The sequence below is a fragment of the Jejuia sp. G7-7 genome, assembly GCF_055808955.1.
In genome coordinates this window covers 1,845,486-1,903,156 of the sequence record NZ_JBVVSZ010000002.1, presented here as the reverse complement: position 1 = coordinate 1,903,156, position 57,671 = coordinate 1,845,486, and the positions used below count along the sequence as shown (strand labels likewise).

At 33.0% G+C, this 57,671-nt stretch carries 56 protein-coding genes and 5 pseudogenes (2 of these 61 cut by a window edge); 29 read left to right on the top strand and 32 right to left on the bottom strand.

Annotated elements, in window-relative coordinates; translation table 11 throughout:
• On the bottom strand, nucleotides 1-667 hold the 5' portion of the coding sequence (locus tag AC0L5U_RS19005) for a Crp/Fnr family transcriptional regulator (RefSeq protein WP_473418000.1). Its footprint begins 11 nt before the window's first position; 667 of the gene's 678 nt are visible here — the first part of the coding sequence; it begins with the start codon at nucleotides 665-667; its stop codon lies off the left edge, out of view.
• 113 nt (nucleotides 668-780) lie between these two features.
• Here AC0L5U_RS19005 and AC0L5U_RS19000 point away from each other — a divergent pair, with 113 nt between their 5' ends.
• From AC0L5U_RS19000 to AC0L5U_RS18940, 13 genes and pseudogenes are all read left to right on the top strand, one after another.
• On the top strand, nucleotides 781-3,156 hold the full coding sequence (locus AC0L5U_RS19000; RefSeq protein ID WP_473417999.1) for a heavy metal translocating P-type ATPase: 2,376 nt from the start codon (nucleotides 781-783) through the stop codon (nucleotides 3,154-3,156).
• Nucleotides 3,157-3,362: 206 nt separating this feature from the next.
• Complete coding sequence (gene ccoS, locus AC0L5U_RS18995; RefSeq protein WP_473417998.1) at nucleotides 3,363-3,548, top strand: cbb3-type cytochrome oxidase assembly protein CcoS; 186 nt, start codon at nucleotides 3,363-3,365, stop codon at nucleotides 3,546-3,548.
• An 11-nt stretch (nucleotides 3,549-3,559) separates the two neighbouring features.
• Nucleotides 3,560-5,755 (top strand): cytochrome-c oxidase, cbb3-type subunit I, encoded by a 2,196-nt coding sequence (gene ccoN / locus AC0L5U_RS18990; protein ID WP_473417997.1) that lies wholly within the window; start codon nucleotides 3,560-3,562, stop codon nucleotides 5,753-5,755.
• 20 nt (nucleotides 5,756-5,775) lie between these two features.
• On the top strand, nucleotides 5,776-5,961 hold the full coding sequence (locus tag AC0L5U_RS18985) for a CcoQ/FixQ family Cbb3-type cytochrome c oxidase assembly chaperone (RefSeq protein ID WP_109351233.1): 186 nt from the start codon (nucleotides 5,776-5,778) through the stop codon (nucleotides 5,959-5,961).
• Nucleotides 5,958-6,886, top strand: a pseudogene (locus AC0L5U_RS18980) (cbb3-type cytochrome c oxidase N-terminal domain-containing protein). Before AC0L5U_RS18985 ends, AC0L5U_RS18980 begins: the two are co-directional and overlap by 4 nt.
• Nucleotides 6,887-7,001: 115 nt before the next feature.
• Nucleotides 7,002-8,425, top strand: a pseudogene (gene ccoG, locus AC0L5U_RS18975) (cytochrome c oxidase accessory protein CcoG).
• A gap of 146 nt (nucleotides 8,426-8,571) precedes the next feature.
• The gene (locus tag AC0L5U_RS18970) at nucleotides 8,572-9,018 is read left to right on the top strand and encodes a FixH family protein (protein ID WP_473417996.1); all 447 of its coding nucleotides are present in this window, start codon (nucleotides 8,572-8,574) and stop codon (nucleotides 9,016-9,018) included.
• 1 nt (nucleotide 9,019) lies between these two features.
• Nucleotides 9,020-9,719 (top strand): annotated as a pseudogene (locus AC0L5U_RS18965) (sulfite exporter TauE/SafE family protein).
• Nucleotides 9,720-10,005: 286 nt separating this feature from the next.
• The gene (locus AC0L5U_RS18960; protein ID WP_473417995.1) at nucleotides 10,006-10,677 is read left to right on the top strand and encodes a TetR/AcrR family transcriptional regulator; all 672 of its coding nucleotides are present in this window, start codon (nucleotides 10,006-10,008) and stop codon (nucleotides 10,675-10,677) included.
• A gap of 2 nt (nucleotides 10,678-10,679) precedes the next feature.
• Nucleotides 10,680-12,347, top strand: a complete 1,668-nt coding sequence (locus AC0L5U_RS18955) for a peptidase domain-containing ABC transporter (RefSeq protein WP_473417994.1) — start codon at nucleotides 10,680-10,682, stop codon at nucleotides 12,345-12,347.
• A gap of 3 nt (nucleotides 12,348-12,350) precedes the next feature.
• Nucleotides 12,351-13,709 carry an HlyD family secretion protein gene (locus AC0L5U_RS18950; protein ID WP_473417993.1) on the top strand — a complete coding sequence of 453 codons (1,359 nt, stop codon included), beginning with the start codon at nucleotides 12,351-12,353 and terminating at the stop codon, nucleotides 13,707-13,709.
• Nucleotides 13,706-15,109, top strand: a complete 1,404-nt coding sequence (locus AC0L5U_RS18945) for a TolC family protein (RefSeq protein ID WP_473417992.1) — start codon at nucleotides 13,706-13,708, stop codon at nucleotides 15,107-15,109. The genes AC0L5U_RS18950 and AC0L5U_RS18945 overlap by 4 nt, the downstream gene beginning before the upstream one ends.
• A gap of 273 nt (nucleotides 15,110-15,382) precedes the next feature.
• Nucleotides 15,383-15,742, top strand: coding sequence for a hypothetical protein (locus tag AC0L5U_RS18940; RefSeq protein ID WP_473417991.1), 360 nt, complete (start codon nucleotides 15,383-15,385; stop codon nucleotides 15,740-15,742).
• Between the two features lie 221 nt (nucleotides 15,743-15,963).
• On the opposite strand, the gene AC0L5U_RS18935 is transcribed toward AC0L5U_RS18940, so the two are convergent.
• Together AC0L5U_RS18935 and hemN are read right to left on the bottom strand one after the other, a co-directional pair.
• Complete coding sequence (locus AC0L5U_RS18935; RefSeq protein ID WP_473418335.1) at nucleotides 15,964-16,797, bottom strand: universal stress protein; 834 nt, start codon at nucleotides 16,795-16,797, stop codon at nucleotides 15,964-15,966.
• 82 nt (nucleotides 16,798-16,879) lie between these two features.
• Nucleotides 16,880-18,244 (bottom strand): oxygen-independent coproporphyrinogen III oxidase, encoded by a 1,365-nt coding sequence (hemN, locus tag AC0L5U_RS18930; protein ID WP_473417990.1) that lies wholly within the window; start codon nucleotides 18,242-18,244, stop codon nucleotides 16,880-16,882.
• Nucleotides 18,245-18,368: 124 nt separating this feature from the next.
• Between hemN and AC0L5U_RS18925 the strand changes: the two genes are divergently transcribed.
• From AC0L5U_RS18925 to AC0L5U_RS18910, 4 genes are all read left to right on the top strand, one after another.
• Nucleotides 18,369-18,920 carry a superoxide dismutase family protein gene (locus tag AC0L5U_RS18925; protein ID WP_473417989.1) on the top strand — a complete coding sequence of 184 codons (552 nt, stop codon included), beginning with the start codon at nucleotides 18,369-18,371 and terminating at the stop codon, nucleotides 18,918-18,920.
• 92 nt (nucleotides 18,921-19,012) lie between these two features.
• Nucleotides 19,013-19,543 (top strand): RNA polymerase sigma factor, encoded by a 531-nt coding sequence (locus AC0L5U_RS18920; RefSeq protein ID WP_473417988.1) that lies wholly within the window; start codon nucleotides 19,013-19,015, stop codon nucleotides 19,541-19,543.
• A 3-nt stretch (nucleotides 19,544-19,546) separates the two neighbouring features.
• Nucleotides 19,547-20,344 (top strand): anti-sigma factor, encoded by a 798-nt coding sequence (locus AC0L5U_RS18915; protein WP_473417987.1) that lies wholly within the window; start codon nucleotides 19,547-19,549, stop codon nucleotides 20,342-20,344.
• Nucleotides 20,345-20,459: 115 nt separating this feature from the next.
• The gene (locus AC0L5U_RS18910; protein ID WP_473417986.1) at nucleotides 20,460-20,921 is read left to right on the top strand and encodes a DUF6985 domain-containing protein; all 462 of its coding nucleotides are present in this window, start codon (nucleotides 20,460-20,462) and stop codon (nucleotides 20,919-20,921) included.
• Between the two features lie 437 nt (nucleotides 20,922-21,358).
• Here AC0L5U_RS18910 and AC0L5U_RS18905 read toward each other — a convergent pair whose 3' ends face one another.
• From AC0L5U_RS18905 to AC0L5U_RS18895, 3 genes are all read right to left on the bottom strand, one after another.
• A complete protein-coding gene (locus AC0L5U_RS18905; RefSeq protein WP_473417985.1) occupies nucleotides 21,359-22,660 on the bottom strand; it encodes a tetratricopeptide repeat protein in 1,302 nt (433 codons plus the stop codon).
• Between the two features lie 78 nt (nucleotides 22,661-22,738).
• The gene (locus tag AC0L5U_RS18900) at nucleotides 22,739-23,293 is read right to left on the bottom strand and encodes a DUF4331 family protein (protein WP_473417983.1); all 555 of its coding nucleotides are present in this window, start codon (nucleotides 23,291-23,293) and stop codon (nucleotides 22,739-22,741) included.
• 29 nt (nucleotides 23,294-23,322) lie between these two features.
• Nucleotides 23,323-23,973 (bottom strand): DUF4331 family protein, encoded by a 651-nt coding sequence (locus AC0L5U_RS18895; RefSeq protein ID WP_473417982.1) that lies wholly within the window; start codon nucleotides 23,971-23,973, stop codon nucleotides 23,323-23,325.
• A 147-nt stretch (nucleotides 23,974-24,120) separates the two neighbouring features.
• Between AC0L5U_RS18895 and AC0L5U_RS18890 the strand changes: the two genes are divergently transcribed.
• The 3 genes from AC0L5U_RS18890 to AC0L5U_RS18880 all read left to right on the top strand — a co-directional run bounded on the left by AC0L5U_RS18890 (nucleotide 24,121) and on the right by AC0L5U_RS18880 (nucleotide 27,118).
• Nucleotides 24,121-25,293: an LETM1-related biofilm-associated protein gene (locus AC0L5U_RS18890; protein WP_473417981.1), complete on the top strand. Its 1,173-nt coding sequence runs from the start codon at nucleotides 24,121-24,123 to the stop codon at nucleotides 25,291-25,293.
• A gap of 62 nt (nucleotides 25,294-25,355) precedes the next feature.
• Nucleotides 25,356-26,345 (top strand): UDP-3-O-(3-hydroxymyristoyl)glucosamine N-acyltransferase, encoded by a 990-nt coding sequence (lpxD, locus tag AC0L5U_RS18885; protein ID WP_473417980.1) that lies wholly within the window; start codon nucleotides 25,356-25,358, stop codon nucleotides 26,343-26,345.
• Between the two features lie 281 nt (nucleotides 26,346-26,626).
• Nucleotides 26,627-27,118: a hypothetical protein gene (locus tag AC0L5U_RS18880; protein ID WP_473417979.1), complete on the top strand. Its 492-nt coding sequence runs from the start codon at nucleotides 26,627-26,629 to the stop codon at nucleotides 27,116-27,118.
• A gap of 11 nt (nucleotides 27,119-27,129) precedes the next feature.
• Here the strand turns inward: AC0L5U_RS18880 and AC0L5U_RS18875 are convergent, their stop codons facing one another.
• The 7 genes from AC0L5U_RS18875 to AC0L5U_RS18845 all read right to left on the bottom strand — a co-directional run bounded on the left by AC0L5U_RS18875 (nucleotide 27,130) and on the right by AC0L5U_RS18845 (nucleotide 31,136).
• Nucleotides 27,130-27,885 (bottom strand): LytR/AlgR family response regulator transcription factor, encoded by a 756-nt coding sequence (locus tag AC0L5U_RS18875; protein WP_473417978.1) that lies wholly within the window; start codon nucleotides 27,883-27,885, stop codon nucleotides 27,130-27,132.
• A 174-nt stretch (nucleotides 27,886-28,059) separates the two neighbouring features.
• The gene (locus AC0L5U_RS18870; protein ID WP_473417977.1) at nucleotides 28,060-28,389 is read right to left on the bottom strand and encodes a 2TM domain-containing protein; all 330 of its coding nucleotides are present in this window, start codon (nucleotides 28,387-28,389) and stop codon (nucleotides 28,060-28,062) included.
• Between the two features lie 11 nt (nucleotides 28,390-28,400).
• A complete protein-coding gene (locus AC0L5U_RS18865; RefSeq protein WP_473417976.1) occupies nucleotides 28,401-28,739 on the bottom strand; it encodes a 2TM domain-containing protein in 339 nt (112 codons plus the stop codon).
• On the bottom strand, nucleotides 28,717-29,874 hold the full coding sequence (locus AC0L5U_RS18860; RefSeq protein ID WP_473417975.1) for a histidine kinase: 1,158 nt from the start codon (nucleotides 29,872-29,874) through the stop codon (nucleotides 28,717-28,719). Before AC0L5U_RS18860 ends, AC0L5U_RS18865 begins: the two co-directional genes overlap by 23 nt.
• On the bottom strand, nucleotides 29,838-30,056 hold the full coding sequence (locus AC0L5U_RS18855) for a hypothetical protein (RefSeq protein WP_473417974.1): 219 nt from the start codon (nucleotides 30,054-30,056) through the stop codon (nucleotides 29,838-29,840). Before AC0L5U_RS18855 ends, AC0L5U_RS18860 begins: the two co-directional genes overlap by 37 nt.
• A gap of 17 nt (nucleotides 30,057-30,073) precedes the next feature.
• On the bottom strand, nucleotides 30,074-30,697 hold the full coding sequence (locus AC0L5U_RS18850) for a hypothetical protein (protein ID WP_473417973.1): 624 nt from the start codon (nucleotides 30,695-30,697) through the stop codon (nucleotides 30,074-30,076).
• A 13-nt stretch (nucleotides 30,698-30,710) separates the two neighbouring features.
• A complete protein-coding gene (locus AC0L5U_RS18845) occupies nucleotides 30,711-31,136 on the bottom strand; it encodes a DUF2141 domain-containing protein (protein WP_473417972.1) in 426 nt (141 codons plus the stop codon).
• A gap of 161 nt (nucleotides 31,137-31,297) precedes the next feature.
• Here AC0L5U_RS18845 and AC0L5U_RS18840 point away from each other — a divergent pair, with 161 nt between their 5' ends.
• Nucleotides 31,298-31,888, top strand: coding sequence for a phosphatase PAP2 family protein (locus tag AC0L5U_RS18840; protein ID WP_473417971.1), 591 nt, complete (start codon nucleotides 31,298-31,300; stop codon nucleotides 31,886-31,888).
• A gap of 107 nt (nucleotides 31,889-31,995) precedes the next feature.
• Here AC0L5U_RS18840 and AC0L5U_RS18835 read toward each other — a convergent pair whose 3' ends face one another.
• A complete protein-coding gene (locus AC0L5U_RS18835) occupies nucleotides 31,996-32,724 on the bottom strand; it encodes an energy transducer TonB (protein WP_473417970.1) in 729 nt (242 codons plus the stop codon).
• 279 nt (nucleotides 32,725-33,003) lie between these two features.
• Between AC0L5U_RS18835 and AC0L5U_RS18830 the strand changes: the two are divergent.
• Nucleotides 33,004-33,773, top strand: a pseudogene (locus tag AC0L5U_RS18830) (NYN domain-containing protein).
• A gap of 44 nt (nucleotides 33,774-33,817) precedes the next feature.
• Here AC0L5U_RS18830 and AC0L5U_RS18825 read toward each other — a convergent pair.
• The 7 genes from AC0L5U_RS18825 to AC0L5U_RS18795 form a co-directional block, all read right to left on the bottom strand.
• Nucleotides 33,818-34,294, bottom strand: coding sequence for an Hsp20/alpha crystallin family protein (locus AC0L5U_RS18825; protein ID WP_473417969.1), 477 nt, complete (start codon nucleotides 34,292-34,294; stop codon nucleotides 33,818-33,820).
• An 860-nt stretch (nucleotides 34,295-35,154) separates the two neighbouring features.
• Nucleotides 35,155-35,847, bottom strand: coding sequence for a peptidoglycan DD-metalloendopeptidase family protein (locus tag AC0L5U_RS18820; protein WP_473417968.1), 693 nt, complete (start codon nucleotides 35,845-35,847; stop codon nucleotides 35,155-35,157).
• Between the two features lie 32 nt (nucleotides 35,848-35,879).
• Nucleotides 35,880-36,437, bottom strand: coding sequence for a hypothetical protein (locus tag AC0L5U_RS18815; RefSeq protein ID WP_473417967.1), 558 nt, complete (start codon nucleotides 36,435-36,437; stop codon nucleotides 35,880-35,882).
• Between the two features lies 1 nt (nucleotide 36,438).
• Nucleotides 36,439-36,690, bottom strand: a complete 252-nt coding sequence (locus AC0L5U_RS18810) for a hypothetical protein (RefSeq protein WP_473417966.1) — start codon at nucleotides 36,688-36,690, stop codon at nucleotides 36,439-36,441.
• A complete protein-coding gene (locus tag AC0L5U_RS18805; RefSeq protein ID WP_473417965.1) occupies nucleotides 36,645-37,475 on the bottom strand; it encodes a hypothetical protein in 831 nt (276 codons plus the stop codon). The genes AC0L5U_RS18810 and AC0L5U_RS18805 overlap by 46 nt, the downstream gene beginning before the upstream one ends.
• A gap of 11 nt (nucleotides 37,476-37,486) precedes the next feature.
• Entirely contained in the window at nucleotides 37,487-38,056 is a 570-nt protein-coding gene (locus AC0L5U_RS18800; protein ID WP_473417964.1) for a hypothetical protein, read from the bottom strand.
• The gene (locus AC0L5U_RS18795; protein ID WP_473417963.1) at nucleotides 38,040-38,591 is read right to left on the bottom strand and encodes an RNA polymerase sigma factor; all 552 of its coding nucleotides are present in this window, start codon (nucleotides 38,589-38,591) and stop codon (nucleotides 38,040-38,042) included. Before AC0L5U_RS18795 ends, AC0L5U_RS18800 begins: the two co-directional genes overlap by 17 nt.
• A gap of 371 nt (nucleotides 38,592-38,962) precedes the next feature.
• On the opposite strand from AC0L5U_RS18795, the gene AC0L5U_RS18790 reads away from it, so the two are divergent.
• Together AC0L5U_RS18790 and meaB are read left to right on the top strand one after the other, a co-directional pair.
• On the top strand, nucleotides 38,963-39,517 hold the full coding sequence (locus AC0L5U_RS18790) for a DUF2911 domain-containing protein (protein ID WP_473417962.1): 555 nt from the start codon (nucleotides 38,963-38,965) through the stop codon (nucleotides 39,515-39,517).
• 110 nt (nucleotides 39,518-39,627) lie between these two features.
• Complete coding sequence (meaB, locus tag AC0L5U_RS18785; protein WP_473418334.1) at nucleotides 39,628-40,641, top strand: methylmalonyl Co-A mutase-associated GTPase MeaB; 1,014 nt, start codon at nucleotides 39,628-39,630, stop codon at nucleotides 40,639-40,641.
• A 322-nt stretch (nucleotides 40,642-40,963) separates the two neighbouring features.
• Here the strand turns inward: meaB and AC0L5U_RS18780 are convergent, their stop codons facing one another.
• The 8 genes from AC0L5U_RS18780 to mnmA form a co-directional block, all read right to left on the bottom strand.
• On the bottom strand, nucleotides 40,964-41,533 hold the full coding sequence (locus AC0L5U_RS18780; protein ID WP_473417961.1) for a phosphatase PAP2 family protein: 570 nt from the start codon (nucleotides 41,531-41,533) through the stop codon (nucleotides 40,964-40,966).
• A gap of 11 nt (nucleotides 41,534-41,544) precedes the next feature.
• Entirely contained in the window at nucleotides 41,545-41,772 is a 228-nt protein-coding gene (locus tag AC0L5U_RS18775; RefSeq protein WP_473417960.1) for a hypothetical protein, read from the bottom strand.
• A 40-nt stretch (nucleotides 41,773-41,812) separates the two neighbouring features.
• Nucleotides 41,813-41,950 carry a hypothetical protein gene (locus AC0L5U_RS18770; protein ID WP_473417959.1) on the bottom strand — a complete coding sequence of 46 codons (138 nt, stop codon included), beginning with the start codon at nucleotides 41,948-41,950 and terminating at the stop codon, nucleotides 41,813-41,815.
• A gap of 20 nt (nucleotides 41,951-41,970) precedes the next feature.
• Nucleotides 41,971-43,356, bottom strand: coding sequence for an MATE family efflux transporter (locus tag AC0L5U_RS18765; RefSeq protein ID WP_473417957.1), 1,386 nt, complete (start codon nucleotides 43,354-43,356; stop codon nucleotides 41,971-41,973).
• Nucleotides 43,357-43,643: 287 nt separating this feature from the next.
• Nucleotides 43,644-45,314: a sulfatase family protein gene (locus AC0L5U_RS18760; protein WP_473417956.1), complete on the bottom strand. Its 1,671-nt coding sequence runs from the start codon at nucleotides 45,312-45,314 to the stop codon at nucleotides 43,644-43,646.
• Between the two features lie 39 nt (nucleotides 45,315-45,353).
• Nucleotides 45,354-46,295 carry an NAD(P)H-dependent flavin oxidoreductase gene (locus AC0L5U_RS18755; RefSeq protein ID WP_473417955.1) on the bottom strand — a complete coding sequence of 314 codons (942 nt, stop codon included), beginning with the start codon at nucleotides 46,293-46,295 and terminating at the stop codon, nucleotides 45,354-45,356.
• On the bottom strand, nucleotides 46,295-47,866 hold the full coding sequence (locus tag AC0L5U_RS18750; protein ID WP_473417954.1) for a S8 family serine peptidase: 1,572 nt from the start codon (nucleotides 47,864-47,866) through the stop codon (nucleotides 46,295-46,297). The genes AC0L5U_RS18755 and AC0L5U_RS18750 overlap by 1 nt, the downstream gene beginning before the upstream one ends.
• Before the next feature lie 61 nt (nucleotides 47,867-47,927).
• Nucleotides 47,928-49,115, bottom strand: a complete 1,188-nt coding sequence (gene mnmA, locus AC0L5U_RS18745) for a tRNA 2-thiouridine(34) synthase MnmA (protein ID WP_473417953.1) — start codon at nucleotides 49,113-49,115, stop codon at nucleotides 47,928-47,930.
• Between the two features lie 231 nt (nucleotides 49,116-49,346).
• Between mnmA and AC0L5U_RS18740 the strand changes: the two genes are divergently transcribed.
• Nucleotides 49,347-50,696, top strand: coding sequence for a fasciclin domain-containing protein (locus tag AC0L5U_RS18740; protein ID WP_473417952.1), 1,350 nt, complete (start codon nucleotides 49,347-49,349; stop codon nucleotides 50,694-50,696).
• 60 nt (nucleotides 50,697-50,756) lie between these two features.
• Here the strand turns inward: AC0L5U_RS18740 and AC0L5U_RS18735 are convergent, their stop codons facing one another.
• The 3 genes and pseudogenes from AC0L5U_RS18735 to AC0L5U_RS18725 all read right to left on the bottom strand — a co-directional run bounded on the left by AC0L5U_RS18735 (nucleotide 50,757) and on the right by AC0L5U_RS18725 (nucleotide 55,219).
• On the bottom strand, nucleotides 50,757-51,494 hold the full coding sequence (locus AC0L5U_RS18735; RefSeq protein ID WP_473417951.1) for a toxin-antitoxin system YwqK family antitoxin: 738 nt from the start codon (nucleotides 51,492-51,494) through the stop codon (nucleotides 50,757-50,759).
• Between the two features lie 85 nt (nucleotides 51,495-51,579).
• Nucleotides 51,580-53,475, bottom strand: coding sequence for a membrane protein insertase YidC (gene yidC, locus AC0L5U_RS18730; RefSeq protein WP_473417950.1), 1,896 nt, complete (start codon nucleotides 53,473-53,475; stop codon nucleotides 51,580-51,582).
• A gap of 128 nt (nucleotides 53,476-53,603) precedes the next feature.
• A pseudogene (locus AC0L5U_RS18725) lies at nucleotides 53,604-55,219 on the bottom strand (CTP synthase).
• 231 nt (nucleotides 55,220-55,450) lie between these two features.
• Here AC0L5U_RS18725 and AC0L5U_RS18720 point away from each other — a divergent pair.
• The 4 genes from AC0L5U_RS18720 to AC0L5U_RS18705 all read left to right on the top strand — a co-directional run.
• Nucleotides 55,451-55,996: an RNA polymerase sigma factor gene (locus AC0L5U_RS18720; RefSeq protein ID WP_473417949.1), complete on the top strand. Its 546-nt coding sequence runs from the start codon at nucleotides 55,451-55,453 to the stop codon at nucleotides 55,994-55,996.
• Nucleotides 55,997-56,007: 11 nt separating this feature from the next.
• Nucleotides 56,008-56,403, top strand: a complete 396-nt coding sequence (locus tag AC0L5U_RS18715; protein ID WP_473417948.1) for a hypothetical protein — start codon at nucleotides 56,008-56,010, stop codon at nucleotides 56,401-56,403.
• The gene (locus tag AC0L5U_RS18710; protein WP_473417947.1) at nucleotides 56,396-56,650 is read left to right on the top strand and encodes a hypothetical protein; all 255 of its coding nucleotides are present in this window, start codon (nucleotides 56,396-56,398) and stop codon (nucleotides 56,648-56,650) included. The genes AC0L5U_RS18715 and AC0L5U_RS18710 overlap by 8 nt, the downstream gene beginning before the upstream one ends.
• Nucleotides 56,651-56,754: 104 nt before the next feature.
• Nucleotides 56,755-57,671, top strand: the 5' portion of a protein-coding gene (locus AC0L5U_RS18705) for an N-acetylmuramoyl-L-alanine amidase family protein (protein WP_473417946.1). 271 nt of this gene lie beyond the right edge of the window; the window shows 917 of its 1,188 coding nt (coding positions 1-917); its start codon is at nucleotides 56,755-56,757; its stop codon lies off the right edge, out of view.

The following is a 57,671-nucleotide window of genomic DNA, read 5'->3' as shown; positions in this document are numbered from 1 at the left end:
GCTTTAAACCGTTTAAGTTTTCAATCTTTATATATTTACCTATTGTAGAGATTAAGCCTTCTTTTTTAAATTGAGAAAGTACACGTATGGCAGATTCTGTAGCAGTACCAACAATATTAGCATAATCTTCTCGAGACAACAGTACACTTAAGGTTCCATCTGGGTTTATACCGAAACTTTCATGAATATAAATTAATGCTTCTGCTAAACGCTGCCTTACCGATTTTTGAGCCATATTTACTATAATATCGTCGGCTTCTTTTAAATCATGAGCCATATCTTGTAAGACATCAAAAGAGAATTTTGGATTTTTCTGTAAATCGGCTATAATCTCACTTTTAGGAATAAAACAAACTTCCATATCATTCAAAGCAACGGCTTGTAAATTCGAACTTTCTTCACTTATTAAAGAACGCTGACCAAGTAACTGACCTTTTACAACCATTTTTACAATTTGATCTTTACCGTTTTCACTAAGTTTGGATAATTTACATATACCATCTTTAACGCAATAAACGCCATTTAGAACCTCTCCTTCTTCAAAAATCACTTCTCCTTTTTTAATCGTTTTTGATGTTTTGCAAGAAGATATTCTTACTAACTCATCCTTAGTCAGAGATTTAAGTGAATTGAACTGCTTTATAATGCATTGTTCGCACTTACCCATAATGAATAATTTGTTTGTACCGTAAAAATAAATAAAACATGACAGATATCATATTTTAAACTCACTTCATTTTAGATTTTTGTATCAGGTATAAAAGAGCAAATAAAATAATTATGGGACATAAAACATGTTTCCATTGTGGGTTAGATTCATCGTCTACCGAAATAATCTACGATGATAAATCGTTTTGTTGTAACGGTTGTAAAACTGTATACGAAATATTTTCTGCAAACGATTTAACCTGTTACTACGATTTACAAAACGCACCTGGTGCTACGCCAAAAGAGATTGAAGGCAAGTACAACTTTTTAGACAACCCTAAAATTGTTGAAAGTTTACTGGAATTTAATGATGAAAAAACGCAGATTGTAACACTTTACATTCCACATATTCATTGTAGTTCTTGTATTTGGATTCTTGAGAATTTGAATAAACTACATCCTTCGGTAAGTTCATCAATTGTGAATTTTGGCAAAAAAACAGTTCGGGTAAATTATCATACGGAACATTTTTCTTTGAAAGATTTGGTAAAACTTCTAAGCAGTATTGGCTATGAACCTTTTATTAGTTTAGATGATTATAGCGTTGGAAAAAAGAATGTTGACCGCTCACTAATTTATAAACTTGGTGTTGCTGGTTTTGCTTTTGGAAATATTATGTTTTTATCATTTCCTGAGTATTTTCAAGTGAGTGGGTTTTGGATTGAAAAATACGCACCCGTTTTTAGATGGCTGATGTTTGCCTTTTCATTACCTGTAGTTTTTTACTCGGCGCAAGATTATTTCATTTCAGCTTATAAAGGAATACGCTCTAAAATTTTAAATATTGATGTGCCTATTGCTTTGGGTGCAGCAGTTTTATTTATAAGAAGTACTGCCGAAATTGTTTTAGATATTGGCACAGGTTTTTTTGATAGTTTATCTGGTCTCATTTTCTTTTTATTACTCGGGAAGTTTTTTCAGCAGAAAACCTATACATTTTTATCTTTTGAGCGCGATTATAAATCCTATTTCCCGATTGGAATTACTAAAATTTTATCTGATAATTCTGAAACCTCAATTCAAGTTTATGATATTGAAAAAGGCGACAGACTTTTAATTAGAAATGAAGAGTTGATTCCTGTAGATTGTATTTTGATTAAAGGGAATGCACGGATTGATTATAGTTTTGTAACTGGAGAATCTGAGGCGGTTTCAAAACAATCTGGCGATAAATTATTTGCTGGAGGAAAACAGTTGAATGGCAGTATAGAGGTTGATGCTTTAAAAACCGTAGAGCAAAGTTACTTGACCCAACTTTGGAGTAACGATGTGTTTAGTAAAAATAAAGAGGATGGTTTTACAACTTTAACTAATGCCATTAGTAAGCGTTTTACCATTGCTGTTTTGAGTATTGCTATAATAGCCACAAGCTATTGGCTATTTTCAGATTCTTCTAAAGCATTAAATGTATTTACATCTGTATTAATAATTGCTTGCCCATGCGCTATTGCATTGGCAGCACCTTTTACGTTTGGTAACTTATTGCGCATTTTTGGAAAGTTGAAATTTTACGCAAAAAACGCTTCAGTTATTGAACAATTAGCGGCTATTGACACCATTATTTTTGATAAAACAGGAACAATTACAGCTAATAAAGAAACATCTATTACTTATGATGGATTGGAACTTTCAGAAGATGAAGAAGCGCTTTTAAAAAGTACGCTCCGAAATTCTAATCATCCGTTAAGTAGGTCTTTATATTCTCTTTTGAATGAAAATAACATTGTGACTTTAGATACCTATGAAGAACATATTGGTAAAGGTATTGAAGCGAAACACAATCAAGATTCTATAAAAATTGGTTCTGCACCTTTTGTGGGTTTTGCTTCTGAAGCAGCTACGTTAAATACGGCGGTACATGTGAGTACCAATAACAAATACAAAGGATCCTTTACGTTTTATAATAAGTATAGAAAAGGATTATCTAAGTTATTTAATAAACTGAAAAAGGAGTATGATTTAGTGATTCTTTCTGGCGATAATGCTGGAGAAAAAGAAAACTTAACAAAACTGCTTCCTGCTAAAACGAAATTATTTTTTAATCAGAAGCCTGAAGATAAATTGGAATATATAAAACACCATCAAAATTCGGGTGCTAAAGTGTTGATGATTGGAGATGGTTTGAACGATGCTGGTGCTTTGGCACAGAGTAATGTTGGAATTGCTATTTCGGAGAATGTGAATGTGTTTTCGCCAGCTTGCGATGCTATTTTGGATGCTACAAAATTTAATCAACTATATCATTTTATTAAGGCTTCAAAACAGGCGATAAAAATTATTAAATGGAGTTTTTTACTGTCTCTTATTTACAACTGTATCGGACTTTATTTTGCGGTTACAGGACAATTAGCACCTGTGATTGCTGCTATTTTAATGCCTTTAAGTTCGATTAGTATTGTGGTATTCACTACTGTTTGCACGAATGTTTTAGGACGAAAATTGAAATAGGAATTGGGACAGATTTTAGCGGATAAGTGCGTTAGGGATAGCAGCGGGTAGCCCACAGCCTGACGAAGGAAGTGCGAGGACTTGTAGCGAATAGCCCGACCCTTGTGGTAACGCCAAAAAAAATGAAAATAAACGATAGAACATGACAAATGTCATCTTTTAAAAAGAACTATGAAAGTACTTTTGAACCATAACTTCAAGTAGGTATGAGTGTTATATATATTTTATTGACTATAAGCATTGTAGTGGCTATTGGCTTTTTTGTGGCCTTTATTGTTGCGGTAAAACGTGGGCAGTTTGACGATAGTTACACACCGTCTGTACGCATGCTTTTTGAAGACGAATTGATTAAGGATAAACCAGAAAAAACGATACTAACCAAAGAAGAATAATTTTTTTAGATATGGAAATGCAACAGTTTCATTACGATAACAAAATCGTTACCAAGTTCCTCTACGCCACCATTGTTTTTGGGGTTGTAGGTATGGCAGTAGGTTTGCTACTTGCTTTTATGTTTTTATTCCCGAACCTTACCGATGGGATTTCGTGGCTTAGTTTTGGAAGGTTAAGACCTTTACACACTAACGCCGTGATTTTTGCTTTTGTGGGAAATGCGATGTTTGCAGGGATTTATTACTCGTTACAGCGTTTATTGAAAACGCGTATGGCGAGCGACCTTTTGAGTAATATTAACTTTTGGGGTTGGCAGTTAATTATTGTTGCTGCTGCAATTTCGTTGCCGTTGGGTTACACTACATCTAAAGAATATGCCGAATTGGAATGGCCTATTGATATTGCGATTGCATTGATTTGGGTGGTTTTTGGTGTGAATATGATTTGGACGATTTTAAAGCGTCGCCAACGTCATTTATATGTTGCGGTTTGGTTTTACTTAGCTACGTTTATTACGGTTGCGGTGCTTCATATTTTTAATAGTTTAGAGTTACCTGTAAGCGGAATGAAAAGTTATTCGGTTTACGCTGGTGTACAAGATGCCTTGGTACAATGGTGGTACGGGCATAATGCGGTGGCTTTCTTTTTAACAACGCCGTTTTTAGGTTTGATGTATTATTTTGTGCCTAAAGCAGCCAACAGACCTGTGTATTCTTATAGATTATCTATTGTTCACTTTTGGTCTTTAATTTTTATTTATATCTGGGCGGGACCACACCACTTACTATACACGGCTTTACCTGAATGGGCACAAAATTTAGGTGTTGCATTTTCTGTGATGTTATTAATGCCATCTTGGGGTGGTATGATAAACGGACTTTTAACCTTGCGTGGTGCTTGGGATAAAGTAAGAACCGACCCTGTTTTAAAATTTATGGTGGTGGCTATTACCGGTTATGGTATGGCAACTTTTGAAGGCCCAATGCTTTCGCTTAAAAACGTAAATGCTATTGCTCACTTTACCGATTGGATTATTGCACACGTACACGTTGGGGCATTAGCTTGGAATGGTTTTATGGCATTTGGTATTATTTATTACTTAATCCCGAGATTATTTAAAACGAAATTATACTCTTTAGGTTTAGCCAATTTACACTTTTGGTTAGGAACTTTAGGTATTATCATATACGCTTTACCTATGTACGTTGCTGGCTTTACGCAAGCAAGTATGTGGAAGCAATTTAACCCAGACGGAACATTAGTTTACGGTAACTTTTTAGAAACGGTTACTGAAATTATGCCTATGTATTGGATGCGTGCCATTGGTGGTACACTATACATTGTTGGTATGTTTATACTGGTTTATAACGTGATTGCTACCGTGAGAAGCGGAAGTAGTGTACAGGATGAATTAGCTGAAGCACCTGCTTTAGAACGTGTGACTAAAAAACGTACTGCAAGCGAAGGATGGCATACTTGGTTAGAAAGACGTCCAATTCAATTAACATTATTAGCTACTGTAGCTATTTTAATTGGGGGTATTATTCAGATTGTGCCGACTATAATGGTAAAATCGAATATCCCAACAATTGCTAGTGTAAAACCGTATTCGCCGTTAGAATTAGAAGGTCGAGATATTTACATCCGTGAAGGTTGTGTGGGTTGTCACTCGCAAATGATTCGTCCGTTTAGAAGTGAAGTTGAACGCTATGGTGAATACTCAAAAGCTGGAGAGTTTGTTTACGATCATCCATTCCTTTGGGGTAGTAAACGTACCGGACCAGATTTACACCGTGTTGGCGCTAAGTATTCTGATAACTGGCACTTTAATCACATGTACGATCCGCAGAGTACTTCATCGGGTTCTATAATGCCACGTTATCCCTGGCTGATTACTGGTAGCAGTAGTGAGTTAGATAAATCGATGACTGAAACAAAAATGGAAGCTATGGTTACTTTAGGTGTACCATATACAGATGAAGACATTGCCAATGCACAACAGAACATGTTAGAACAAGGGGCTCAAATTGAACAAAACTTATACAGCGACCCTGATTTTGCCAAAAACTACGAGGCTGATAAGAAATATGCTGCTGATAATGGCGAAGATTTTATAGAGATGAAAAACAGAGAAATTGTGGCTCTTATTGCTTATTTACAGCGATTAGGAACGGATATTCATGTAAAATCTGAGCAACAGCAATAACCCTAAAAATATTTGAAATCATGTTAAAATTTGTAAAAAATCATATGGAGAGTATCACAGGGATTGAAATATACCCGATTATCTCCTTACTTATATTTTTCATCTTTTTTGTAGCCTTATTTTGGTGGGTAGCTACCGCTAAAAAAGATTATATAAAAAGAGTGAGTAACCTTCCATTAGACAACCAAAACGACGATATATTATGAGAAATTTAGTTCCATCTTGGATTCGTGTTCCAGTAGTATTTTTTATCATTTTCGGAGCCGTAGAATTCTTTGTAGATTCTGGAGAGAAACCTGCATTTATAGAATACCCAGCAGTATTACTTTTTTACTGTTAGTGCTTTTAATTCTCATAGCTATAGAAGCCATTGTTGGTGCTTTAGAAAACGTAATGCTTCATAAACTCGATGAAGAAGCGAAAGCCCGTTTTTTAGCTGAAAAAGAAAAGTCGTTTAAATTTACTTGGTTAAAAGAAACTTACAATAAACTTCTAGGACAGAAACCTATTGAAGAAGAAGGCGAAATTATTTTGGACCATAATTATGATGGTATAAAAGAATTAGACAACAACTTACCGCCTTGGTGGCTATATGGTTTTTATGCTTCCATCATTTTTGCGGCGGTTTATCTAGTGAAATATCACATTTTTGATGGCGACAATCAAATTGATGAATTAGAAACTGAATTGGCTGAAGCTAGAGTTGCTATTGAAGCTTATAAAAAAACAGCTAAAAACCTAGTGGATATCAATACCGTTACACAACTTACGGATGCATCAGATTTAAGTGCTGGTAAAACTATTTTCCAAACCAACTGTGTGGCTTGCCATATGGCTGATGGTGGCGGTGGTATTGGACCAAATTTAACTGATGAACATTGGATACTTGGTGGTGGTATTAAAAACGTATTTAGAACCGTATCTGAAGGTGGACGTTCAGGAAAAGGAATGATTGCGTGGAAAGCGCAATTAAAACCTTTAGAAATGGCTCAGGTAGCAAGTTATGTATTAACATTTCAAGGTACAACACCAGCAAACCCAAAAGCTGCTGAAGGCGATATTTGGGTAGATAAAAATGCTGAAACACCTGCTGAAACTGTTATAGATTCAACACAAACCATATCAAACTAAGCTAACACTTATTGACCTGCGAGGTTTCAAAAACCTTGTAGGTCTTTAAAAAATAGCAAAGTAATACTTAAAAGGTTATAGGAAACCTTGCAGGATAGAGACAAAAGAAAAAGCTGTGGAAACCCCAGATAACGAAAATTTTAGAGATTCTATTGGTACGGTTACAGAAGATGGTAAGCGTGCTTGGGTATTCCCTAAAAAACCTAGTGGGAAATTTTATGAATACAGAAAGTATGTAAGCTACTTTTTACTAGCTATTTTACTATTGTCGCCTTTCATAAAAATTAATGGCAATCAGTTTTTGATGTTCAATGTAATAGAGCGTCGTTTTAATATTTTCGGATTTCCATTTTGGCCACAAGATTTTCATTTGTTTGTGATTTCCATGTTGATTGGTGTGGTTTTTATCACACTATTTACAGTAGTTTTTGGTAGAATATTTTGTGGATGGATTTGCCCACAAACCATTTTTATGGAAATGGTTTTCCGTAGAATTGAATATTGGATTGAAGGCGATAGAAATAAACAACGGAAACTTGATAGACAAAAATGGGATGCTGAAAAAATAAGAAAAAAGGGCTTAAATTTATCATATTTGCGCTTATCTCTTTCATTATTGCAAATGTGTTTTTGGCATACTTAATTGGTAGTGATAAGCTTATTGAACATATAACTGAAGGCCCATTAAACAATTTAAGTACTTTAATTTCGCTGCTGATTTTTACGGCGGTGTTTTATTTTGTGTTTGCATGGTTTAGAGAACAGGTTTGTATTATTGCTTGCCCCTACGGAAGGTTGCAAGGGGTTTTACTAGACACCAAATCTATTGTTGTGGCTTACGACCATAAACGAGGAGAAGGCGAAAGTGGGAGAAAGAAATTTAGAAAAAATGAAGACCGTGAGGCTTTAGGTCATGGAGATTGCATTGATTGTTTACAATGTGTGCATGTTTGCCCAACGGGAATTGATATTAGAAACGGTACACAATTAGAATGTGTAAACTGTACAGCTTGTATTGATGAGTGCGACCATATTATGGAAAGTATCAACTTACCAAAAGGGTTGATTCGTTATGCTAGTGAGGAAGAAATTGAGAAGAAAACAAAGTTCAAACTTACACCAAGAATTAAAGGTTACATTGCTGTTCTTTCTATAATGATTGGGTTGTTAATTGGAATGTTGTTTTTAAGAAATGATGTGGAAGCCAATGTATTAAGATTACCTGGGCAATTGTATGAGCATAAAGATGGCAATATTATCAGTAATGTGTTTACTTATAAATTGGTAAATAAAACCTCATCAGATATTGAAGATGTGAGTTTTAAATTGATGTCTCATAAAGGCGAATTGAAATTGGTATCGACTAGTGAAGATTTTATTGTTCCTAGTCAAGGGATAGCAGAAGGGACTTTGTTTATCGAGATTAATAATTCGGCATTGTCTGGAGATAGAAATAAAATTAAAATTGGTGTTTATAAAGGCGAAAAACTCATTGAAACGACTACGGCTAATTTTTTAGGGCCTAGGAGTTATAAGTAAGTTGGAAGCTAGAAGACAGAAGTTGGAAGTGACTTTGGCGGATAAGTGCATTAGGGATTGAAACGGCATCCTTTTTTGAGGCACGAGAAAAAGATATAGTGGAAAGCCCGACCCGACAGGGTAATGCCATAAAAAAAATAGAAATTATGAAATTTAATTGGGGTACCGGAATTGTATTAGCGTTTATTGGATTTATTTCCTTTATTATGTACTTTATTATAACCATGAATGTGGATAATAAGTACGACCACGACTTGGTTAGCGAGGATTATTATGCTGATGAATTGCAATACCAAAACGATATAAACAAGCTTGAAAATGCGAACACTTTAGAGGCGAATTTAAGCTACGAGAAAACAGCTGAGGGATTGCTTATAAAATTCCCGAAAAAAATTGATTATAAAGAGATTACAGGGAATATGTTCCTATATAGACCATCTAACAAACAACTAGACTTTGAGACTGCTATCTCTTTGTCTAATTCTTATTTGCTCATACCTGACAAACGTTTGGTAGATGGTCGTTGGAACATTAAAGTGGATTGGCAATATAAGGGAAAATCTTATTTATTTAAAGAATCTATAGTCTATTAACATGTTATTATCGGCTTTCATATTAGGGCTATTGGGGAGTTTTCATTGCGTAGGCATGTGCGGACCCATTGCTTTTATGTTACCTGTAGACCGCAGTAATTCCATTAAAAAAGTATCCCAAATTGCCATTTATCATTTAGGCAGATTACTGGCTTACAGCATTATTGGGCTCGTTTTTGGGCTCATCGGCAAGAGTCTTTACATTTTTGGTTACCAACAACAACTCTCTATAATTATAGGCGTTTTAATGATTTTGGTAGTTGTTATTCCACAAAAAACATTCAACAAATACAACTTTTCAAAACCAATTTTCAAGGTTATTTCTAAAGTAAAAACTGCTTTAGGTGCTTCTCTCAAAAAAATCCATGGATACCTTTTTAACAATCGGTTTTTTAAACGGATTTCTCCCTTGTGGTTTGGTTTATATGGCACTTTTTGCAGCAATGGCTGGTGGAAATGCAATTAACGGTAGTTTATACATGACTGTTTTTGGACTCGGTACTATCCCGCTTATGACTACCGCAATTTACCTCAGTAACTTTTTAAAAGGAACCGCTAGACAACGCATTCAAAAGGTAATTCCTGTGTTTGTGGTGCTTATTGGAACTCTATTTATTCTTCGTGGTTTGGGGCTTGGTATTCCTTACATCTCGCCTGCTCCCGTTTACGATTTGGTTTCCAATAGTGTAGATTGTCATTAAAATAATTTGGGGTTTACCCCGAAAAGGGGTCGGGCTTTCCGCTATATCTTTTTCTCGTGCCTCAAAAAAGGATGCCGCTGCAATCCCTAACCCACTTATCCACCAAAGTCCATACTTTTAGATAAAAAACAAACTTTCTAAAAGCGCAAAACCACTAAAAACACACTCATTTTCAACCAGTTAACATATACATAAATATTCTTTATGAAATCTATTAGTATAATCAATAGTTTTATTCACTATTGTAATAGTATTGCTATTATATTTGCAATCAAATTAATTATTTATGGATTCATTACTTTCAAATTTAAAGATTGCTGTCCCGGAGAAAATCTATGTAAAAGACCCAGAGTCTTCTGCCTTAGGCAAGCGTATTGTGGAAAACAGTATCCTTCTCATTGATGAGATTGGTTTCGATAGTTTTACATTTAAAAAACTAGGAAATATTATAGGCTCTAACGAGAGCTCTATATACCGCTATTTTGAAAGCAAGCACAAACTCCTACTTTACTTATCATCATGGTATTGGGCTTGGATAGAGTACCAATTGGTATTTGAAACCCATACTTTAAATCCAAACGATAAACTTGAAAAAGCTATTGAAATTGTTACAAGAGCCATAAAAGAGGATTCTAATTTCTCGCACATAAACGAGGTAGTATTAAATAAAATTATGGTAAACGAAAACTCAAAATCGTTTTTAACTAAAGAAGTGGATCAAGAAAACAAAGAAGGCTACTTTGTAATTTACAAACGTATTGTACACCGTTTGCGAGATATGATAAAAGCTATTAAACCAGATTATAAATTTCCCTCAAGTTTAGCAAGCACAATCATAGAAGGTAGTTTACACCAACACTTTTTAAAAGCTCATTTTACATCCATTACAGATTGTGGTAGTGATACTACCCCAACAGATTTTATGAAAAACCTAGTACTTAACACTTTGAAATCCTAACTATGGAAAACAAACAAATGACACCCTGGCAACGTCTTGTTGGGTTACTTCAACTGGAAAAAAGAGACATCCTACAAATATTTTACTATGCAATTTTTGCTGGTATTGTAGCACTATCATTACCACTTGGTATTCAAGCTATCATCAATTTAATTCAAGGTGCACAGATATCTACATCATGGATAGTACTGGTTGTAATTGTAACCTTAGGTGTAGCGTTTTCTGGAGCATTACAACTGATGCAATTAAGAATTATTGAAACCATTCAGCAACGTATTTTTACAAGATCATCTTTTGAGTTAGCCTACCGCTTCCCAAAAATAAAAATGGCAGAATTACGTAATTATTATCCACCAGAATTGGCAAATCGCTTTTTTGATACCTTAACCATTCAAAAGAGTTTATCTAAAATTTTAATTGATGTACCAACAGCAGTACTGCAAATTTTATTCGCCTTAATTCTGTTATCATTTTACCATCCATTCTTTATCATTTTTGGGTTACTGCTTTTAGTACTCGTATTTGTAGTATTTAAATTCACAGCAATTAAAGGTCTTGAAACCAGTTTAAAAGAATCCAAAAACAAGTATAAAGTGGCGCATTGGATTCAAGAAATTGCACGTTCTGTAATTAGCTTTAAACTATCTGGAAGTACAAGTTTAGGGATTAATAAAAATGACGAATTAGTCCATGATTATTTAAAAGCCAGAGAAAGTCACTTTAAGGTTTTGATGCTACAGTTTATTCAAATGATAAGTTTTAAAGTTATTGTAACTGCTAGTTTATTACTTATTGGTGGAGCTTTAGTATTGAACCAAGAAATGAATATCGGGCAGTTTGTTGCAGCAGAAATTATCATCATTTTGGTAATTGCTTCAGTTGAAAAATTGATTCTAGGTTTAGAATCTTTTTACGACACTTTAACTTCTTTAGAGAAAATAGGTCAAATAGTAGATAAAGAATTAGAAAGTCAAACTGGAGAAACACCACAGTTTAGCAAAGGCATTCAGATAGAACTTGAACGTGTGGGTTATGAAGTTGATAATAGAGACAAACATATTTTAAAAGACATCTCTTTAAAAATAAATTCGAAAAGCCGTATCCTAATTAAAGGAGAAAGTGGTTCTGGTAAGTCAACATTATTACGATTAATTTCTGGAGTTATTCAAGCTACCTCAGGTCATGTTTATGTAAACGATATGTCTATAAATAGTTTACATTTAAATTTCTACAGGTCGCAATTAGGGTTGTCTTTATCTGATGAAAACCCGTTTGAAGGCTCTATTCGAGAAAATTTAACGTTTAGCAATTCTAATATATCAGATGAAAAAATTCATGAAGTATTAGATATTGTTGGTCTTAAATCTTTTATAAAAGAACAACCTGAAGGCTTAAACACGGTATTGTATCCTGATGGCAAACAAATGTCTTACACCCTATCTAAAAAAATTGTTCTTGCCCGTGCCATACTAAAAGCACCAAGAGTATTAATTCTTGAAGACGCCTTAGATAGATTTAATGAAGCAGAAACCAACAATATTGTAGATTATTTATCACACAAAGACAGACCGTGGGCTCTAGTTGTAGTAAGTAGTAGTGATATATGGATTAATAAGTGTAGTGAAATTATCACTTTAGAAAAAGGTTTAATCAAATCTAAAAACAACTAAGTTATGCTCAATATATCTCATAACCAATTGAATAAAAAAATAGACTTAGCTAAATTTAAGTCTGGTAAAAACATCATGAATGTGAAGTATTACAAGTACTTCAACAGGTTTTTACTGGCTGCCGCTATCATTCTATTTATTGTATTGTTTTTACCATGGACACAGAATATAACTGGGCAAGGTATAGTAACTACATTGAAACCAAATCAACGTCCGCAGCACATTCAATCACAAATCCCAGGGCGTATTGAACAATGGTTTGTACAAGAAGGCGATTACGTTGAAGCAGGCGATACTATTTTAAGAATCTCGGAAGTAAAAAGCGATTATTTTGATGATAAATTAGTAGAAAGAACTAATGAACAAATTCAGGCAAAAGCATCATCAGTAACAGCCTACGCTGCAAAAGTAGAAGCTTTAAATAGACAAATATCAGCATTGAAGAACGAGCAAAATTTAAAGTTGGAGCAAACAAAAAACAAGTTAATGCAATCGCGATTAAAAGTAAAAAGCGATAGTATTGATTTACAAGCTGCTAAAACCAATTTAAAAATTGCCGAAACGCAGTTTAATCGTATTCAAACTTTACAAGAAGAAGGTTTAAAAGCGGTAAAAGATGTTGAAGAAAAACGCTTGAAACTTCAAGAAACGCAGGCTAAGTTTATTTCTCAAGAGAATAAATATTTAGCAAGTCAAAACGAAGTGATAAATGCTCGGTTAGAATTATCTAGAACAAATGCAGCTTTTGCTGATAAAATCTCGAAAGCGCAAAGTGATATGTTTACAGCACAATCTAGCGGTTTTGATACGCAAGCTCAGGTTTCAAAACTTGAAAATGCATCTGCAAATTATACACGTCGTAGTGATTTATTGTATGTAACCGCCCCTCAAAATGGATACATCAATAAAGTTCTAAAAGGCGGTATTGGTGTAACCTTTAAGGAAGGCTCTGAATTGGTTGGTATTATGCCAGCACAAATTGATCTAGCTGTTGAAACTTTTGTAAGACCAATTGATTTACCGCTACTTCACTTAGGAGAAAAAGTTCGTGTTCAGTTTGATGGTTGGCCAGCAATCGTGTTTAGCGGATGGCCCAATGTATCATACGGAACTTATGGCGCTAAAGTAGTAGCGATTGAACGTTTTATAAGTGATAACGGTAAGTACCGTGTATTATTAGCACCTGATGAAACTGACCATGAATGGCCAGAAGCGATTCGAGCAGGTTCTGGAGCAAAAACTATTGCGCTCTTGGAAGATGTCCCAATTTGGTTTGAATTATGGCGACAAATTAACAGCTTCCCTCCTAACTATTATCAACCTGAAGGTGGAAAATCGGCTTCAAAAAAAGATAAAAAATGAGAGTCATCTTATTAAACATATTATTACTCTTTAGTGGTTTAGTTGCTGCTCAAGATTCCACTTCGGTTATTTCACTTTCTGAATATTTGGGGTATGTAAAATCATTCCACCCTATTGTGAAGCAAGCCAATTTGGTTATTAATAAAAGTGAAGCGAAATTGATGAAAGCGCGTGGTGCTTTTGATCCAAAATTGGAAGTAGATTACGATAGAAAGAAGTTTAAAAACACGGAGTATTTTGACCGACTAAACGCTACCTTTAAGATACCAACATGGTTTGGGGTGGAATTGAAAGGAAACTTTGAAGAAAACACAGGCGATTTTTTAAATCCGCAAGCCTTTGTTCCTGAAGATGGTTTGTATAGCGCAGGTGTTTCTGTTCCTGTGGCACGTGGTTTATTAACCAATAAACGTATGGCTATGCTAAGGCAATCTAGACTGTACGTAAAGCAAGCACAAGCCGACAGGCAATTGTTAGTAAACAACATTCTTTATGAAGCTACGGTTACCTATTTTAATTGGTTAAGACGTTATAATGAAAAACGTGTTTACGAAGATTTTTTAACCAATGTAGAAGTGCGTTTTAATGGTATTAAAAAGAGTTATGAAGTTGGAGACAAACCTGCTATTGATACTTTAGAAGCAAGAATAGCTTTAAATAACAGAAAACTTAATTTAGAAAAATCTAGAATTAAGTTTGTAAAATCTTCATTAGAGTTATCAAACTTTTTATGGTTGAATGATAATACGCCTATTGAAGTTAAAGATGGGATTATTCCTGACATCAATACGTTTGAAACTATTGATACCATTTTAAACACCTCTGGATTGGATATTGAAAGTTTTGATATTGATAGCCATCCAAAAATGCAATCTTTGGATTTTAAACAACAAAGTTTAGCCATTGAAAAACGCTTAAAGTTGAATAACTTATTACCTCAAATAGATTTGCAATACAACTTTTTATCGCAAACCCCTGAGGTTGCGCGCTCATTCAGTACCTCAGCTTATAAAAGTGGTGTAAATGTGAGTTTCCCATTATTTTTAAGAAAGGAACGTGGCGATTTAAAATTGGCTAAAATTAAGTTACAAGATACTGAGTTCGATATTCAAAATACAAGAGTGAGTCTTAAGAACAAAATTGATGGTATTAACCAAGAGTTAGATTCTTATGTGTTACAAAACAGCTTAACTGAAACTATTGTGAGTGATTATACTAGAATGTTAACTGCTGAAGAACGTAAATTCTTTTTAGGAGAAAGCTCTTTGTTTTTAGTAAACTCTCGAGAATCTAAATTGATAGATGCGAAGTTGAAAGCTATTGATATTGAAAATAGTTTCTTTAAAACTAAAGCGAATTTATTTAATGTTTTGGCGCTTTCTGAAGTGCAGATGAATTAGGATATCACTTGACTTTGTAAAAATTTTCTGTTACCTTCGTTTAACGAATGATAAAAAACATTAAAACGATTTTTTATCAGAGCATTAAACGAACTTCCACAAAAAAGAACCCCCTGCTAGTGCTCGTTTGTAACGAGTACCGTATTGAGTATGTTTAGATAAGATTCTATTTGAATTAAACTTACAATATTTCTATATTCAGAAACAATTAAATTAAATATAACCTTTAGGTACTCGCTACAAACGAGCACCAGCATTATAAAACTCGTAACTGTGCTAGTACCTAGCTACAGTATTTATACTATAGACAAAAAATTAGCAACTAAAATTATGATTTACATCACACAGTTAATATACATAATAGATGGGCAAGAAGCTATTTTTGACCAATTTGAAGCTGTCGCAATTCCAACGATATTAAAGTATAACGGAAGACTAACTTTAAGAATTCGACCAGATGCAAGTTCTATTATTGAAAAAAATATTGAAACACCTTATGAAATTCATTTGGTAGAGTTTGATTCGCAACAAGATTTTGATAACTTCAAAAAAGATGAGGAACGAAAAAAATTCTTGCATTTAAAAGAGCAATCTATTAAATCTTCTATTTTGATACAAGGTGTGAAACTCTAAATAGACAAACCTTAACAAATAGAAAATAAATTTCTGCGATAACAGAACTTAGCAAATGTGCCCGCGTTAGGGATAGTAGTGGAAAGCCCACAGCTTTTGCGCCTTAGCGCAGAAGCGAGGACTTGTAACGGATAGCCCGACCCCTTGTGGGTAACGCCCAAATTATTTTAAAACTCTTATTAGTTGTTCGAGTGGATTCCTGCATGCGCAGGAATGACAAACTAAATTTTAAACGTCATGACGGGAAGTGTGGAGTGATTTGCCACATCTTCGCCTATGCTGCCCTCGAAGAAATGCGCCAAGCCTTTTCTGCCGTGGGTTGGAATAGCAATGAGGTCTGCTCCTATTTTATTGGCGCAGTTTAAAAGACCTTCTTCTACGGAGTAATCGGCAACATAACAGACATCATCCATTTTATTTAAATTTCTATCGGCTTTTGTTAAAAAATTAACCACCCTTTTTTCTATTTCTTGAGAGCTTTTAAAACGATCGTTTGGTAAATTAACGTGTACGAGATACATTTTTGCTCCAATTTCATGACATAAACTGCTTGCATTTAAATAGGCTTTTATGCCCTCTTCTGAAAAATCACAGGAAAAGGCAACCACATCAAAATGAATATTTGGTAATTCTTTTTTAACGACTAATACTGGTATATCTGCATTCCTTACCACACGTTCTGTATTTGAACCTACCAAATATTCTTTAAAGCCACTTGCACCATGAGAGCCCATTACAATTAAATCGGCTTCATTTTCTATAGCAACCTCATTTACTTCACTAAACACTTTAAAGTGCTTTACAATTGGGGTTAATTTTATGCCTTCTAGAAAATCTTTCTTTAAAAATTTTTCGAACTTTTGTTCTGCTAGTTTAAAGAAATAAACAGCTTTTTGGTTTTGTAAGCCATCTGAAGCAGACAACATAATATCTGACATTTCTAGCATGTGTAACACTAATAGTTCAGCATTATGCTTTTTTGCTAATTTGGCTGCAGTTTTTAGTGCGTATTCAGAGTGTTCTGAAAAATCTATGGGTACAATAATTTTTTTCATCATATCAATTTTTAAGGTTAATTAATCCGTGAAACCTAACTAAAATAGGGTTTTATTAAAAAGTAAATTTGGGTAGTTTGTTTTAAACTGTCATTGAAAACAACTGTGTGTCTGGCTGTTTTCGTTGTAATAACACATCAAAAGCCATACAAACATTACGAACAAATGGTTGCCCTTTTTCGGTAACTTCAAGACTGTTTGCATCAATAGTTATTAAGCCATCTGTCTCCATTTCTTTTAAACGAATTAGAGCATCTGGTAATTCATTAAAATAAGTAGAATCTTTAGTCCAAGATGTTTTAAAACGGCACATTAAATTGAGAATGTGCTGACGAATTACTAAATCTTCATCGTTTAAAATATGCCCTCTATAGACAGGAATAGTATTATCTTCTAAAGAACTGTAATAAGATTCTATAGTTTTAACATTTTGAGAAAACCCATACCAACTGTCGCTAATTGAGGATACTCCTAAGCCAATCATTGCTTGAGTTTTAGAAGCTGTATAGCCCATAAAGTTTCTGTGTAGCTTACCGTTTTCTAGAGATTGATATAATCCATCAGTTTTTAACGCAAAATGATCCATACCAATTTCTTCGTAACCAACTTTAGCAAGTAGCTGTTTACCTAATTCGTATTGTGCTCGTTTTAAATCTGCAGTTGGTAAATCAGAATCATTAAATCCGCGTTGTCCATTACCTTTAATCCAAGGCACGTGTGCGTAACTGTAAAAAGCTAATCTGTCTGGTAATAATTCCTTTGTTTTTAAAATAGTTTCTTTTACGTGCTCTATGGTTTGAAATGGTAACCCAAAAATAATATCGTGGCCTACCGAAGTATACCCTATTTCTCTGGCTAATGCTGTTGCTCTCTTTACGTTTTCAAAAGGTTGAATTCTATGAATTGCTTTTTGTACTGTTTCATTATAATCTTGCACGCCATAGCTTACACGTCTGAACCCGACATCATAAAGTGCTTGTAAATGTTCTTTTGTGGTGTTATTTGGATGGCCTTCAAAACTAAACTCGTGGCTGACAGCCAATTCTGAAGTTCTTAAAATTTCAAGAATAAGATGTTTTAAATTTTCTGGACTAAAAAAAGTTGGTGTACCTCCTCCCAAATGCAATTCCTTAATGATTGGCTTTTCATCGAATAACTCCAAATACAATCGCCATTCTTTTAATACTGCTTCTATATAGGGTGACTCTACACTATGCTGTTTGGTAATGCGCTTATTGCAACCGCAAAACGTGCATAAACTTTCGCAAAATGGTAAATGAATGTATAAACTAAGGCCTTCTTTTGAATTACTCTCTTTAAATGATTTAAAAATAGAGGATTTCCATTTCTCTAAAGAAAATGTGCTTTTGTCCCAATACGGAACTGTTGGATAACTTGTATAACGTGGTCCTGCTATGTTATACTTATTTACTAATGAATTTGACATACCTGATATTTGATATTCAAAATTAATGGATATGAGTTATGGAAAATATGATATAAGTCATGTTCATATTTGTAATTGTTTGTTTAATAGCGTAACTTTCGCTTAACTAAAAACATACAAAACCATGAAAAAATTAAGTCTATTATTTCTTGTATTAGCGGTGTCTTTAACTGCTTGTAAAAAGAAAAAAGAGGAGATAAAAATTGAAGAAGAAGTTACTAAAACTAAAAAAATTAAGATAGCACTTAACTCTAAAAGTGGCACAAATGCTACAGGAAATGTAGTTTTTAAAGAAGATGGAGGTAGTGTAACCATGAATGCCATTGTAAGTGGTTTAGAACCAGGCGAGCACGCTATACATATTCATGCTAAATCTGATTGTTCTTCTCCTGACGGTAAATCTGCAGGTGGGCATTGGAATCCTACCAGCACCCAACATGGAAAGTGGGGTGCGGCTGAAGGCTATCACAAAGGAGATATAGGTAATTTTACTGCCGACGAAAATGGTAACGGTACTATTTCATTTACTACTGATCAATGGTGCATAGGTTGTGGAGACGCAACAAAGGATATTGTTGGTAAAGGTGTAATAGTTCATGCAGGCGCTGATGATTTTACATCGCAACCTTCGGGTGCTGCTGGTGCACGTGTTAGTTGTGCTGGGATTATTGAATAATACCACATTAGAAATAATTTTGAAAAGCTATCATTCTTTGGTAGCTTTTTTTATTGAATATTTAGTATTTTCGGAGAACTTAACTGCTATGAATGGATTTGGATAACCTGATCGTTAAATTTCAACAAAAGGACGAAAAAGCTTTTGAAAAACTATACGGCATGTATAGTGACAGCATGCATGGTGTTATCTATAACATTGTAAGAGATCATACTATTGCCGAAGAGGTTATGCAAGATGTTTTTATTAAGGCATGGCACAAAGCTGATAGCTATTCTGCTAAAAAAGGACGTTTTTTTACTTGGATTTTGAATATTGCTAGAAATGCAGCCATTGATAAAATACGCTCTAAGGCCTTTAAAAACTCAAAACAAAACCTCAACTCTGATTTTTTCGTAGATATAATTGAAGGCAATGAAAGTTTAGATGATAAAACGGATGCCATTGGAATAAAAAAGTTTGTTGGCAAACTTGCTGAAAAATGTAAAAAAGTTATTGAACTTTTATATTTTAAAGGTTATACACAAAGTGAAGCCTCAGAAGCTCTTGAAATGCCAATTGGCACCATTAAAACACGAAATAGAAATTGCATTCAAGAACTTAGAAATATGGTCTTGAACTAAATTATGGATATTAAAGCATACATAGAATCTGGAATCTTAGAGCTATACGTAGCTGGTACACTTTCTGAAAAAGAAAACGAAGAGATCTATGCACTTATGCAACAACATCCAGAAATTCTTCAAGAAGTTCTAGAAATTGAAGCTGCCATAATTAAACTTACCGCCACTACGTCTCAACGTAACAATGACCATATTTTACTAAATGTTAAAAAAGCATTAGGACTTAATAACGATGACACCAAAGTTATTTCTATAGCAAAACCAAAATACAATTGGATTACCTATGCAGGTTGGGCGGCATCAATAGTTTTAGGCGTTGGCTTATTGTGGACAGTAAATCAAAACAAACAATTACAATCTGATATTCAAGTTGCAGAAACGCAACAGTCCTTACTGGAACATCAAATAGAAAACTCTAAAAACAGTCTTAATGAAGCCAATACGCTTATTTCTGTTTTACGAGACGATAACATTTCCAGAATCCCCTTGGCTGGACAAGGCAATTTTGCCAACACATATGCAAAAGTATATTGGGATAAAAATTCAAAACGTATCTTTTTAGATGCACAAGGTTTGCCAAAACCTCCTGAAGGCATGGTTTACCAAGTATGGTCTTTAAAATTGAGTCCGCTTACACCTACTAGTTTAGGTACAATAGACAATTTTAATACCGATGCCAACAAAATCTTCGAAATTGAAAACCAAAACGAAAGTGAAGCTTTTGGCGTTACCTTAGAACCTGCTGGCGGAAGTGCTACTCCTACTATGGAACAGTTGTATACTTTAGGTGTGGTTGGTTAGTATATTTTAACTAAAAAAAGGAACGAAAACCTCTCTCTCTTTAGGCTTAGTAAAACAGGCGATAAATTAAATATTATACTTATTCTTGTTCAATGAATTGGCCACAAGCTGAAATATGAAAACAGTAAAAAGTGAAATAATTGGAGAATTAAAGCAGGACGACCAGTTAAACGATTGGTGGGAAAGCGAACTTATTGAGATTCCGTTTTTTAATAACGATAAATTGAAAATCATATTTACGGATTTCAACCCTGAAAATGACTCGGAATTTATTGAAGAATGGGATAATGCTTTAGAATTATTTCTTGAAAAATCTAAATCTGACAGATTACAACTATCAAATCTAGTTTATAAGAACTGCATGGATTTTCTAAAATTGGTGGAATTTGATGAAGTTGACCAACCACTCTGGGATATAAAAAACAAAAATGACATTTGGAATTATGTCGAGCCAAATGAAATATACATTTCTAGAAGACCTTACAAGGACAAAGATATCTATGTAAATGTAAATTGTGAATGTGATTGGGAACAAGAACATGGTTTACAATTTGTATTCAGACAAGGAAAAAAATAACCAGAATAAGTCCAATTGATGGACATTTGACTTATGCAGATGCTTATGACAAACCCGATAATGAAGATATATTGTTACGTCAATTTAATGATAACGAAAATAAAACAAAATCGGAATGGTGGAAATTCTGGAAATAAAGCAATTTTACCATCAGAGAACTGAGTTAAAAAAACACATAACCTTCATTTTTTTGGAAGTCACTAAACTAAAAACCGCTCCTATCAAAAAACTAGTAATCTAATATTAGTTAGTCAACCAAATTATAAATTTCTTATCACATAATTGTTCATTGGATTTCAAAAAAAAAAAAAGCCTCCAATCACATTTCTGCAACTTGGCGACTTTCATCCTAACAAAAAACCTAAAACCAAACCATCTTTAGGTTTCGAAAAGCAAATTAATTCCCTCTAAAAATTAATCTACTAACCTTAAAAAATTTAAATATTATTAATATGTTGAGCCATTAATGGTCCTAATTCAAATGTACTTTCCAACAATTCTTCTTTCAATATTTTTGCATTATCTAACTTACCGTTTGCTTTATAAATTTCAGCTAAATGGTACATAGCTTCAGGCTCGAATGTTTTTCCAACTACGTAGTTTTCCACAACTTCTAAAGCTTCTTTTACATCTCCATGGTTGTAATATGTCCATGCTAACAGATCGTAAGACTGTGCTGTTGGTCTGTTACTAATCTCTTCATTAGCTATTCTCAAAGCTTCTGCTGTTTTTTTAGAATCTTCAGCAAATAACAACACATTATATTTATTATACATATCACCATATAAACTATTTGCTACAGCATTTTTGTATAATTCTAATTGTGTTTCTTTTTGCTTTACATCGCCTTTAAATTCGGCGATTTCTGCTTTCAACAGATAATAATCTGGTGCGTTATAATTCTCAGTAACGGCTTCTAAAATGCGTAAAGCTTCGTCTGGATTTTTCTCATGTGAATACACAATCCATGCTATCCCTTTTTTAGCATAAGCGTCGTTTTTATCAATTTCTAAAGCTTTTAAGTAATGATTATAAGCTGCTTCTATTTTTCCTGCATGTCCATAATAATCTGCCAAATTAGTGTAAGACCATTGCATTAAATGTTTACTCATATTTGCTTCAGCTATTTCAGTTGCTTTCTTTAAGTAAAGAATAGCATTATTTAAATTACCTTGATGATCGCTCCATTTTGATAATCTAATTAGAAAATCGAAATCTTTATAATTTTCAATTTTAGTTAAATATTGTTTTGCTGCTATTGTATTGCCCAACTCTAAATGCACATCGAAGAGCATTTTTTGGGTGGACTTTAGTTTATCGCCATTTAATTCTGCTTTTTTTAGTAATTCTAAAGCGGATTTAAATTTGTGTTGCGAAATATAATTTCTTGACAAAGCTCTTAAGTAACCAGAGTTTTTATAGGAAGTAGCTTCATTTGCAGCTAACAGACTCTTTTCAGCTTGTATCAAATGGTTTATCTCTCCTGTTTTATTAAATAATAGAGATTGAGATGCTGCAGCCTTTACCAAATATGGAAACTGATTTGGCTCTTTTTCTAGCTTCTTTTCCCAAAATTTATAATCTTGTTGTGCAGCATCTAATATCTCATCTTTTTCTACTTTCAAATAGCGGTTATAATCTTCTGAATTTGTTACTAAAGCTGGTGTAGTTTTATTGATTTCACATCCTACTATTATTAAAAAGATGCTTAAATACATTAAGAGGTTTAAAGGTTTCATTGTCTTTTGTTTTTGTTAGTGATTCTTTTAAATAACCGAGTATGTTTTATCCTAAAACATACTCGGGAGAGATAGCCATTACCATGGAGAGGCTAAGTATGGGAACGATGTTAAAAAGGCTTTATCGTTTGCATCAACATTGTCATTAGATAGAGTTGGGTTCTCAGAAAAATCTTCTCCACCAAAAATCAATAATAACTCTACAGTAATTACATCATCAGCTAAAGCACGACCTGTTAATACATTTGTACCGTCATAAAAAGTTGTTTTTCCATCAAGAGAAACATTTAAAACATCAGTCGCTAAAAGTCCTGTAAAAGCTGTAGCATCCTGCATTAATGCATTTTTATCACCTGAGTTTGCAAATGCAGGACTCAATCCAGTTAAGTTCGTTTCAAACATACTTTGAAATGCTGCGTTTTGTTCAGAAGGAATAGTTACGTTAAACATATCCTTATTTGCTGGAGACACAAAAACAGTATTAACTGCCGGTCTTCCCATTTGGTCTGCTTGTACATAGGTTCCTGAAAAATCAGGTCCTGGAAGTATCGTTATATCGTCATCATTATTCGAGCAATTAAATGCCAAAAATGAAAGTGATAAGGCTAGGGTAAATATTTTTAAAGTTTTCATAATCTATATTTTAAAAAGGTTAATTGTTATTATTTTGTTTTGGTTTCCACCCAAGTATTTATAGTTCCCGAACCACCAATCATAGCTTTAGGCACTTCAACAACAATAGACATTACGTTGGAACCTGCGAATGTATCAGACCCAGGATCATTAAATCCTGATGCTGTTCCTCCAATTATTGCAGAATATTGCGCAAAATCCATAAAGAACGGATCGTCTCTTGGTCCAGCGAAAAAACTCATTCCTCCATTAGTTGCTATGTTAGCACTAGAACCATATTCAGTAATATCAACAAAACCACCAACTGTAGAGTTAGTCTGTATTACACTATTTAATCCTGTTTGCGAAGGTGCAATAGGACCAAAAAAGTACATTTTACCATCTCTTGGTATAGCCTGGATTACTAAATCCTCTACGTTATCCCCTGTATTATCAATATTAATTTCTACAAGAACGCCTTCATCAAAAATTGCGTTTCCTGTATTAGCTGGACTTATTAATCCTTGAACATTTGCCACAAACACTAAATTATTTGTGTCTTCACCTTGAAAGGCATAAAAATCGGTGATATCACTTGTACCACCTTTTACTGCAGGCGCATCTATATGGTCTGCTGCAATTGCGAAGAAACTAGCTACTGCTAATACTCCAACTCCTAAAACTGTTTTTAAATTTTTCATAATTTTGAGGTTTTGTTATTATTAATTTTCACTCTCAGCCATACCTACGAAAAAAAGAAAAGAGTGGTTTTGTTAAAATTTTGTTAAAGAAAAAACTACGTCAATTTCTGCTAAAAGATTACTTTTGCTGAACCCTGATAAAAAGATATGAACCCATCATCAACCGGTTGGATTAAAAAACTGTTAAGCGAAATTGCTTCAAACAACCGCTTTCTTGATTTTAACGAAGAGGAGTTTTATGACGCCCTAAGGAGTTGTGGCTTTGTTTATGGGAGTAACCAAGAAGTAGTTTTACAAATATTTCAAAACAAAGATTTAACTGAAGAAGAGGTTTGTAAGGTGAATTTGTGTTTAGCTTTCTATTATACACACAAAAAATCAAAATGTAACACACCTTTTATTGATAGCGTTATAAACTTTTATACAGAGATTAATGAAATAAAAACTTCCTTTTTTAAGGATTTATTAGGTGGTAAAAAATCTGGAGAACAACTAGAGAATATTATTCGCAAACGTATCCAAATTGATGCAAATGTACTTACCAAAAATTTCAATTATTTTATTATAAATGCATTACTTTATGTAGATGTATTGGCATATCAAGAATATTTAAAACGTGCCTCTTTTTCGATTGATTATATAAAGAAATTAGAAGCCTCCATAGTTGCTATCTCTCTGGATGTATTGAATTCCAAAGAAGAGAAAAATCAGTATGATGAAAGTTTGATAAAATTATTTCAATCCTCATTACGATTTAATGAAAACACCAATTTAAATTATAAAAAGGCAATTAGGGGTATTACTAGTGCACAAGAAAAATATTATGTTCTAGATTTAGCCTGTATGGCTACATGGAGTGACCAAATGATCGATGTAGATGAACAGCATTTTCTAGAAAAGCTTGGAAAAGATTTAGAATTAAGTATTTCTAGAACACAACAATCTATTAAAACGGTAAATCTTTTCTATACTATAAACAAAGATAGTATTGCTCTTTTAAGTTCTAAAAACATTGTTCAGAGTTTTTACAATAACTCTAGTAAAATGGTAAAAAAATTGATTACTAGAAATAGTAAACGCTTATATCAGGAATTAAAAGATAGCAAGGAATTAATGGTTTTACTCTCTCAATCTACTCATAGAGATTTAAGCAAAGAAGAGCAACATAAAGTACAAGAACAATTATTAGATATTTTTAAATCAATACCGAGTCTTGCTATATTTTTACTCCCTGGTGGTGCTCTTTTACTACCTTTAGTAGTTAAATTTATCCCTAAACTGTTACCATCTGCTTTTGATGAAAATAGAATAAAAGACTAAGCGTATTTGTTTTCAATTTATTTCCTGTAGTTTTACAATTACACTAACCACAAAACCACCACATGACATCGTACACTATCCAAGACATTAATAACCTCTTAAAAGGTGAATTAATTGGCAATACAACACAATTAATTGAAGGTCCAGAGCAACTTCAAAATGCTGAAATACAACATATCACATTTATAGGAAGTAGTAAATACATTAAACTTTGGGCAGACTCAAAAGCTTGTGCTGCTTTGGTAAACGATAACTTAACTATAGAACCAGATGAAAATCGAGCACTAATAAAAGTTAAGAATGCCGATTTAGCTATGGCTAAAATATTAGAATTATTCAATCCGCCAGCACCAGAATTTGAGAGCGAAATACACTCAACAGCCGTAATTCATGAAACAGCTATAATTGGCAGCGGTTGTAAAATAGGGGCAAATTGTTATGTTGGTAAAAATGTAACTTTAGGAAACGGTGTTATTTTATATCCAAATGTTTGCGTTTTTGATGAAACAACAATTGGAGATAACACCATAGCTTGGTCTGGAACCGTAATTAGAGAACGTTGTATTATTGGAAGCCATTGTATTTTTCATACCAATGTTAGTATTGGTGCTGATGGCTTTGGATATAGACCAAGTGATGATGGAAGAGGTTTAACAAAAATCCCTCAAATTGGAAATGTTATTATTGGACATCATGTTGAAATTGGTGCAAATTCCTGTGTTGATCGTGCTAAATTTAGTAGCACTATTATTGGAGATGGTTGTAAAATAGATAATTTGGTGCAAATAGCTCATAACTGTATTATGGGACGCTCTTGTATTATGGCTGGACATAGTGGTCTAGCTGGTTCTGTAATCTTAGGTGACGGGGTCATTATTGGTGGTTCTGCATCTATAAAAGATCACACTACTATTGAATCTGGCGCTACTGTTGGTGCAGGTTCTGGAGTGATGAATACTGTTAAGGCTGGTCAAACGGTTTTAGGTTATCCAGCGCAAGATGCTAGAGATATGTTGAAGCAATGGGTAGCGATACGAAAATTGGTAAAGTAATAATAGTTTATTCTTAAGTCTTTTTATATGATGTTATCTAACTTAAGCACACCATAAAAACTCTATTTGGCGCTAGACATTTTTACTTCTAGAAAACACTCTTTTACAGCCTTTAGTAGTTAAATTTATTCCTAAATTGTACCATCTACTTTTGATGAAAACAGAATTAACAAGTTGCCTTTCAACAAAACTGTATTTCTATTCTTCAATAAAATAATAGCTATATTTTCAGGATATTTAAAAACATAATTGTTTTATATCAAACAAGTAAAAACAATTGCATGAAAAATTTATTATTACTGACAATATTTGCATTAACATTTATGAACTGTGAAAGAGATGCGTTAAATGAAGCTCCTCTTGAATCAAAAATTCTAGGTGTATGGGAATTATATCTTGACGAAAATTTAGAATCAGTAATTGATGAATGGACAGGAACAGAATGGACTTATGTAGATAAATGGTTTCAAAACAAAAGAGAGAATTCTAAAATAATATTAGAATTTAAAGATGATGGAACTTTTATAGATCGTTACGCAAATGTAGAAGTTGCAAAAGGAACATGGGGAAAATTAGAAAATGGCAATTACTATTTTGATTATATACAAGATGATACTATAAACGATAAACTTACGCAAACTAGACATATTTCTTTCTATTGTGATAATACTTACTCAATCACTATTGAGGGTAACAACAAGGCTATTTACTACTACAAAACACAAGAAACTAATGAATGTTCTAGCTTAATAAATTATAATGTTAGCGAATAATTAACTAAAATTTATTCTAACCACATTTTAAAATCCTTTACCCGCTCTCTGGCTACAATTACATCCTGTTCGTTATAGGAGTTTAGTTTTATTTGCAATCTAGAATTGGTATAACTTACCATATCTTTTATAGCATTTATATTAACAAAGAATTTACGGTTAATTCGGAAAAAGGTTTGTGGTTCTAACTCATCTTCTAGATGCTCTAAAGTATTATCTATTAAATAGTTTCTACCATCTGTAGTATGCAAGTATGTGCCTTTATTTTCGCTATAGAAACATTCAATATCATCTATATTGATGAGTTTTAAATGTTGCCCTACTTTTACTGAAAAACGTTTTTTAAATGTTCTATCTATAGGATTTACAAGTAGTTTTTTAATATCATCAAAATCTAAGGATACGGTTTGCTGTTTTGGAGCACGTTCTTGATATTTCTTTACGGCTATTGCTAAATCGTCTTCATCGATAGGTTTTAATAAATAATCTATACTATTAAGCTTAAAAGCTTGTAGTGCATATTCATCATACGCGGTTGTAAAAATTACGGCCGACTTAATATCGATGGTTTCAAATATTTGAAATGATAAGCCATCGCTTAATTGTATATCTAAAAATATTAAATCTGGGTGTGCATGATTTTGAAACCACTCTAAAGATTCTTCTACAGAATGCAGCATGACTTCTGCATTCAAATCTAAATTTTGAAGCATACGTTGTAGGCGTCTTGCAGATGGTTTTTCGTCTTCTATAATAATTACGTTCATGTTTTGACTTTTGATTGGTTGTTAGTTAATAAGCACTTGCTTAAAATTGATTACTGTTTTTTAAAGGCTTGCCCACGTTAGGGATTGAGGGATTTATTGAAGCTCCCCGACGCAGGAGGGAGCGACTCCCGAAAGCCCAACCGTAGCTTTGCGAAGGTAACGCCCAAATTAACATTACTTCCATTGTTTTTTATCGTTATCCATGTATTGTTTAATTTTCTTTTCTTCCCATGTTTTGCTAAAAATGAGGTTTTTACCAAACACACCTATCGCATGAAATCCTAAACCGATACCCCAGAAAAGGGCGGTTGAATACGTTCCGAAATGCAATAGATTTCCACCATTTGACACAACCATAGACACAATAAAAATATTTACAGCAACATACCAAAACGCATGCCAGTAAAAGCCTTTAAGCTCTTTTACTCGTTTTTTTGCACGTACATATGCTTGCTCTTTTTGGTAATCTTTATTTTGATATGGCTCTAATTTATTATTTTTCATTGTTCTAATTTTTAGTCCCAGTTGTTTTGTTCTTTTTTCATCAATTCTTCAATTTTGCGCTTTTCCCATTCGCGCCCGAAGGTACCTTTGTGAACAAAAACTGTAAAAGCATGAATACCTACTCCTAAACCCCATCCTAAAATTGGAAACCAAAACCATTTATAGTCCCAATAGGTTTTATAGTTAATAAAAATTGTAAATGGAGTAAACAAACAATATGCAAGTAGGTGTTGGTAAAAGCCTTTTATATTTTCGATACGTTTACGCGCTCTTGCTGCCTTTTTATTGGTCTCAGAATCTGTTAATCTTTCCATGGTTTTCATATTTTTAGTCCCAATTATTTTCTTCATTTTTCATAAACTCTTCCATTTTACGCTTTTCCCAACTTCTACCAAAAGCACCATCATTTACAAAAACCTTAAAGGCATGAATTGCTAAACCTATACCCCATCCAAACATTGGAAACCAAAACCATTGGAAACTCCAAGAGGTTTTATAATTGATAAATATTAAAAAAGGAATGACTAGACAATACGATATAACGCTGTAATAAAATCCTTTAAGTTCGTCTACATGGTTTAATGCTCGCATGTAACTATCATCTAATTGCGATATTGACTGTTCTGTTCTCATGACTGATATTTGTTTGGTAAGCATTGGTATTGCAACTGCAAAACGTTTTGCTTCTTTTTTAATGTCTATTTTTCTATTAGTTAACAAGTTATAGCGCTGCATAATATTACTTAAACCTACACCACTACTCTTTTTTACAATTTGTTTGGGTTGCAAATTATTTTCTACTACTAGATAGCCTCCATCTTCGTAAATTGTAATGTGTAATGGTTTACTTGAGGTTACCATATTGTGTTTTACGGCATTTTCCAAAAGCAACTGCAAAGAAAGCGGCACTACTTTACTTTCTGGGTTTATGGCTTGCTCTGGCATTGTAAAAATGATACTGTCTTCAAATCGCATTTTTAATAAAGACATATAGGTTTTTGCGAATTGTAATTCTTCATCTACAGTAACTAATTCTTTATTTTTTTGCTCTAAAACATAGCGGTATACTTTAGAGAGTGAGGTTGTAAATTTCTGTGCTTGTTGTGGATTTTCCTCAATTAAACTCGTTAACACATTTAAACTATTGAAGAGAAAATGCGGATCTAATTGATTTTTTAAAGCATCAAATTTTGCACTTGCTGTTCCTGCAATTACTTTTTGTTCTTTAATACGGTTTTGCTGATATTTATTATAGAAATAAATAACATGAAAAATGGCAACAATGGTTAGGGTAACCCATAAACCGAATTTGTAATATTCTAATTTTTCATAGTCTAAAAACTCTTCAAAAGTTTTCCCAACATAAAACACATAAGTAATAGCTCGAAGAGTAAACAAGCCTATTAACGTGATAACTGTAGAACCAATTACGCCGACTATGATACGTTTTAACGGATTATTTCTATTCCAGTTGAAACGCTCCATATAACCAAAAAATACATGTTTGTAAAACCAAGCACAAAGGCATACAGTTGATAAAAGATAAAATCGGTTAAAAATTCACTACTGTCTTTATAATCGAATCCGCCAGACATAAAATTACCAATTACATATACTATGCAGCCAATAATAAAAGTGATGATGATATTTTTAACCAATTTTGACATATCTAATATTTAAATTTTTACTTTTTACAAGACTTTAATAAACCTTCCACACGGTCTTTCCCCCAATTAGGATGAAACTGTGTTTCTGCTTTAAAATTAGCAAAAAGTTCTAAGGCACGCTCTAAATCTTTACAAAATGCTGTAGTATCTTGTCCAAAATATTTAGCACTTCCAATATTCCACTCTGCTTTTGATGCTACAACTCTTGGATTTTTTGGTGCAATAATTTCAGCTTTTGCGTATAGTTCTACTACTTTAGGAGATAAAGTCATACCATATGTAGCCCCATCTGATGCTATCCACGCTGTATGCAACATAGCCTGCATTACCATAATTTCTGGATTGTTTTTTGAAATTGCTGTAGCATCATTCAATAAATCTTGTCCTTTCTTTAATTTAGCAGCCAACTTATCTTTGTCTTGCTCTCCAAAACTAGTTACAATATTAATTTGAGCAGCCCAATATGGCGGCAACCAATTATCTGGCTCTGCAGATGCTATACGTTCAAACATATTTGCAGCTTCTGTGGGCTTATTACTGCTCCATAATTCAAATGCTTTTTGCATTCCTTTTTCGTAATTAGTTTGAGCAGTTGTTACTACTGAAACTAAAAGTGTTGCGATAATGATGAGATGTTTCATGATGTGTTAATTTTTAAAGTTTTATGTTTTGTGTTACTGATTCGTTATTGATTGTAAATTTTGCATCTTCCCATTTTGGTGGCCCCATAAAACCTCTAGCGTTATTAGAACAACCATAATCCTCCTTAGGAATTCCGAATACGCCTGTATCCATTTTGTTATTATCATTTTCATCATGGAACATTGATACAGCATATACACCGTTAGGTATATTCTTAAAAACTATTTTACAGCTATTATTTTCAATTTTAGTAAAGTTTGCTTTAAAGCCTTTATTTAAAAAAGCTCCTTCTGAGTTGTAAAGTGCTACATATACTTTCCCATCGTTACTTTCTAAATTCGAAATATTTACGATAACGTCATTTTCAGAATTGTCTTGAGCAATAGCAAAAGATGTACTTAAAATTAAAAGGCAGATAATTTTGATAAAATGTTGCATGATTTTTTGTTTTTAATTATGCTACAAATATCCCGTAGAAGTACAGTTTTTAAAATGATACTTACCGAACTGTAAAAATTGACATCTGAATTGTAACTTTACAAGAAACTAACAATAAGTTTACACTTTTAAACTTGTACAACTAACCAATAACTAACTTTATGAGAAAAAATATAATTAATAAAGTATTCTTTTTCATTATCTGCTTATCAATTACTTTATGTAAAGCGCAAGCTCCCGAACCAGACGACCTTATGCATGAAAAATGGGAGTTTATACTAGAAGATACTGGCGATATTTTACAAATTGCTTTACCAGTTGGAGCTGGATTAACAACTATTATAAAAGGAGATTGGGAAGGCACTAAACAATTTGTCCTCTCATATAGCTCAAGTTTTATTGTTACGCATTCATTAAAAAAAATCATAAAAAAGGAACGTCCTGAAGGTAGAAATTTATTTGATGCTTTCCCTTCTGGACATACAACATCAGCGTTTTCTGGAGCATCTTTTATACAACGACGCTACGGTTGGAAATATGGTAAATACGCTTATGTTTTAGCTGCAATTGTTGGAGTAAGTAGAATGGAAGGCCCAAATGACTGGCATGATATCTGGGATGTACTAGCCGGTGCCACAGTTGGAATAGGAACTACTTATATTTTCACAAAACCCTATAAGGATAGAATTTTAGATATTGGGCTTTCAACTGGAAACAACACTTATGTTATAGGTTTGAAGTATACGTTTTAAATATCATAATTAAACATAAAAAGGTTAAAGACGCCTTAAAAAAAAGCGACTTTAACCATTCAAACATTATAATAAATACTAACCCAAATAAAATTTATAAAATTCAGTTACTGTTCCGCCATTTTAAAATTAATTGGCAGACTAAATGGGACATTTACTGGTTTTCCACGTTGTTTCCCTGGTGTCATTTTTGGTAATAAGCTTACTATTCTACGTGCTTCATCTTCAAGAATTTTATCTGGTCCGCGAGTTCTAATTTTAGTTATTTTCCCTTTAGGATCTATTACAAAAATCACAAAAACCCGTCCTCTTATGCCCAAATCTAAAGCGACTTCTGGATAATTAAAGTTTTTAGCAACATGATTATTTATCATTTTTTGAAAACATGCTCTTCGCTGAGATTTTTTAACTTTTTCGCAACCAGGAAATAAGGGCACATCCTCAATAATAGCAAAAGGTACTTCTACATCTTCCTCTACCTCTCCTACGCTAATATCCTCTACTCTAATTACTTTGTCAGCAATAAAATCTTCTTGACTACTCTCGGTGCTTTCAAAAATAGTTTCCTCAACCTCTTCTGTGTCCTCAACTATTTGTACAGATACTTGCATTACTACAGGAGGTGGTGGCGGAGGTGGTGTATTTATGGTAACTAAAGGAATTTCTTCATCAATTTCAGTTTCCATCACAACAATATCTCTTGTTATTTCTTCCTGTTCATAAGTTTTATACTCTATGCCTTGCCATGATAAAAATAGCATAACATTGAGTCCGATAGCGAAATAAAGGCTGCTATTCCGGCCAACCTCTAGTTCTGGGTTCTTTTTAGGTATCATGATTATAAATTTTAATGTTAGCAATACCCTTAAAAACAGCAATTTTTACTTTGCTATTTTTTACCTTCATTTTATTACTTTAAAACTACCTAAAACACTAAAAAACAACTATGATTTTTATCATATTTTCAATATTCAATACTTAAAATTACACATTCACAAATATGAGAAACAATAAGCTTTCAGTTTTATCATATTCTCATTTTTAAACAAAATTGCTCTAAGTTTGGTTCTAGGTTAACTATCCCCTAACTTAGATGCTTATTTTAAATACTAGTTATGAATTTAAACTTTGCTGTTTTAATCGATGGAGATAACATTCCTTCGGCCTATATAAAGGAAATGATGGAAGAAATTGCCAAATATGGCAACCCAACTGTAAAACGTATTTATGGAGATTGGACGAAACCGCACCTTAATAAATGGAAAAATGTGCTTTTAGAAAATGCCATTACACCTATTCAGCAATATGGCTATACCGTTGGAAAAAATGCCACAGACTCCGCAATGATTATTGATGCCATGGATATTTTATATTCTGGAAAAGTTGAAGGCTTTTGTATTGTTTCTAGTGATAGCGATTTTACACGATTAGCAACTAGACTTAGAGAAGCCCGAATGCAAGTGATTGGTATTGGGGAAAAGAAAACACCAAACCCATTTATTGTTGCATGCGATAAGTTTATTTATATTGAAATTCTAAGGAGTAGAACTGATGAGAAAGATGACAATGAAGATGATGACGACAAGAAAACAGAAAAGCAATCTGTTGATAAAATAACTAGAAAAGAAATTAGTTTAATTCAATCATCTATTTCTGATTTATCAGATGAAGATGGTTGGGCATTCTTAGGAGATGTTGGTAGTTTAATACAGAAAAAAGTCCCAATTTTGATTCTAGAAATTACGGATTCCCTAAGTTAACACCATTATTAAAATCTATAGACAGGTTTGAAATAGAACAACGTGATGCCCCTAACAACCCAAGATACAAGCATATTTATATTAAGAATAAGGAAAATAAGCGTTCTAAAGGACGAAAGAAATAAATAAAAAGGCTGTTTAAAATATTATTTCAAACAGCCTTTTTTAATTAAGAAATTTTAATAGATCTAGGAGGTTTTTGTTTTGCTTCTTCTTTCTTTGGAAGATGCACCTTTAAAATACCATCTGTATAACTCGCGTTAATTTTAGAATCCTCAACAGTTTCTGGTAATGTAAACGTGCGTTTAAAAGAAGAATACCCAAATTCTCTTCGTGTATAACCCCCTTCTTTTTCTTCACTTTCGTTTTTTAATTCTGCCGAAATAAACAAAGTGTTATTCTCTAAATTAATATTGAAATCGGTTTTCTTTAAACCAGGAACTGCCATTTCTACAATAAAGGCATCTGCCACTTCTTTGATATTTACTTTGGGCAATGTAATACCTGTATTGAAATTCGAATTAAATAACGATGGAAATTCTCCCATTGAAAAATCATCAAACCAATTTGTTAATGATGGGAAGTTCGATAACGTATTTTTGTTTGCTAAACTTCCATTTTTTGGCAATGTTGCTAAATTACTCATAATAAAAAATTTTAGTTAAACATTTATATTTCAACAACATATAAACAAATTAAATACCAAACCCGACGACTTTAATTATGACATATTTTTTTAATTATTTTTTAACATAATTCTGAAATATTGACATTTTTATTGTTAAGATTTATGACAAATTTTCGGGAATGAATAAGTTTGTTTTGTGAAAAATTTCTTCTATTTTTGGGTAATGTTGGATATGAAATGATTTCATATACTCGAAATATGAGAAATAATGAAACAAATCAAATTTATACCACTTATCCGTTTTTCTGCATTTTTAGTTTCCTTTTATTTAATTTACTTGTTTAAAGCAAAGAGTTCTATAATAATTCTAATTCCAATATTCTTGGATCTAAGTTTATTGGTTTACTTATATAGAAGTATTAAGAAAAAGAGAAAAACAAATCTCTTGTATTTGTAATTCACAGGAGGTTAATAAATGGTGGTATATTTAAAATAATTTGGATAGTTGCAACTATCTTATTAATGAGCTATATAATTTTTATAGCTAGATTAAGTAATATTAATGCAATAGGAATTATTTTCCCTTGCTATCTTATTTTATCCAGTTTTATTTTTTATGATGGTTTTGATGGATACATTATAGATAAAACTGGAATTCTTCAGATAAATTTTTTGGATCCAAACTATCGTTGGAGTGAAATTGAACAGATTAACCTAAATAGTCAACAAATAAAATACACAATAAATACTAAAGATCATATAACGAAAATTCATAAAGAACAAACTCCCATAATAATTTCATTTCTAGATAGTATTGGAGTAAATTACAATAAAGATTCATCCAGTACTAATCAATCCCAAAACGTCAAACAAAACCTCTAACTCTCCAACCCCAACAAACCCCCAGCATCAAAACAATTCCCCAAATAAAACTCCAAATTAGTTTTACTACAAACCCCAGGATAATCACCAAAATTTCCTTGCACATCTTTTATAATCTGAAAATGTAAATGCGGCGGATAATCACCATTTACACTCGCATCTCCTAAAGTTGCAATTTGCTCACCTTGTTTAAAGTGCTGCCCTACTTTTAAATTTTCAATAGAATGCAAACTTAAATGCCCGTAGAGTGTATAAAATTCAACTCCAGAAATAATATGTTTCAAAATTATAGCTGGCCCATAATCGCCATAATTGGTATTGTTTTTAAAACTATGTACTACGGCATCAAAAGGTGTGTAAATAGCTGTACAAGCATCACACCATAAATCCAATCCCAGATGAATGTTACGTTTTTCTGATGTTTTATCATTAAAATGAGTACTTCGGTTATAAATAGTGCGCACTTCATTGTAACCACCATAAGCAACAAAGGCGTTATGTTTATTTAAATAAGTATTAATATATTTTGAAAATTCTGTTGAAGAAGAGGTATCTATGCTTAAAAGTTCTGAATTATTTTCAGATAAATCTAAAGGTATATATTTCGATTTGGGAATACTAGCATCTAAAACGTGAAGTGGTTTAGAACTGATGCTTTTTAAGAAGTCTTTAAATTTGCTTGAGGTCATTCTTTACGATAGATTTCCCCAAAGCTAAGCAATTACTCTATAATTACTTTACTGTATTTTGCATTTACAGTTACCGTTTTGTTACTTTCTGTATTACTCATAGAAAAAGAACTGACATCTTTTTTTCCACTCGTATTATTAGGATGTACCATGTAAGAATGCGTCCCTTTATAATTTATATTATAATTTACATCAGGCATTACAATGTAAGCTTTATTGTTTTGAAAAATAAAATTCAAGTTTGTAAACGTATCGTCTACTTTCAAAATTTTAACATCCCCAATATTACTATCTATAATTGCGCTGCTAACCACGTTGTTTATTTTAACGTTAGACGAATTACAATTCAGCACCACGTGCTTTACTGTTTTCAATTCGGCTTGTTTAACATGATTTAAGTTTAGTTCTCCCAAATTCCAATTAGACACATAAACTGGTGCATAAGCAGCACTAATGGAAGTTTGACTTCCATTAATGCTCTCTGCTTTAAATATTGTATGCGATAAATCTGCCTGAACATCATCCACAACCGATGCAAATTCTAGCTCTCCATGCCTTACATTAACCTTAATTTTTGCCTTTTTTGGCATTTTAATAATAATGGTCTTTTTTAAATGTGTGTGCTTGTTTTTTACCAGATGATGTATCGTCAAAAAGACTTTTCGCCTTAACACTTTTTGCACGTTGCTCTGCAATTTTCGCTCGTTTTTCAGCTATTTTAGCACGTTGCTCTGCCACCTTCTCCATAGCTTCTGCTCGCTTTTTGTGTGTTTTTTCTATTTCCTTGTGTGCTTTTTCTATTTCCTTATGACGCTCTTCAATACGCTCTGCACGCTTTTCCATAAGTTCTGCACGGCGTTCCATCTGTGCTGCATAACGCTCTCCCCAAACCTCCATTTTTTCAGCATACTTTTCGCCCCATTCTTCTCCGAACTTCTCACCCCATTTTTCCATGTCTTTTCCAAACTTCTCGCCCCATTCTTCTCCAAATTTCTCACCCCAAGCTTCCATTTTTTTGCATAGTCTTTGCCATAAGTAGACTCAAACTCTTCTGCCCATTTTTCCAAATACTTATCGCCATCTTTTTGGTAAGCTGCATAATCAAAAGACACACTTTTTACACCTTTTGGTAATTCTGGTAGCTCTGGTAACTCAGGAAGTTCAGGTACTTCTGGAGCCTCAGGCATTTCTAAAATATGGATATTGGTATCAAAATCTAGTTCTGGTAAATCTGCCAATTCAAACTTAAGTTCTTTAAGCACTTTTTTAACCTCTTCTCCATAATGGTCATGACTCTCAGTAATCCACAAACTTGGTGTATGATTCCCAGCAGTTTTAATAGTGACTAAATCTTCAGAACCTTCAATATCTAATTTCCAATTTTTAATGGCCTGTTCTAATTCTTCTTTAGACAATTCATCACTTTCAATAAAAGCTTCTATTTGCACTTCACTTTTATTCCAAGTATCAAAAACAATATTACAATGGCTAGTATTTAAGTCGATGGTTACATTTTTATCCACTTTAATGGTTTTCGAAACCTTGGTTTGTTTCTCTTGCGCTCCAAGCATTGCGACTGCAAAAAAGCTCAGTACAAGTAATTTCAGTTTTATAATTTTTGTGTTCATTTTTTGATTTTTTAAGATGTTTGTAATGCTTCTTCAGTTAAATTATCCGAAACATTCAACGTTTTTAATTGATTTTTTAAGCGATACAAAAGGTCTAATCGAAATTTCAAATTATCAATTAATGCACTAACTGTCAATTCTGTTGGACCATCTTCAGTTAATTCTAAAGACAAACGCTTATACTCTTTATTAAGCGCATCTAGCTGTTCTAAATACCCATCAAAAACAGCTTTAGTTTCTACGGTAGGCTTTATTTTAGACAATTCTAAATTTATGCTTGCCAAGTAATAATCCTCAACTTTTTTCAAGTCTGGAGACACATCTCCCAAGGTTTTGGTTTTTACTTCGGCTACAACTTCTCCAACTGGTTTTTCAGGTTGAAATAATGAATGTGCTCCAAAACCCAAACCAATAAACAACACAACACTCGCAGCAATATGCAACCAACTAAATTTTGATGAATTTTTAGTTTCAGGCAGCGCTTCTTCTAACTTCTCCAAAAAGCGCGCCTCATGGTTTTTAGGCATATCCTCATGTTTCAACTCTTCATTTTTAAATAAATCTCTAATATCCTGTGCCATTGTTTTGTTGTATTAACAGTTCTTGTAATTTTACTTTTCCTCTAGATAATTGAGTTCTAGATGCTACCTGCGAAATATCCAAAATCTCAGAAATCTCTTGATGGTCATATCCCTCAATTAAATAAAGCATTACTACATATTGATACTTTTCGGGCAACCGATTAATTGCCTTCTTAACATCATGTACCGTAATTGCATCATCTACCAACCATTTGTCGTTATGTGAAGTATCAACCACTTTTAGGTGCACCTCTTCTAATTCTACTAACTGTTGTTTTTTTGATTTCAGAAAGTCGATACTTTTATTAACCACAATGCGTTTTAACCAAGCCCCAAAAGTTACTTCTGCTTTGTATTGATGTAGTTTGGAAAAAGCTTTGATAAAAGCCTCCTGTACCACATCCTCAGCATCATTAGCATCTTTCAAAAAACGTTTCGCCACAATATACATCCCGTTGCAGTATTGGTTGTATAACTGCATTTGCGCCTTCCTGTTGTTTTGTTTACATTGTTCAATAATGTCAACTTGAAACATGCTTTATGCCTTTGGTTTTTGATTGGTTCATTTAAAAGACGACAAAAAAATCAGAGTGTTGCAAAAAAATATATTTTTCTCTAAAATTTTTAAATATTTGGGCGTTACCCTCAAGGGGTCAGGCTATCCGCTACAAGTCCTCGCACCTCCTACGTCGGGCTTTGGGCTTTCCACTACTATCCTTAACGCGGACAAGTCCGCAATTGTCAGTTTCAGTCTAAACTTTATTGATCATCTATTTTCCATCTTCTTCCATCTTCTTTCCTATTCATTAGTACCCCTCCACACAACAAAGCTAAATAAATTCACGTTACTATTTCATCAGTTAAAAGACATCAAGTATATTTATACCTAAAAGAAATCTCTCCTACATGAACACCTTTTTAAAGCGCATTATATTTATTTTATTTCTGGCAGCAGCATTCATTTTTGTGTACTCCTATTTAAACGACGGACTCCAAAAACGAAAAAGTCCAAAGAAAAACGTAGCCTTTAAAGTAGACGATTTAAAACTAAACGTATTTTACAATCGCCCCTCAAAAAGAGACAGACAAGTATTTGGAGCCTTAGTGCCTTATGACGAAGTATGGCGAACAGGTGCCAACGAAGCCACCACATTCGAAACCAACAAAGCGCTTAAAATAGGAAACGACTCGTTACAAGCTGGAAAATATACGCTTTGGACCATCCCAAACGACACAGCATGGACAGTAATTTTCAATAAAAAACAATACCCTTGGGGTGTAGATCATAAAACATTACAACCACTACGAGAACCAGCTTTTGATGCTATAAATTATAGTGCACAAGTTGAAAACCTGAATACAACAGTAGAACAGTTTACAATAGCTTTTGATAACTCTACAGATAATTTATTTATGACCATGGCTTGGGACGATGTGCGTATTAGAGTGCCGTTGAAATAGTTTTTTAGTATAGAAAAATTTAAATAGTATATTAGAGATACATTCTTTAACGTTGTGACTAATAAAAAAAGACTGCTTTAAAAAACGCAAAAGGTGTTTCTAACACAGAAATTATCAATACCGCTTCAATTTCAAATTTTAAATCCAAACGTAATACGAAACCCAGCGCAGAACAACTCGTAAAAGGTATTTTAAATAAAAATATAAGCGATTTAAGTCAAGCCATAACCTTAGTTGAAAGTGTCAATCCAAAACATTCTAAACAAGCCAATACCATTTTAAAACAATGCTTACCGCATGCCAATAATTCTATCCGTATTGGTATTACTGGCGTACCCGGAGTTGGTAAAAGCACATTTATAGAAGTATTTGGAAAGTACCTAACCAACCTCGGGAAACGCGTTGCAGTATTAGCCATAGACCCAAGTAGTACACTAACAAAAGGTAGTATTTTAGGCGACAAAACCCGAATGGAATCTTTGGTAAAAGATGAAAACGCTTATATCCGTCCGTCTGCTTCAGGCAGTTCTTTGGGTGGAGTTGCTCGAAAAACTAGAGAAAGCATTATACTATGCGAAGCTGCTGGTTTTGATGTGATTATCATAGAAACAGTTGGCGTTGGACAAAATGAAACCGCAGTACATAGCATGGTAGATTTCTTTTTACTATTAAAACTAGCTGGCGCTGGCGACGAACTACAAGGCATAAAACGAGGTATCATTGAAATGGCAGACGCCATTGCCATCAACAAAGCCGATGGTGACAATCAAAAAGCAGCAAAATTGGCAAAAATAGAATTTAACAGAGCATTGCATTTGTATCCTAAAAAAGCATCGGGCTGGAATCCAAAAGTAACCTTATGTAGCGCCTTGAATAATGAAGGTATCACAGATATATGGCAAGTAATTTTAGAGTATATTGAATTAACCACATCAAATAATTACTTCACTATAAAACGCAATGAACAAAATAAATTTTGGCTCATACAAACTATTGAAGAACGCTTAAAATCTGATTTTTTTAATCGTTCTGAAATAAAAAAAACATTAGAAAAACAGTTGAAATTGGTTGAAAATAATAAGACGACGCCTTTTGCTGCTGCGGAGTTTATTTTAAAGTTATGACCAAAAAGAAACTTCTATACTTAACAATACTTTTGAGTAGTATTTCCTTAGTTATTTTAATAATAATACAATATGTAATTTATACTGACTACTTAAGGTCAACTGGAAAAAACAGAGTATACTTTGGATTACTAGAATTTCTAAAATATGGCTACAAGCATTATTTAGGAATTATTCCCTTAATAGGCCTTATAATTTCATTGATATGTTGTACTAAAACAGCTTTAAGGAAATTATCCATTATTGCTGGATTAACTTCACTAATAGCTTTAGTTTTTTCTATTTTTAGTATTTGGAGAATATTTATTTAGACTGGATTCACCTACTCTCTCATAAACATCTTCAAAAGATACTGCGACAATTTATAAAACAGAAACCCTGACATAGCTCCAAAGGTCATACCACAAACAATATCTAAAGGATAATGTACCCCAACATATATTCTGCTGTAGGCAACAATAGCACTCCAAAGCAATAAAATAAAAATCAAGTTTTTATACTGAGAACGTAATGCTAAACCAGCGAAAACCGCTGCTGCCATAGAATTAGAAGAATGTCCAGAGAAAAATCCATATTTACCACAATAGCCTGCAACCATTCTCGCATAGTCTTTAACCCCTTCTGCTCCACATGGTCTTGGTCTTTCAAACCCTCTTTTGAAAACATTTGTGATTTGATCAGTAAATGTTATCATTAAAGCCACAACAATTACAAAAACCAGAAGTGATTTAGCTCCAAATTTCTTGTACAACAAAAACAATAAAATAGCATAAAGCGGAATAAATGTGAGTTTATGAGTAATTATCAGCCATAAATTATCCCATGGTTCAGAACCCAAATTATTAAGGAATAAAAATAACTCTGTATCGTATTGCAGTAATTGATCAATCATAAATAAAAAGATTAGTCGTCATATTTAGCAATTTCACTATCGTAGAAGTCTGTTGCTGATTTTATTGCATTTTCAGTTTCGGTTTCCAATTCTTTTTGGTCTTCAGCATCAAAATCTTCAAACCATTCAACTTCATCATTTTCAAGATTAATTATAAACCTTGGAAATTCAGTATGAATTACAAATATGGCGTTAGGATGTTCGGTATTATCGCCTAATATAAATTTTGGTAAGCTCATTTTATTAGTTTTAAGTATTTAAAGTTATAAGTGTCTAAAGTTACAAGTTAAAAAGAGTATTTAAAATTTTAGATTTATTTGCTATTGATGTAAAAATGGCTAAAAGTTCTTTAGCTTCTTTCTTAAATTGATTTATAACTTCTATAGCAAAATCTTTATTAGTATAACTGTATTTCAACTTTAAATACTTTAGGCACTTTAGCTCACTTTTAACTTTTTTAAAATCAGTTTTTTAGTCAAATAATTAAATCGAATATACAATAAAATTGAAGCAGTAGTTAAACCAGCCAGTAAGCCTAGCCATATACCCACACTTCCATAAACATTTTCTTTTCCGAGAAACCAACAAATAGGAAAACCAACAACCCAATAGGCAATAAATACTAATACCATTGGAATTTTCACATCTTGTAAGCCTCTTAGAGCGCCTAACATAACTACTTGTATACTATCACTTATTTGAAATACGGCAGCTATCAATAATAATTTAGATGCTATTTCTAGAACTTCTCTATTATCTATGGCATTTTCCACATCATTATAATCTAGATATAGTTTTGGTAACTGATTGTGAAATACTAAAAATAATATTGCAAATCCAACTGCCAAAATTATTCCGAAAAGAAATATTGAAAATGCAATTCGTCGCAATTCAAAATATTGTTTCAATCCTTTTTGGTTACCAACACGAATCATAGCAGCAACGCTTAATCCCATAGCAACCATAAACGTCATAGATCCTAAATTCAAGGCGATTTGATTTGCTGCCTGAGGGTTTTTACCTAGCAATCCACTCAACCAAATAGCAGCAGTAAAAATGGCAACTTCAAAAAACATTTGTAGTGCACTTGGTACTCCTAAGTTGAATATTTTATTTAGCATCAATTTTTCTAACACAAAGAATTTTATATCAGTAACGTAGTTTTTAGACTTCGCTTTGCCTTTTAACAAAAACCATAAATAAACTACCATTATTACTCTAGAAGCCAACGTACCATAAGCTGCTCCAACAATACCTAATTCTGGCATTCCAAACTTTCCAAAAATGAGAATGTAGTTTAAAACGATATTCACAATATTACCAATTAGTGTAGCATACATAGGATATTTAGTCATAGATAACCCATCGCTGAATTGCTTAAAACCTTGAAAAATAATCAACGGAATTAATGAAATTGCTACTAAATCTAAATATGGTATCGCTAATGCAACAACCTCATCAGGCTGCTTCATCAAATACATGAGCGGTTTTGCCAAAAGCACTAATAAAAATAATAGAACACCTAAAACGGTGCATAAAAATAAACCATGCTTAAAATAGGATTTTCCTTTATCAAAATCACCTTCTGCATCTGTTTCAGCAATTAGAGGTGTAATGGCTGTTGAAAACCCGATTCCTAGAGACATTGCAATGAACATAAAACTATTTCCTAAGGATACAGCAGCTAATTCGGCAGTACCTAATTGTCCCACCATAATATTATCTACAAAACTCACAAAAGTATGTCCTAGCATCCCCAACATCACAGGCGAGGCAAGTTGCCAATTGTATTTAAACTCTTTTGTGTATTGCTTTAATTGCATTCGGCAAAAGTAAAGTTTACCTATTGTATTATCACATTATATAATGTTCTTTTTAAAAATACTATTATTAACAAATGTTAATAACTTACGTTAAATAAATGAAAGTCACACGTAGTATTTTTATACATTTGGCCTTCCCAAATCTTAAAACTCTCAATAAGACTTAATAGCTAAAAGAAACAACTTGCTTTCATTTTAAAAGGGATTTAAAACTAAGGTGACTAGTTTCGGTATTTTAAAAGAGGAAGTTTTAACTTCCTCTTTTTTAATACATTTAAATTTAAAATTTACTTCAATATAAGCTTCATGTAATTCTCTTTTTGGAGTTCTTCCCATTTAGAAGTTTTCCATTTTGAAGGAGGTTGAAAAGATTTAGAATCTTCAAAATATAAATCTGACATCTCTTTAACTAATAATGGATGCGCTTCTATTATATTAAAAGATTCAAATGGATCATTTTTAATGTTAAATAGTTCCAACACAGGTTGTCTTCCATCTAAATATTCCAAATAAACCCCTTTCACTAAAACACCAGTATACCTTAACAAATAATCATCTTTAATAACTACCCAAGATGGTGGTGCAAAAGGCGGTTCGGTTGCGTGGGTTTTAGTAGATTTATTGATTAAAAAACCCCACTTATAAGATTGAATACCAGACCAAATTAAATAATCATGTATTGGTTTTTCATTTTCATTTAAAACTAATGGTAATAAACTTTCCCCATCAATTTGAGAAGGAATTTCAGCTTTTGCGACATCTAAAGCGGTGGGCAAAATATCCATAGTTGAGACTAGTTTACTTGATATTTTAGGTTCTTTTATTCCTTTTGGCCAATGGATAAATAGAGGCACCCTAATACCTCCTTGATGAAAATTCCCTTTATGTCCTTGAAAAGGAGCATTTGCTGGCAAGGGAGACCCTGTTTTATGTCCATTATATGACCCTCCTGCCATGGCACCATTATCTGAGGTAAATACGATTATAGTATTTTCATATTCATTTTTAGATTTTAAAAAATCTACAATTCTATTTATATTATGATCTACTCCATAAATATGTCCGTAAAAATTGTTTAAATCGTGAGAACCTGAATTAAATCTACTATAATATTTTTCAGGGGCTCTAGGTTCTAGTGAATCATGAACTGCATGATAATGCAACTGTACATAGAATGGTTTTTGTGCTTTTATGGAGGACTCCATAGTTTTCAAAGCCTTATCTGTAAACACATCGGTGTTATATCCTTCCTGTTTCCCAGCGTGATTGAAATCTTCCCAAACAATGGTCGAATTATAAAATTGACTTGCCCAATAATTGTAGCCATAATAATAATTAAATCCATTATTCAAAGGGTGTTGTTCATTAACAACCGATCCTAAATAACCACTATTTCTAATTTGCTTATAAACATCGGGATGGTACTTTTTTATAAAAGGCATCTTTGTTTTTTCATCTAAACCATTTGTTTTTAAAACGTCAGTAATAACAGATTTATCATGTTTGCCAATATGCCATTTCCCTATGTGAGCTGTTCGATAACCTTGTTTTTTAAGTCCTTCAGCAAGATGCGTTCCAGGAACGAGTCCACTAGCTTCACAATCTGTATTGGTATAAACACCAAATCTATTTTGAATAGTCCCTGTAGCAATACCTAAACGTGAAGGTGCACAAATATTACTGGAAGTATAAGCATTAGTAAAAAGAATACCATCCTTTGCTAAAGTAGTTAAAGTAGGAATTGCTGTTTTTGAGAATTCTAAAGATTTATCAAGAGAATAACCTTGTAAACTATCAACTAATTTTACAAAAAATGGGTTAAAATCTGCCGTTGTAATTGTGTCATTATAAACTCCAAATTGTCCATATCCTAAATCGTCCATCATCACAAATAGAATATTGGGTTTCTTTTTAACCTCTTCTTTAACACAACTTATTATTAAAATTAAGCCGAACATAAAAAGACATTTAAGAACATTTTTCATTTTAATACAATTTTATAATGAAGCTACTTTATTTTTAGCCGATTCAAATTCATTTATTATATCTTCAACAATAGCATTTACTGGCTTTATATCATGAATTAACCCGGATATTTGGCCTATTTCCAATTCACCTTCCTCTAAATCGCCTTCGAACATCCCTTTTTTCGCTCTTGCTCTTCCTAAAAGCAATTTGAGTTCTTCTGCAGATGCCCCTTTATTATAAAGTTCTTGCACATCATTGTAAAACTTATTTTTAATTAACCGAACAGGAGCTAGTTCTTTTAAGGTAAGTTGTGTATCGCCTTCTTTAGCTGCTACAACACTATTTTTAAAAGCATCATGAGCAGAACTTTCTTCACTTGCAACAAATCGACTTCCTATTTGAACACCATCAGCACCCAAAACCATACATGCCAACATTGCATTTCCTGTCGCAATACCACCTGCTGCAATTAGTGGAATTTTAATTTTTTCTTTAACCATAGGAATTAAAGTTAGTGTTGTAGTTTCATCTCTACCATTGTGGCCACCAGCTTCAAAACCTTCGGCTACAATTGCATCAACACCAGCCTCTTGAGCTTTCAATGCAAACTTTACACTACTCACAACATGTACCACTATAACGCCTTTTTCTTGCAACCAACTAGTCCATGTTTTAGGATTTCCTGCGGATGTAAACACAATTTTCACACCTTCTTCAACTATAATATCCATAATTTTTTCAATATCTGGATACAACATTGGGACATTAACCCCAAAAGGTTTAGTAGTAGCTTTTTTACATTTTTGAATGTGCTCTCTTAATACCTCAGGATACATTGAGCCCGTACCTATTAAACCCAGAATCCCTGAGTTACTTGCTGATGAAGCTAACCGCCAACCACTATTCCAAATCATTCCTGCTTGAATTATTGGGTATTTAATATTGAAGAGTCTAGTGATTTTGTTTGGCATTATTGCTTTACTATTTTGAAAATTTTTGAATTGCTACCTGAAGTAACTTTTGCTATGTAAACACCATTAATTAATGAAGAGACATCAATTTTATTAGTACTTGAAATAAGTTTGTCATTTAGCACTCTTTTTCCCAAAACATCATAAACAGACATACTATTTTCATCTTCTTGTACAGGTAACTTAACATAAATCTCATTACTAAAAGGATTAGGAAAGAGTAAAATTTCTTTGGACTCAACTTCAAATTCATCATTTGATAAAGCCATATTTAAAGCAGATTCAAGATTAGGAATTCCATAGCCTAAAAAGTTATCTGGCGTATTGAATTGTGATGCAGATTCTCGAACCAACTGCATAATTTCCGCATTGGTTTTATTGGGTAATGCTTGCCATAAACATGCAATACCACCTGCTAAAATCGGCGAACTAAAAGATGTTCCATCTGCAGTTGCAATTGCATCATTTTCAGTAATAATATAACTCGCTTTACCTTGAGCAACAACATCTGGTTTTTGAGTGGGCTGATGTGTTGTACCTACCGAGCTAAATGAAGCACGGACTCCAGAGGCATCTACAGCACCAACAGTTAATACATTCTGAGCATCTCCAGGGGCAGTAATACCCCAATTCCCAGAATTTCCTGCAGAATTTACTAGCAACATTCCCTTTTCAAAAGCAATATTAGCTCCTTTGGTAATATATGCTGTACTACCGTTCATATCTGCTTGAGAATAATCATATTTTGTACCATCAAAATCAGAATAGCCCAATGAAGTGTTAATCACATCTACTCCTAAACTATCAGCTCTTTCTGCCGCTTCAACCCAATAACTTTCTTCAACTGGATTTTCACTTGTTGCATTTTCAGTTATAAATAAATAATAAGAGGCATCTGGTGCAGTTCCCACAAAATCATTTTCAATATAACCAGCCATATCGCTTAAAACCCAAGTACCATGTGTACTTGTTGTGCCTGTATAAACATCAATAGCTCTATTTACAAAATCGTAACTTCCTTTAATGTTTCCAGCTGTTCTTACTCTTTGAAATGAAGTCATCACATTTACATTAGGAAAACCGGCATCTATTACTGCAATGGTCATTCCTGTACCTGTGTAGTTTAATAAATGCAAATCATCGCCATTAATCATTTCAATTTGGTTTGCTGCATTACCATAATCAAAAGTTGTATAAAAACCTTCTAATTTAGACACCTTCTTTTCTTTTGAAAACTTACTGGCATTCAAACTTTTATCGGCATAATCAATAGTACTGATATAGCTTAAACCTTCTAAAGCTTGAATATCCGATACATCTCCCCTAACATGAACTGCATTAAACCATTTAGACTTCGCTAGCACAGTTATACCTGTTGCATTTTTAAGTTGGGTGATATAAGTTTCGTTTACAGGAACATCGCGAGCATCAATACTAACACCATGCCTGTTCTTTCTGTCAATTGCCTTTTGTGTAAGAATGGAAATAGGATTTGCTATGGATATAGCTACGTTTTCTTTATCGCTTAAATACACCCAAGCATCTTCTTGGGCATTTAGCAATAACGACATGAGAAATAAGATTAAAAAAAACGATTTGCTTTTCATAACAAAATGATTTGGAATCACTAAGTTACGAAATAACTCCAGAACCAATTAACTCATCATGAATATACCAAGCCGCAAATTGGCCTTCGGTAATTGCAGATTGAAAATTTTCAAATTCAATATACAACCCAGATGCTACTTTATGGAGTGTTGCTTTCTCTAAAGATTGTCTGTATCTAATTCTTGCCAAAACGTCCATGGTTTGGCCAACTTCCAAAGCTAAATCTTCTCGTATCCAATGTAATTCGTCATTGGTTATAAAAAGTGCTTTTTTAAATAAGCCAGGATGATTTTTTCCTTGCCCAGTATAAATCACATTGTCTTCAACATTTGTATCTATAACAAACAAAGGTTCTGGTGTGCCGCCGACTGCAAGCCCTTTTCGTTGCCCTTTAGTGAAATAATGAGCTCCTTGGTGTTTACCAACTACCTTTCCTTTATTGAGGGTATATTCTACTTTTCTGGATAGATATTTGAGTTCTTCCTCTTTTGTATTGAAGTTACCTCTTTGATTATGAAATATATCTTCATCTTGAGGAACTTCAACAATTACCCCTTCTTTAGGTTTTAATTGTTGCTGTAAAAAATCTGGTAATTTCACTTTACCTATAAAACATAGCCCTTGAGAATCCTTTTTCTCGGCAGTTACTAAATCAAGTTTTGTAGCTATTTCTCTGACTTCTGGTTTTGTTAACTCTCCTATTGGAAATAGTGATTTTGACAACTGCTCTTGAGATAATTGGCATAAGAAATAAGACTGATCTTTATTACTATCTAACCCAGCTAAGAGTTGAAAAACCTCTTTTTCATCTTTAATAATCGAACCTTTTCTGCAATAATGACCAGTAGCCACATAATCTGCACCAAGTTCTAAAGCAATCTTCATAAAGACATCAAACTTTATTTCCCTATTACAAAGCACATCAGGATTAGGTGTTCTACCTTTTTCATATTCATGAAACATATAATCAACGATTCGCTCCTTATATTGTTCACTCAAATCTACAGTTTGAAAAGGAATTCCTAATTTATCTGCAACTAGCATCGCATCATTACTATCGTCTAACCATGGGCATTCATTTGAGATGGTCACAGAATCATCGTGCCAGTTTTTCATAAACAAGCCAATAACTTCATACCCTTGCTCCTTTAAAAGATAAGCAGCAACACTAGAATCTACACCACCAGAAAGCCCAATAACTACCCTTTTCATTTTTACTAAAAAACAAATTTAGGATGCAAAGATACATAATTTAGTTGCTTTTGTTTAACAGTAAATCCATCGATGAAATACACTTTTTAGTTATTTTGTTTAATTTTTACAAAGTTTTATGAAACAAAATTTGCTTTTTTGTTTAATTTATTATTAAATTTGTTGAACAAAAAAAAATAAAACCATGAAAAGAAAAAAATCTTCAAAAAATTATCACTAAGTTTAATAGCTGTGTTTTTATTAGTATCATGTAGTAATGACGATGACAACACAGTCATAATTACTCCTGAAACAATATCAGAAATTGCAATTGCAAGTCCTGGTTTAAGTACTCTGGTGCAAGCCTTACAACGTGCAAACCTTGTAACTACACTTAATAGCGCTGGACAATATACAGTATTTGCACCTACGAATACTGCTTTTGATTCGTTTTTAACTGCTAATAATTTCAGCACAATAAATGATGTACCAGTAGACTTATTAACACAAGTATTATTAAATCATGTCATTGATGGAGAATTTCCATCAACAAGTTTAAGTACTACTTACATTAGTACTCTTGCCACTCAAGAAGGTACAGGTTTAAACCTTAGCATGTTTGTTGATACCTCTAATGGCGTAAAATTAAATGGCGTATCTAATGTTGATATAAATAACGTCAATATAGATGCTACAAACGGTATCATTCATGTTGTTGATGCCGTAATAAGTTTACCTTCAATAGCAACACTAGCTACTGCTAATTCAAACTTTAGCACGTTAACAGGTGCTTTAACTCCAGACTTGGTAACAACTTTAAGCAGTCCTGGCACATTTACAGTATTAGCTCCAGACAATGATGCATTTAATGCTTTACCTGCAATCCCTTCTGGAGATGCATTAGTAAACGTATTACTCAACCATGTATTAGGTAGTGTTGTTCAATCTTCTGATTTAGTTACAGCAGAAGCTGGTTACACCAATACATTAGCAACTGGCCCCGGAATGAAAAACATAAGTCTATACTATAATGTACGTAACGGAGATGTTACTTTCAATGGAGAAACAATTAAAGTTACTGTACCAGATTTAGTTGCAACAAACGGAATAATTCACGCCATTAATGAAGTAATTACTATACCTACGGTAGTTACATTTGCTGCTGCTGATCCAAATTTCTCAACTTTAGTATCAGCACTTACAACGCTAACACCTGCTACCGATTTCGCTGGTATTTTGTCAAGAACTGATGGCGGCAATGGAGATAATATTAACCCACCATTTACAGTATTCGCGCCAGTTAATACAGCTTTTGATGCTATTACTGTTCCAGCTGAACCAACATTAACTCAGGTTTTACTACATCATGTAGTTGGAGGCGCTAACGTTCAATCTGGTAACCTTAACGCTAATGGAGATACTCCTGCAGCAACCTTACAAGGTCAAAATTTAACAATAACCTTACCTGGAACAAATGGAAATATTGCAGATGTTGAAGATGGCGCAGGAAATGAAGATATTGGAATCGTTAAGGTTGATGTTCAAGCAGGAAATGGTGTAATTCACGTACTTAATAAAGTAGCTTTACCAGGAGCAGAATAAAAATATAGTTTGGTTTGTTTAGAATAGGCAAGTTTTGATGATAATAGTTAGTAAAATTGTCTATGAAAAGGGTCCCTTAAAGAAATTTAAGGGGCTTTTTTCTTTGGGCTTATATTTTCCTTCAACTGTGAAATTTTTGGTATTTACTAACTTACCTTTTTCATAGTAATTCCAAATACCATGCTTTTTCCCTCTTCTATAATATCCCTGAGCAATTAACTCTCCTTTAGGATTGTAATATTTTGATTCGCCATTTAACTCTCCATTCTCATAGAAATAAGTTTTTAAAACCCTGCCTTTTAGTGTGTAGTTTATTGCTTCTCCTTCTAGTTTTCCACTTTTATAATATGTTTTTTCAGCAATTTGACCGTTTTTAAAATAGACATATCTTTCCCCATCTAATTGTCCTGAGTCGCTATAATGTTCTAAAGTTAATAGTTTGTCAGAATTTTTCTGATAATACTTCCATGTACCTATATAGGTTTTATGCCGCATACGACCTTCACTAATAACCTTTCCTTTTGAAGTAAAAAATTTAACCTCAGCTATAGCACTAGTATCATTAAATTGTCGCGTTGCGGTAAGTACTGCTTTTCCTTTTATATTTTTGTAGAACTTAAATAATCCTGTTTCTTTTCCGTGATTGAATGCACCTTCATACCTTAATATTTCGGTGCTATCAAATGTTTTTCGCCAAATACCATGACGCTTTCCTCTAGCATCAAATTGATTGACAGTTTGAGCAAAAGACGAACTTAAGATCATCAAGAAGAAACAGAATGACAGTAATCTTTTCATTTAAAATTATTAAAGTGAACATAATAGAAACGTTAATATTCCTGAATTCTTGTAAACAAAAAAGCTGCCAAAAGGCAGCTTTAAATTATTTCTTCTTTTTTTGTTGCATTTGTTTCTGTTTTTCCGCTTGCTCCATCATTTCTTTCATTTTAGTTTGAAACTTATTTTGTTTTTTTGGTTTCTTTTTATTCTCTTGAATTTGGGCGTGAATTTTGTCTTCATCCAAAATATAATTTTTAATTACCAATATGATTCCGATACTAATAACGTTTGATATGAAGTAATACAAACTCAATCCAGATGCATAATTATTAAAGAAGAACAGCATCATTATTGGTGAGAAATACATCATATATTTCATCATTTTAGCCATATCTGGCATCCCTTCCTGTTGTGGTTGCGACTGCATGTTCTGTCCAGTAGTTAAACGCATGTAGAAGAAAATAGCAATTGATGCCAAAATAGGAAACAAGCTAACGTGACTTCCGTAAAATGGGATATGAAATGGCAATTCAGCAATAGTGTCATAAGATGATAAATCTTCTACCCAAAGAAAACTTTTCTGTCTTAAATCAAACGCCGATGGGAAAAACTGGAATAACGCATAAAATACAGGCAACTGTATTAAAGCAGGTAAACACCCTGCAAGCGGACTCGCTCCTGCTTTGGTTTGCAACGCCATAGTTTCTTGTTGCGCCTTCATTTTATTATCCTTATGCTTCTCACGAATAGCATCTAACTCTGGCTTTAAAATTTTCATTTTTGCCTGAGACAAGAACTGTTTGTATTGTACAAAAGACAATAGTATTTTTACTAAAACTGTCATCACAACAATAGCAATACCGTAAGGTAAGAAACCACCCAAGAAGCCAAATAATGGCATAAAAATATAACGGTTAATCCATCCAAAAATACCCCAACCAAATGGTACTATTTCATCTAAATTTCTATTGTAGCTATTTAGAACATTAAAATCATTAGGTCCAATATACCAGTCCATAGACTCATTGATTTCGCCTCCCTTTAATTCTAAAGGCATTTTAGATGCAAACATTTTTGTATATACAGTATCTATTTCTTCATCTTCAACCAAATTTTCAGTTTTGATTGTTGCCGATTTAAAGGCAGTATCAGTTAATAAAACTGAAGAAAAGAAATGTTGTTTGTAACCTATCCAAGTAACATCTTCCAGAGTTTCATCTGCATCGCGTGCTCCTGTATAATCTGCTTTCCCGCCTTCATATTCATAATGCACATCTGTATATCTGTTTTCATATGAAATACTTTTTGCATGCCTATAACCCTTCAATTCCCAATCTAAATTAATAGTTTGAGAACTGTTAATCACATCACTTAAACCTTGAGATTTTACACTAAAATCAATCATGTAATCGTCAGGTTTTAACTCGTAGCGGTATTCTAAAAACTTGGTTTCAGACACCTTAAATTTCATTGAAACAATTGTATTTTCTCCGTTTTTGGATACAGTAGGCTCAAAATATAAATCTTGAGTGTTTAAAACACGACTATCAGTAGTTCCAAAATTTAAATTGAAAGCTGCATTCCCATCTTTAACAATATAAATAGGAATAGAATCATAATCTACAAATTGTTTAAGTTTTACTTCAGATAAGTAACCTCCTTTATTATTGAATTTCAGCGAAAACACATCTGTTTCAACTAAAGTTTCTTTATCAGTAGCTCTTGAAGCAGAATATGCCAAAACTCCTAACTTATTTTTTAATTGAACTTGCTGAAGCGAATCTAAATTAGAATCTATTTTAAAATTATCAGAAGTTTTGACTAAAGTTTGCTTTTCCTCTTTAGCTAATTTCTCAGTTTCAACCTGCTCTTGTTTCGCTTTCTCTTGCGCTTCTAATTCTTCAGGAGTGGGTTGATTTTTATAAAACCAAAATATAATTAGACCAAAAATTAATGCGTAGCCTATTATAGTTTTAATATCAAATTTCTTTTCTTCCATATATAGTTGGTGTTATTCTGAGTGAAACTTAAAATTTAATTTAAATTCAATTTGAATAACGAATTGTTTGATTAGGTTTAGTGTTTAACAAAAAACTATCCAGTTTATCATTAAATGCCACAATGACATCATTTTGAATTTTTATGTTTTAAAGCTGCCTTTACAAATGCAACAAATAATGGATGCGGATTTGCTACAGTACTTTTATATTCAGGGTGGTATTGTACACCTACAAACCAAGGATGATCTGATATTTCTACAATCTCAACCAATTCAGTTTTAGGATTTAAACCTGTGGCTTGCATACCTCCTTTTTCAATTTGAAATCTATAATCGCTATTAAACTCGTAACGGTGTCTGTGGCGTTCTTTAATATTTTCTGTTTTATAAACTTTTGCAACTTTACTATCTGGCATTAATGCACAATCCCATGCGCCTAAACGCATAGTACCTCCTTTATTTTTAATGGTTTTTGCTCTTCCATTAAATCTATTACTGGATGTAAAGTATCGGGATCCATTTCGGTAGAATTGGCATTTTTTAGATTTAACACATTTCGTGCAAATTCTATAACTGCCATTTGCATTCCTAAACAAATACCTAAAAAAGGAATATTATTTTCTCTAACGTATTTTACGGCTGATATTTTCCCTTCTATACCACGTTCTCCGAAACCAGGAGCTACTAAAACAGCATCTAAATGCCCAAGCATTAACTCTGTGTTTTCATCATTTAAATACTCAGAATGTACTGACTCTACATTAACCTTAACTTCGTTTGCTGCGCCTGCATGAATAAAGGATTCTAATATAGATTTATAAGAATCTTGTAATTCTACATATTTACCTATTAAACCAATATTAACCTCGGTTTTAGGATTTTTATAACGTCGTACAAATTTATTCCAATTAGCTATATCTGGCTTTGTACTTTCTAAATCTAACTTTTTGAGTACTATTTTATCCAATCCTTCTTTCAACATCAAATTAGGTACATCATAAATAGTAGATGCATCAATAGATTGAATTACAGAATCGGCAGTTACATTACAAAACAAGGCTAATTTTCTGCGTAAATCTTTTGGTAAGTTATGTTCAGTTCTACACACCAAAATATCGGCTTGTACTCCACTTTCCATCAATGTTTTTACACTATGCTGTGTTGGTTTGGTTTTTAATTCCCCAGCAGCAGATAGATATGGTACTAAAGTTAAATGAATTACGAGTCCATTATTTTCACCTAAATCCCAACGTAATTGACGTACAGCTTCTATGTAAGGTAACGATTCTATATCTCCAACCGTTCCACCAATTTCAGTAATTACAATATCGTAATCTCCTGATTTTCCTAGAATTTGAACACGTCGTTTAATTTCGTTTGTAATATGAGGCACAACTTGAACCGTTTTCCCTAAAAATTTACCTTCACGTTCTTTTTGAATTACGCTTTGGTAAATACGACCTGTAGTTACATTGTTCGCTTGACTTGTAGGCACATTTAAAAAGCGCTCGTAATGTCCTAAATCTAAGTCGGTTTCCGCACCATCTTCGGTCACATAACACTCACCATGCTCGTAAGGATTTAATGTTCCTGGATCTACATTAATGTATGGATCTAGTTTTTGAATGGTAACTCTATAACCTTGAGCTTGTAATAGTTTGGCTAAAGATGCGGCAATAATACCTTTACCTAATGAAGATGTAACCCCACCGGTTACGAAGATGTACTTTGTCTTGCTTGTCATGTTGCGCTTATAAACGCAGGCAAATTTACAAAATTAAAATAGTTATATGGGAATTGTTTTTTAGATATTTCAAGGATTGTTATTAACAGAAGTAATTGACAATAAATTATTGATTTTCTTGATACAATTTCCCTTCTCACTCGTCTTACTTTAAAAATAATTCTAAAAAAACGCAATAGGTTAAAAATCTTGCGTCTTTATAATTGAAGAGCCTTTAAAAAGCGCCTTTAAATGAATCATCAATCAGAAAACAGTAAAAAGCTAAATGCGTTTTTTAGTGAAGAATACCACTCACTTAAAACTTATGTAAACTCTAAACTTAGGGCAAGCGTAAACCGTGATGCAGAAGACATCATACAAGATGTGGCTTTAAAATTATTTTCTGGAGCAGAACGCTATTCGCCTATAAATAATGTTGCAGGTTTTGTATACCGTGCTATAAAAAATAAAATTATAGATGTTATGCGCGCTAATAGTAAAACAATACATCATCAAGAAAATGATAACGAAACAAAACTTTTCGCCTTTGCTACACTTGTTTATGAAGATGAAGACAATTCCTATTCTGAACACATGAAAACCGAGTTAAAAAATGCCATTTTAAGCCTAAAATCCGAATATCGAGACATCATTATCGCAGTAGATTTTGAAGGCTATAATTATAAGGAAATAGCTCATGAAACTGGAATTCCGTTAGGTACATTAATGTCTAGACGCCATAGAGCAATTTCTTTGCTTTACAAAAAACTAAAACTTAAAAAAGAAACAATTAATTAAATAAAAATAATATGTCGAATTTTTTTAAACATAAACTAAGAGGCAAATCTCCAGGAGAGATTGCTGGAATGATCATTTTCGGAATTATTGCCGTAATAGGATTAGCAACACTTTTTGGCTTCATAATCATGTGGTTATGGAATTGGTTAATGCCAGAACTGTTTGGACTACCCGAAGTTAACTATTGGAAAGCAGTCGGAATCTTTGTCTTATCCAAAATTCTTATTAGCGGATTTGGGGGAGATAGTTGTACCTCTTCAAAAAGCTCTAAATCTTCCTGCGAAAAAGATTCTAAAAGCGACTTTTCTAAATGGAAACACTACGATAAATTTTGGAAAGAAGAAGGTAACAAAGCCTATGAAGACTATTTACAACGTGTAACTAATGAACTAGAACCCAATGATTAACTTTTATTATTTCAATCACGATTTGCAAAAAAAACTATTTATACTTCGAACTGATATTAAGACAGAAAAAAGAGTAAAAGCCATAAAACCATTTTTTGATAACCATTCTAATATTTTAGAATGGTCTATCGATATAGAAGACATAGACAATGTTTTAAAAATAGAAGCTATTGGGAATTTGAATGAAAGCGATGTAATACATCAAATAAAAGCACAAGGTTTTTATTGTGATGCTTTACCTGATTAGGGGTTGTAAAATTTCAAGAAAACTCTAAATCTTCAAATCATTATAATTGATGTACTTCATCTAAAAAGAAATCGTATATATTTGTTTCAAACGAATACTATTTCATGCTCAAATTATACTGTTTTAAAAATAAAAAGAAGATTAAAGCGTTCTTAATATTTCAGTATTTAATTAGTTTCAAAAACAGTATCAATAACTTTTTATCGTTTAAGAAAATCAGAACTTTAAATTTAGTATTCTTTTCTATCTTAATAAGCATTTCGACTTTCGCGCAGACACCTCACAAAGAAGTTACCGCAGAAAAAGGAGACGGGGTTTATTCCATTCTTAGAAAAAATGGTTTTGAACCTACAATCCATTACAAAACATTTATTGAACTCAATAAAGACAGATTAAAACCTAATAATAGCTTACTCATTGGCGAAGCTTATTTGCTTCCAATCAAGGAAGCAGACTCAATTTCAGTTCCAAAAACTCTTCCCGTAAAAGACAGTCTTCCTAAAAGAGTTGTGCCTGTTAAATCCATTCCAAAACCAAAAGACACAGTTGTTAACATCGCACAAATTAAAACACCAATTTTCGGGAAAGCATATGAAGATGTACCTATAGAAAGTAAAACTTTAAAAGGTGCCATCTATTATTTAATTTCTGGCCATGGTGGTCCCGATCCAGGCGCGATTGAAACTTATAATAGCAAATTAATTTCTGAAGATGAATACGCTTACGATGTTACTTTACGATTGGCGAGAAAACTAATTGCAAACGGTGCAAAGGTTTACATTATTATTAAAGATGAAAATGATGGGATTAGAGATGACAAAATTTTGGAAGTAGATCACGATGAAGTGTGCTATCCAAACAGTCCAATTTCCCTGAGTCAAAAATTACGCTTAAGGCAACGTACAAAAGCAGTAAATAAACTATTCTTAAAACATAAAGGTGCCTACCAACGCTTAATAGTAACCCACATTGATAGCCGAAGCAAAGGCAAAAATATTGATGTGTTTTTCTACCATCATAA

What these genes read in the sequence shown, in the direction of transcription:
- AC0L5U_RS18935 (WP_473418335.1), bottom strand. Translation starts at nt 16,797, where the DNA reads ATGAAAAAAATTATTGTACCCATAGATTTTTCAGAACACTCTGAATAC.
- AC0L5U_RS18855 (WP_473417974.1), bottom strand. Translation starts at nt 30,056, where the DNA reads ATGTCAAAATTGGTTAAAAATATCATCATCACTTTTATTATTGGCTGC.
- AC0L5U_RS18815 (WP_473417967.1), bottom strand. Translation starts at nt 36,437, where the DNA reads ATGCCAAAAAAGGCAAAAATTAAGGTTAATGTAAGGCATGGAGAGCTA.
- hemN (WP_473417990.1), bottom strand. Translation starts at nt 18,244, where the DNA reads ATGTCAAATTCATTAGTAAATAAGTATAACATAGCAGGACCACGTTAT.
- yidC (WP_473417950.1), bottom strand. Translation starts at nt 53,475, where the DNA reads ATGGAAGAAAAGAAATTTGATATTAAAACTATAATAGGCTACGCATTA.
- AC0L5U_RS18735 (WP_473417951.1), bottom strand. Translation starts at nt 51,494, where the DNA reads ATGAAAAGATTACTGTCATTCTGTTTCTTCTTGATGATCTTAAGTTCG.
- AC0L5U_RS18765 (WP_473417957.1), bottom strand. Translation starts at nt 43,356, where the DNA reads ATGCAATTAAAGCAATACACAAAAGAGTTTAAATACAATTGGCAACTT.
- AC0L5U_RS18900 (WP_473417983.1), bottom strand. Translation starts at nt 23,293, where the DNA reads ATGAAAACTTTAAAAATATTTACCCTAGCCTTATCACTTTCATTTTTG.
- ccoS (WP_473417998.1), top strand. Translation starts at nt 3,363, where the DNA reads ATGAGTGTTATATATATTTTATTGACTATAAGCATTGTAGTGGCTATT.
- ccoN (WP_473417997.1), top strand. Translation starts at nt 3,560, where the DNA reads ATGGAAATGCAACAGTTTCATTACGATAACAAAATCGTTACCAAGTTC.
- AC0L5U_RS18950 (WP_473417993.1), top strand. Translation starts at nt 12,351, where the DNA reads ATGCTCAATATATCTCATAACCAATTGAATAAAAAAATAGACTTAGCT.
- AC0L5U_RS18775 (WP_473417960.1), bottom strand. Translation starts at nt 41,772, where the DNA reads ATGAGCTTACCAAAATTTATATTAGGCGATAATACCGAACATCCTAAC.
- AC0L5U_RS18810 (WP_473417966.1), bottom strand. Translation starts at nt 36,690, where the DNA reads ATGGAAAAGCGTGCAGAGCGTATTGAAGAGCGTCATAAGGAAATAGAA.
- AC0L5U_RS18920 (WP_473417988.1), top strand. Translation starts at nt 19,013, where the DNA reads ATGGATTTGGATAACCTGATCGTTAAATTTCAACAAAAGGACGAAAAA.
- AC0L5U_RS18805 (WP_473417965.1), bottom strand. Translation starts at nt 37,475, where the DNA reads ATGAACACAAAAATTATAAAACTGAAATTACTTGTACTGAGCTTTTTT.
- AC0L5U_RS18910 (WP_473417986.1), top strand. Translation starts at nt 20,460, where the DNA reads ATGAAAACAGTAAAAAGTGAAATAATTGGAGAATTAAAGCAGGACGAC.
- AC0L5U_RS18875 (WP_473417978.1), bottom strand. Translation starts at nt 27,885, where the DNA reads ATGAACGTAATTATTATAGAAGACGAAAAACCATCTGCAAGACGCCTA.
- AC0L5U_RS18790 (WP_473417962.1), top strand. Translation starts at nt 38,963, where the DNA reads ATGAACACCTTTTTAAAGCGCATTATATTTATTTTATTTCTGGCAGCA.
- AC0L5U_RS18820 (WP_473417968.1), bottom strand. Translation starts at nt 35,847, where the DNA reads ATGACCTCAAGCAAATTTAAAGACTTCTTAAAAAGCATCAGTTCTAAA.
- AC0L5U_RS18905 (WP_473417985.1), bottom strand. Translation starts at nt 22,660, where the DNA reads ATGAAACCTTTAAACCTCTTAATGTATTTAAGCATCTTTTTAATAATA.
- AC0L5U_RS18865 (WP_473417976.1), bottom strand. Translation starts at nt 28,739, where the DNA reads ATGAAGAAAATAATTGGGACTAAAAATATGAAAACCATGGAAAGATTA.
- AC0L5U_RS18890 (WP_473417981.1), top strand. Translation starts at nt 24,121, where the DNA reads ATGAACCCATCATCAACCGGTTGGATTAAAAAACTGTTAAGCGAAATT.
- AC0L5U_RS18795 (WP_473417963.1), bottom strand. Translation starts at nt 38,591, where the DNA reads ATGTTTCAAGTTGACATTATTGAACAATGTAAACAAAACAACAGGAAG.
- AC0L5U_RS18710 (WP_473417947.1), top strand. Translation starts at nt 56,396, where the DNA reads ATGATTAACTTTTATTATTTCAATCACGATTTGCAAAAAAAACTATTT.
- AC0L5U_RS18845 (WP_473417972.1), bottom strand. Translation starts at nt 31,136, where the DNA reads ATGCAACATTTTATCAAAATTATCTGCCTTTTAATTTTAAGTACATCT.
- AC0L5U_RS18880 (WP_473417979.1), top strand. Translation starts at nt 26,627, where the DNA reads ATGAAAAATTTATTATTACTGACAATATTTGCATTAACATTTATGAAC.
- AC0L5U_RS18720 (WP_473417949.1), top strand. Translation starts at nt 55,451, where the DNA reads ATGAATCATCAATCAGAAAACAGTAAAAAGCTAAATGCGTTTTTTAGT.
- AC0L5U_RS18840 (WP_473417971.1), top strand. Translation starts at nt 31,298, where the DNA reads ATGAGAAAAAATATAATTAATAAAGTATTCTTTTTCATTATCTGCTTA.
- AC0L5U_RS18870 (WP_473417977.1), bottom strand. Translation starts at nt 28,389, where the DNA reads ATGAAAAATAATAAATTAGAGCCATATCAAAATAAAGATTACCAAAAA.
- AC0L5U_RS18955 (WP_473417994.1), top strand. Translation starts at nt 10,680, where the DNA reads ATGGAAAACAAACAAATGACACCCTGGCAACGTCTTGTTGGGTTACTT.
- AC0L5U_RS18755 (WP_473417955.1), bottom strand. Translation starts at nt 46,295, where the DNA reads ATGCCAAACAAAATCACTAGACTCTTCAATATTAAATACCCAATAATT.
- AC0L5U_RS18850 (WP_473417973.1), bottom strand. Translation starts at nt 30,697, where the DNA reads ATGAAACATCTCATCATTATCGCAACACTTTTAGTTTCAGTAGTAACA.
- mnmA (WP_473417953.1), bottom strand. Translation starts at nt 49,115, where the DNA reads ATGAAAAGGGTAGTTATTGGGCTTTCTGGTGGTGTAGATTCTAGTGTT.
- AC0L5U_RS18800 (WP_473417964.1), bottom strand. Translation starts at nt 38,056, where the DNA reads ATGGCACAGGATATTAGAGATTTATTTAAAAATGAAGAGTTGAAACAT.
- AC0L5U_RS18750 (WP_473417954.1), bottom strand. Translation starts at nt 47,866, where the DNA reads ATGTCGTTATTGCTAAATGCCCAAGAAGATGCTTGGGTGTATTTAAGC.
- AC0L5U_RS18760 (WP_473417956.1), bottom strand. Translation starts at nt 45,314, where the DNA reads ATGTTCGGCTTAATTTTAATAATAAGTTGTGTTAAAGAAGAGGTTAAA.
- AC0L5U_RS18915 (WP_473417987.1), top strand. Translation starts at nt 19,547, where the DNA reads ATGGATATTAAAGCATACATAGAATCTGGAATCTTAGAGCTATACGTA.
- AC0L5U_RS18895 (WP_473417982.1), bottom strand. Translation starts at nt 23,973, where the DNA reads ATGAAAAATTTAAAAACAGTTTTAGGAGTTGGAGTATTAGCAGTAGCT.
- AC0L5U_RS18925 (WP_473417989.1), top strand. Translation starts at nt 18,369, where the DNA reads ATGAAAAAATTAAGTCTATTATTTCTTGTATTAGCGGTGTCTTTAACT.
- AC0L5U_RS18825 (WP_473417969.1), bottom strand. Translation starts at nt 34,294, where the DNA reads ATGAGTAATTTAGCAACATTGCCAAAAAATGGAAGTTTAGCAAACAAA.
- AC0L5U_RS18960 (WP_473417995.1), top strand. Translation starts at nt 10,006, where the DNA reads ATGGATTCATTACTTTCAAATTTAAAGATTGCTGTCCCGGAGAAAATC.
- AC0L5U_RS19000 (WP_473417999.1), top strand. Translation starts at nt 781, where the DNA reads ATGGGACATAAAACATGTTTCCATTGTGGGTTAGATTCATCGTCTACC.
- AC0L5U_RS18715 (WP_473417948.1), top strand. Translation starts at nt 56,008, where the DNA reads ATGTCGAATTTTTTTAAACATAAACTAAGAGGCAAATCTCCAGGAGAG.
- AC0L5U_RS18985 (WP_109351233.1), top strand. Translation starts at nt 5,776, where the DNA reads ATGTTAAAATTTGTAAAAAATCATATGGAGAGTATCACAGGGATTGAA.
- AC0L5U_RS18945 (WP_473417992.1), top strand. Translation starts at nt 13,706, where the DNA reads ATGAGAGTCATCTTATTAAACATATTATTACTCTTTAGTGGTTTAGTT.
- AC0L5U_RS18970 (WP_473417996.1), top strand. Translation starts at nt 8,572, where the DNA reads ATGAAATTTAATTGGGGTACCGGAATTGTATTAGCGTTTATTGGATTT.
- AC0L5U_RS18780 (WP_473417961.1), bottom strand. Translation starts at nt 41,533, where the DNA reads ATGATTGATCAATTACTGCAATACGATACAGAGTTATTTTTATTCCTT.
- lpxD (WP_473417980.1), top strand. Translation starts at nt 25,356, where the DNA reads ATGACATCGTACACTATCCAAGACATTAATAACCTCTTAAAAGGTGAA.
- AC0L5U_RS18835 (WP_473417970.1), bottom strand. Translation starts at nt 32,724, where the DNA reads ATGATACCTAAAAAGAACCCAGAACTAGAGGTTGGCCGGAATAGCAGC.
- AC0L5U_RS18860 (WP_473417975.1), bottom strand. Translation starts at nt 29,874, where the DNA reads ATGGAGCGTTTCAACTGGAATAGAAATAATCCGTTAAAACGTATCATA.